This window comes from Pseudomonas sp. NPDC087814, from assembly GCF_044742865.1.
Taxonomy (GTDB): domain Bacteria; phylum Pseudomonadota; class Gammaproteobacteria; order Pseudomonadales; family Pseudomonadaceae; genus Aquipseudomonas.
Genome location: NZ_JBIUVK010000048.1, coordinates 1 through 49184, shown reverse-complemented (window position 1 = coordinate 49184; position 49184 = coordinate 1). Strand labels below are relative to the sequence as shown.

The 49184-nt window shown below is 61.4% G+C and carries 49 protein-coding genes; 16 read left to right on the top strand and 33 right to left on the bottom strand.

The features are described 5' to 3' along the window. Positions 1–105: 105 nt before the first annotated feature. The 9 genes from ACIOMR_RS25525 to ACIOMR_RS25485 all read right to left on the bottom strand — a co-directional run bounded on the left by ACIOMR_RS25525 (position 106) and on the right by ACIOMR_RS25485 (position 10801). Positions 106–870 (bottom strand): ABC transporter ATP-binding protein, encoded by a 765-nt coding sequence (locus ACIOMR_RS25525; RefSeq protein ID WP_102606227.1) that lies wholly within the window; start codon positions 868–870, stop codon positions 106–108. A gap of 13 nt (positions 871–883) precedes the next feature. After that, positions 884–2002 (bottom strand): succinylglutamate desuccinylase/aspartoacylase family protein, encoded by a 1119-nt coding sequence (locus ACIOMR_RS25520; RefSeq protein ID WP_401197041.1) that lies wholly within the window; start codon positions 2000–2002, stop codon positions 884–886. 9 nt (positions 2003–2011) lie between these two features. Continuing rightward, complete coding sequence (locus tag ACIOMR_RS25515) at positions 2012–2722, bottom strand: ABC transporter permease (protein WP_003209532.1); 711 nt, start codon at positions 2720–2722, stop codon at positions 2012–2014. Then, a complete protein-coding gene (locus ACIOMR_RS25510) occupies positions 2719–3447 on the bottom strand; it encodes an ABC transporter permease (protein WP_087694271.1) in 729 nt (242 codons plus the stop codon). The genes ACIOMR_RS25515 and ACIOMR_RS25510 overlap by 4 nt, the downstream gene beginning before the upstream one ends. Before the next feature lie 57 nt (positions 3448–3504). Beyond that, complete coding sequence (locus ACIOMR_RS25505; RefSeq protein ID WP_177023308.1) at positions 3505–4284, bottom strand: transporter substrate-binding domain-containing protein; 780 nt, start codon at positions 4282–4284, stop codon at positions 3505–3507. 329 nt (positions 4285–4613) lie between these two features. Further along, positions 4614–6248, bottom strand: a complete 1635-nt coding sequence (locus ACIOMR_RS25500) for an ATP-dependent DNA ligase (RefSeq protein ID WP_178912886.1) — start codon at positions 6246–6248, stop codon at positions 4614–4616. Further along, positions 6245–7249 carry a ligase-associated DNA damage response exonuclease gene (locus ACIOMR_RS25495; RefSeq protein WP_008432130.1) on the bottom strand — a complete coding sequence of 335 codons (1005 nt, stop codon included), beginning with the start codon at positions 7247–7249 and terminating at the stop codon, positions 6245–6247. The genes ACIOMR_RS25500 and ACIOMR_RS25495 overlap by 4 nt, the downstream gene beginning before the upstream one ends. Positions 7250–7481: 232 nt before the next feature. Next, positions 7482–9923, bottom strand: coding sequence for a penicillin acylase family protein (locus ACIOMR_RS25490; RefSeq protein ID WP_177069060.1), 2442 nt, complete (start codon positions 9921–9923; stop codon positions 7482–7484). 233 nt (positions 9924–10156) lie between these two features. After that, the gene (locus ACIOMR_RS25485; protein WP_003213676.1) at positions 10157–10801 is read right to left on the bottom strand and encodes a glutathione binding-like protein; all 645 of its coding nucleotides are present in this window, start codon (positions 10799–10801) and stop codon (positions 10157–10159) included. Positions 10802–10897: 96 nt separating this feature from the next. Here ACIOMR_RS25485 and ACIOMR_RS25480 point away from each other — a divergent pair, with 96 nt between their 5' ends. After that, positions 10898–11449 carry a cysteine hydrolase family protein gene (locus ACIOMR_RS25480; protein WP_177021281.1) on the top strand — a complete coding sequence of 184 codons (552 nt, stop codon included), beginning with the start codon at positions 10898–10900 and terminating at the stop codon, positions 11447–11449. A 168-nt stretch (positions 11450–11617) separates the two neighbouring features. Here ACIOMR_RS25480 and ACIOMR_RS25475 read toward each other — a convergent pair whose 3' ends face one another. From ACIOMR_RS25475 to ACIOMR_RS25455, 5 genes are all read right to left on the bottom strand, one after another. Next, positions 11618–12406 (bottom strand): ABC transporter ATP-binding protein, encoded by a 789-nt coding sequence (locus ACIOMR_RS25475; RefSeq protein ID WP_008432120.1) that lies wholly within the window; start codon positions 12404–12406, stop codon positions 11618–11620. After that, complete coding sequence (locus tag ACIOMR_RS25470; RefSeq protein WP_214499288.1) at positions 12403–13461, bottom strand: iron ABC transporter permease; 1059 nt, start codon at positions 13459–13461, stop codon at positions 12403–12405. Before ACIOMR_RS25470 ends, ACIOMR_RS25475 begins: the two co-directional genes overlap by 4 nt. Before the next feature lie 161 nt (positions 13462–13622). Next, a complete protein-coding gene (locus ACIOMR_RS25465) occupies positions 13623–14738 on the bottom strand; it encodes an ABC transporter substrate-binding protein (RefSeq protein ID WP_102368242.1) in 1116 nt (371 codons plus the stop codon). A gap of 28 nt (positions 14739–14766) precedes the next feature. Then, positions 14767–15447 carry a Fe2+-dependent dioxygenase gene (locus ACIOMR_RS25460; RefSeq protein WP_401197031.1) on the bottom strand — a complete coding sequence of 227 codons (681 nt, stop codon included), beginning with the start codon at positions 15445–15447 and terminating at the stop codon, positions 14767–14769. 3 nt (positions 15448–15450) lie between these two features. Then, complete coding sequence (locus ACIOMR_RS25455; protein WP_401197029.1) at positions 15451–17832, bottom strand: TonB-dependent receptor; 2382 nt, start codon at positions 17830–17832, stop codon at positions 15451–15453. A 196-nt stretch (positions 17833–18028) separates the two neighbouring features. Between ACIOMR_RS25455 and ACIOMR_RS25450 the strand changes: the two genes are divergently transcribed. Both ACIOMR_RS25450 and ACIOMR_RS25445 read left to right on the top strand, forming a co-directional pair. Further along, positions 18029–18739, top strand: a complete 711-nt coding sequence (locus ACIOMR_RS25450; RefSeq protein WP_003213692.1) for a response regulator — start codon at positions 18029–18031, stop codon at positions 18737–18739. Beyond that, on the top strand, positions 18736–20127 hold the full coding sequence (locus ACIOMR_RS25445; RefSeq protein WP_087694265.1) for an ATP-binding protein: 1392 nt from the start codon (positions 18736–18738) through the stop codon (positions 20125–20127). Before ACIOMR_RS25450 ends, ACIOMR_RS25445 begins: the two co-directional genes overlap by 4 nt. Positions 20128–20267: 140 nt before the next feature. Here ACIOMR_RS25445 and ACIOMR_RS25440 read toward each other — a convergent pair whose 3' ends face one another. The 4 genes from ACIOMR_RS25440 to ACIOMR_RS25425 all read right to left on the bottom strand — a co-directional run bounded on the left by ACIOMR_RS25440 (position 20268) and on the right by ACIOMR_RS25425 (position 21999). Then, on the bottom strand, positions 20268–20468 hold the full coding sequence (locus ACIOMR_RS25440) for an SEC-C metal-binding domain-containing protein (RefSeq protein WP_003213695.1): 201 nt from the start codon (positions 20466–20468) through the stop codon (positions 20268–20270). Further along, a complete protein-coding gene (locus tag ACIOMR_RS25435; protein WP_003213697.1) occupies positions 20465–20965 on the bottom strand; it encodes an LEA type 2 family protein in 501 nt (166 codons plus the stop codon). Before ACIOMR_RS25435 ends, ACIOMR_RS25440 begins: the two co-directional genes overlap by 4 nt. Positions 20966–21026: 61 nt before the next feature. Next, positions 21027–21497 (bottom strand): YchJ family protein, encoded by a 471-nt coding sequence (locus ACIOMR_RS25430; protein ID WP_177009888.1) that lies wholly within the window; start codon positions 21495–21497, stop codon positions 21027–21029. A 4-nt stretch (positions 21498–21501) separates the two neighbouring features. Beyond that, positions 21502–21999 (bottom strand): DUF6231 family protein, encoded by a 498-nt coding sequence (locus ACIOMR_RS25425; protein WP_008432105.1) that lies wholly within the window; start codon positions 21997–21999, stop codon positions 21502–21504. Between the two features lie 180 nt (positions 22000–22179). Here ACIOMR_RS25425 and ACIOMR_RS25420 point away from each other — a divergent pair, with 180 nt between their 5' ends. The 3 genes from ACIOMR_RS25420 to ACIOMR_RS25410 all read left to right on the top strand — a co-directional run bounded on the left by ACIOMR_RS25420 (position 22180) and on the right by ACIOMR_RS25410 (position 24048). Then, positions 22180–22875 carry an OmpA family protein gene (locus ACIOMR_RS25420; protein WP_008432103.1) on the top strand — a complete coding sequence of 232 codons (696 nt, stop codon included), beginning with the start codon at positions 22180–22182 and terminating at the stop codon, positions 22873–22875. Between the two features lie 128 nt (positions 22876–23003). Beyond that, positions 23004–23297, top strand: a complete 294-nt coding sequence (locus tag ACIOMR_RS25415; RefSeq protein ID WP_401197022.1) for a DUF1145 domain-containing protein — start codon at positions 23004–23006, stop codon at positions 23295–23297. Continuing rightward, a complete protein-coding gene (locus ACIOMR_RS25410) occupies positions 23290–24048 on the top strand; it encodes a collagen-like protein (protein WP_401197019.1) in 759 nt (252 codons plus the stop codon). Before ACIOMR_RS25415 ends, ACIOMR_RS25410 begins: the two co-directional genes overlap by 8 nt. Positions 24049–24150: 102 nt before the next feature. Here the strand turns inward: ACIOMR_RS25410 and ACIOMR_RS25405 are convergent, their stop codons facing one another. Beyond that, entirely contained in the window at positions 24151–24615 is a 465-nt protein-coding gene (locus tag ACIOMR_RS25405; RefSeq protein ID WP_003213709.1) for a CopD family protein, read from the bottom strand. A 99-nt stretch (positions 24616–24714) separates the two neighbouring features. Between ACIOMR_RS25405 and dinG the strand changes: the two genes are divergently transcribed. The 6 genes from dinG (at position 24715) to ACIOMR_RS25375 (ending at position 33247) form a co-directional block, all read left to right on the top strand. Continuing rightward, positions 24715–26859 carry an ATP-dependent DNA helicase DinG gene (dinG, locus tag ACIOMR_RS25400; RefSeq protein ID WP_008432096.1) on the top strand — a complete coding sequence of 715 codons (2145 nt, stop codon included), beginning with the start codon at positions 24715–24717 and terminating at the stop codon, positions 26857–26859. Positions 26860–26954: 95 nt separating this feature from the next. Further along, positions 26955–29282 (top strand): beta-galactosidase, encoded by a 2328-nt coding sequence (locus tag ACIOMR_RS25395; protein ID WP_008432094.1) that lies wholly within the window; start codon positions 26955–26957, stop codon positions 29280–29282. Positions 29283–29374: 92 nt separating this feature from the next. After that, positions 29375–30520: a serine hydrolase domain-containing protein gene (locus ACIOMR_RS25390; protein WP_401197015.1), complete on the top strand. Its 1146-nt coding sequence runs from the start codon at positions 29375–29377 to the stop codon at positions 30518–30520. A gap of 142 nt (positions 30521–30662) precedes the next feature. Then, on the top strand, positions 30663–31826 hold the full coding sequence (locus tag ACIOMR_RS25385; protein WP_134325848.1) for an OmpA family protein: 1164 nt from the start codon (positions 30663–30665) through the stop codon (positions 31824–31826). Positions 31827–31853: 27 nt separating this feature from the next. After that, positions 31854–32501, top strand: coding sequence for a pyridoxamine 5'-phosphate oxidase (pdxH, locus tag ACIOMR_RS25380; protein ID WP_003211693.1), 648 nt, complete (start codon positions 31854–31856; stop codon positions 32499–32501). Between the two features lie 281 nt (positions 32502–32782). Beyond that, complete coding sequence (locus ACIOMR_RS25375) at positions 32783–33247, top strand: glycine zipper 2TM domain-containing protein (RefSeq protein ID WP_003189251.1); 465 nt, start codon at positions 32783–32785, stop codon at positions 33245–33247. A gap of 81 nt (positions 33248–33328) precedes the next feature. Here ACIOMR_RS25375 and nhaA read toward each other — a convergent pair whose 3' ends face one another. Next, a complete protein-coding gene (gene nhaA, locus ACIOMR_RS25370) occupies positions 33329–34516 on the bottom strand; it encodes a Na+/H+ antiporter NhaA (RefSeq protein WP_177081102.1) in 1188 nt (395 codons plus the stop codon). A 213-nt stretch (positions 34517–34729) separates the two neighbouring features. Here nhaA and ACIOMR_RS25365 point away from each other — a divergent pair, with 213 nt between their 5' ends. Continuing rightward, the gene (locus ACIOMR_RS25365; protein ID WP_173406096.1) at positions 34730–35827 is read left to right on the top strand and encodes a PLP-dependent cysteine synthase family protein; all 1098 of its coding nucleotides are present in this window, start codon (positions 34730–34732) and stop codon (positions 35825–35827) included. A gap of 135 nt (positions 35828–35962) precedes the next feature. Here ACIOMR_RS25365 and ACIOMR_RS25360 read toward each other — a convergent pair whose 3' ends face one another. Next, positions 35963–37576, bottom strand: a complete 1614-nt coding sequence (locus tag ACIOMR_RS25360) for an NAD(P)/FAD-dependent oxidoreductase (RefSeq protein ID WP_102368251.1) — start codon at positions 37574–37576, stop codon at positions 35963–35965. 107 nt (positions 37577–37683) lie between these two features. Next, a complete protein-coding gene (locus ACIOMR_RS25355) occupies positions 37684–38355 on the bottom strand; it encodes a COG3650 family protein (RefSeq protein ID WP_003211681.1) in 672 nt (223 codons plus the stop codon). A gap of 172 nt (positions 38356–38527) precedes the next feature. Here ACIOMR_RS25355 and ACIOMR_RS25350 point away from each other — a divergent pair, with 172 nt between their 5' ends. Beyond that, positions 38528–38887 (top strand): hypothetical protein, encoded by a 360-nt coding sequence (locus ACIOMR_RS25350; protein ID WP_003211679.1) that lies wholly within the window; start codon positions 38528–38530, stop codon positions 38885–38887. A 16-nt stretch (positions 38888–38903) separates the two neighbouring features. Here the strand turns inward: ACIOMR_RS25350 and ACIOMR_RS25345 are convergent, their stop codons facing one another. Next, on the bottom strand, positions 38904–39503 hold the full coding sequence (locus tag ACIOMR_RS25345) for a short chain dehydrogenase (protein WP_003211677.1): 600 nt from the start codon (positions 39501–39503) through the stop codon (positions 38904–38906). Positions 39504–39607: 104 nt separating this feature from the next. On the opposite strand from ACIOMR_RS25345, the gene ACIOMR_RS25340 reads away from it, so the two are divergent. Next, positions 39608–40516 carry a LysR family transcriptional regulator gene (locus ACIOMR_RS25340; RefSeq protein ID WP_003211675.1) on the top strand — a complete coding sequence of 303 codons (909 nt, stop codon included), beginning with the start codon at positions 39608–39610 and terminating at the stop codon, positions 40514–40516. Here ACIOMR_RS25340 and ACIOMR_RS25335 read toward each other — a convergent pair. The 10 genes from ACIOMR_RS25335 to ACIOMR_RS25290 form a co-directional block, all read right to left on the bottom strand. Then, positions 40513–40998: a DoxX family protein gene (locus tag ACIOMR_RS25335; protein ID WP_008432068.1), complete on the bottom strand. Its 486-nt coding sequence runs from the start codon at positions 40996–40998 to the stop codon at positions 40513–40515. The two genes, ACIOMR_RS25340 and ACIOMR_RS25335, sit on opposite strands and share 4 nt — an antisense overlap. Further along, the gene (locus tag ACIOMR_RS25330) at positions 40995–41771 is read right to left on the bottom strand and encodes a DUF2063 domain-containing protein (protein WP_102368254.1); all 777 of its coding nucleotides are present in this window, start codon (positions 41769–41771) and stop codon (positions 40995–40997) included. Before ACIOMR_RS25330 ends, ACIOMR_RS25335 begins: the two co-directional genes overlap by 4 nt. Then, positions 41768–42643 (bottom strand): DUF692 domain-containing protein, encoded by an 876-nt coding sequence (locus ACIOMR_RS25325; RefSeq protein ID WP_003211668.1) that lies wholly within the window; start codon positions 42641–42643, stop codon positions 41768–41770. Before ACIOMR_RS25325 ends, ACIOMR_RS25330 begins: the two co-directional genes overlap by 4 nt. Positions 42644–42669: 26 nt before the next feature. Continuing rightward, positions 42670–42975, bottom strand: coding sequence for a DUF2282 domain-containing protein (locus ACIOMR_RS25320; RefSeq protein WP_003211666.1), 306 nt, complete (start codon positions 42973–42975; stop codon positions 42670–42672). Positions 42976–43235: 260 nt separating this feature from the next. Further along, positions 43236–43937: an ABC transporter ATP-binding protein gene (locus ACIOMR_RS25315; protein WP_003211664.1), complete on the bottom strand. Its 702-nt coding sequence runs from the start codon at positions 43935–43937 to the stop codon at positions 43236–43238. 1 nt (position 43938) lies between these two features. Beyond that, positions 43939–44706, bottom strand: coding sequence for a high-affinity branched-chain amino acid ABC transporter ATP-binding protein LivG (livG, locus tag ACIOMR_RS25310; protein ID WP_003211663.1), 768 nt, complete (start codon positions 44704–44706; stop codon positions 43939–43941). Then, the gene (locus ACIOMR_RS25305; protein WP_003211661.1) at positions 44703–45956 is read right to left on the bottom strand and encodes a high-affinity branched-chain amino acid ABC transporter permease LivM; all 1254 of its coding nucleotides are present in this window, start codon (positions 45954–45956) and stop codon (positions 44703–44705) included. The genes livG and ACIOMR_RS25305 overlap by 4 nt, the downstream gene beginning before the upstream one ends. Beyond that, positions 45953–46876 carry a high-affinity branched-chain amino acid ABC transporter permease LivH gene (gene livH, locus ACIOMR_RS25300; protein ID WP_003211659.1) on the bottom strand — a complete coding sequence of 308 codons (924 nt, stop codon included), beginning with the start codon at positions 46874–46876 and terminating at the stop codon, positions 45953–45955. Before livH ends, ACIOMR_RS25305 begins: the two co-directional genes overlap by 4 nt. Then, on the bottom strand, positions 46876–47058 hold the full coding sequence (locus ACIOMR_RS25295) for a hypothetical protein (protein ID WP_003211657.1): 183 nt from the start codon (positions 47056–47058) through the stop codon (positions 46876–46878). The genes livH and ACIOMR_RS25295 overlap by 1 nt, the downstream gene beginning before the upstream one ends. A gap of 45 nt (positions 47059–47103) precedes the next feature. Further along, on the bottom strand, positions 47104–48231 hold the full coding sequence (locus ACIOMR_RS25290; protein ID WP_087693197.1) for a branched-chain amino acid ABC transporter substrate-binding protein: 1128 nt from the start codon (positions 48229–48231) through the stop codon (positions 47104–47106). A 340-nt stretch (positions 48232–48571) separates the two neighbouring features. Here ACIOMR_RS25290 and ACIOMR_RS25285 point away from each other — a divergent pair, with 340 nt between their 5' ends. After that, positions 48572–48874 (top strand): DUF2288 domain-containing protein, encoded by a 303-nt coding sequence (locus ACIOMR_RS25285; protein WP_003211652.1) that lies wholly within the window; start codon positions 48572–48574, stop codon positions 48872–48874. Positions 48875–49184: the final 310 nt, after the last annotated feature.

Here is a 49184-nt window from a genome sequence, read left to right as displayed (position 1 = left end):
AGAGCGTTTTGCTTACTTTTGCGCTGTTCAAAAGTGAGCCGCTGTAAGAGCGGAACCATAAGTGGCCGTTACCTAAATAACGGATATACACCCAACCCCTGCGGGCTACTTCAAATTCCCACTCAAAAACTGCTGCAACCGCTCGCTCTTCGGATTACCCAGCACATCCTCCGGCGAACCCTGTTCCTCCACCAGCCCCTTGTGCAAAAACAGCACCTGGCTCGACACCTTGCGCGCAAAGCTCATCTCATGGGTCACCATGATCATCGTCCGGCCTTCCTCAGCCAGACCCTGGATCACCTTCAACACCTCACCCACCAACTCCGGGTCCAGCGCCGAAGTCGGCTCGTCAAACAGCATCACCTCCGGCTCCATCGCCAGCGCCCGGGCAATCGCCACCCGCTGTTGCTGGCCACCCGACAAAAACGCCGGATATTGACCGGCCACCCGCGCCGGCAACCCCACCTTGTCCAGATACCGGCGAGCGCGATCCTCGGCGTCCTTCTTGCTGCAACCCAGCACCCGGCGCGGCGCCATGGTGATGTTCTCCAGCACACTCATGTGGCTCCACAGGTTGAAATGCTGAAACACCATCGCCAACCGCGTACGCAGGCGCTGCAACTCAGCATCATCCGCCACGCGCATCCCATGGCGGTCACTGACCATGCGAATCTGCTGCCCATCCAGCGTCATCGCGCCATCATTGGGCTGTTCAAGAAAATTGATACACCGCAAAAAGGTACTCTTGCCCGAGCCACTGGCGCCGATCAAGCTGATCACATCACCGGTCCTGGCCTTGAGCGAGACACCTTTGAGCACCTCATTGTCGCCATAGCTTTTATGCAGGCCTTCAACGGTCAATTTGTACATGGGGCGTGCATCCTCAAGGCGAAAGTAGGTAGCCGCTGCGATAGGCTTCAGTGCCGGCGACATGGGCAATGACCATCCCGGCAGTGGCCATGCGCCGCAGCGAACGAGCGTAAAGCAGCCCGGCATTGCGGCAATGCACTGGCGTTACGCGGTCGGAAATGGGGTCGATGATTTCGGCGATCAGTTGCCCGGCTTCCACGTATTCCCCAGGCAGCGCGCTGAATACCAGCAAGCCGCCCACGGCTGTGGCCACCGGCTCGACGCCCGCCAGCGGTGTGGCGGGGTAGGGCAATTCCGGCAGCGGTGCCGGCTCGCCGCTGATTGCGCCGAAGTGAATCAGGTAATCGATGATCGCCTGGCAGTCGAGGCTGGCCAGGCCGTGGTTGACGTCGCCCTGGCCGCGCAATTCGACGGTTACCGAAAAGCTGCCCATCGGGATCGGGAAGTGCTCGCCAAACCGTTGTTGCAATTGCCACCACACCAGCGTGAAGCATTCATCGAATGACTGCCCGCCGGAGTCGGTGGCCAACAGGCTGGCTTCCGAACCGATATAGCGCGCCAGCGGCTCCACCCGGGGCCACGCTTCGGGGGTGGTGTACAGGTGCGCCACGGCTTCGAAGTCGCAGTGCAGGTCCAGCACCATGTCGGCATCACACGCCAGGCGTTGAAGCACCAGGCGTTGGGATTCCAGTTGTGTGACGGGCGTTTGCGCCGCCAGGGCCATGGTCAGCGCATCGCGGATCAGTTCGACGTTGTGCGCAGGATCATCTCCCAGCAGGCCGTCGACTTGATTGCCAACCTCGTCGGACAGGTCGACAAACAGGCGGTTGAAGTTCTGCCCGCTTTCCAGCTCATAGCGGCCCAGGGGGATGTCCATCAACACCTGTTCCAGGCCGGTCGGGTTGGCGATCGGCACCAGCACGATCTCGCTGCGCAGGCGGCCGGCCGCAGCCAGCTCCGCCAGGCGCGCCTTCAAGTGCCAGGCCACCAGCATGCCCGGCAATTCGTCGGCGTGCAGTGACGACTGGATGTAGACCTTGCCTTCGGCCTGCTCCGGCCCGAAGTGGAAACTGTGGATTTGTCGCTCCGTGCCCGGCACCGGCGCCACAAGTGGATGAATCTGATGACGCATGAAGGCTCCTTAGTGGCTGGGGCCGAGAAAGGCCAGCCAGCGACGCTCCGCCAGACGAAACAGACCGACCAGGGCAAAGGTCACGGTCAGGTAGATCAGCGCAGCGATACCGAATGATTGAAAGGTCATGTAGGTGGCCGAGTTGGCGTCCCGGGCGACTTTCAGGATATCCGGGATGGTCGCGGTGAAGGCCACCGTCGTCGAATGCAGCATCAGGATCACTTCATTACTGTAGTACGGCAGCGAGCGGCGCAGGGCCGACGGCATGATCACGTAGGCATACAGCTTCCAGCCGCTGAGGCCGTAGGCTTTCGCCGCTTCGACTTCGCCGTGGGCCATGCTGCGGATCGCCCCGGCAAAAATCTCCGTGGTGTAGGCGCAGGTGTTGAGGGCGAAGGCGAGAATCGTGCAGTTCATCGCATCACGAAAGAACGCGTCCAGCACCGGCTGCGCGCGAACCGCCGCGATGCTGTAGATCCCGGTGTAGCAAATCAGCAACTGGATATACAGCGGCGTGCCGCGAAACAGGTAGGTGTAGAACTGCACCGGCCAGCGTACCCAGCGATTGCGCGACACCCGCGCAATGGACAGCGGGATCGATACCAGGAAGCCGATGAAGATCGACGCGCTGAGCAGCCACATCGTCATGGCCAGCCCGGTGATGTGCTGGCCGTCGCTATAAAGGAAGGGGCGCCAGTATTGCTGGATAAGTTCGATCATCGCACTGCCTCCCGGGAGCCTGCGGAGTAGCGCCGTTCGAGGCGGCGCAGGACGAAGTTGGACGCGCTGGTGATCAACAGGTAGATAAACGCGGCGATCACCAGGAAATAGAACAGCTGATAAGTACTCTTGCCGGCATCCTGCGCGGCCTTGACCAGGTCGGCCAGGCCGATGATCGACACCAGTGCCGTGGCCTTGAGCATCACCATCCAGTTATTGCCGATGCCCGGCAGGGCGAAGCGCATCATCTGCGGGAAGGTCACGAAACGAAACCGCTGGCCACGCGTGAGCCCGTAGGCCGTGGCGGCCTCCAATTGGCCACGGGGCACGGCGAGGATCGCGCCGCGAAAGGTCTCGGTGAAATACGCACCGTAGATAAAGCCCAGGGTGATCACCCCGGCGCTGAATGGGTCGATCTCGATGTAGTCCCATTCCATAAAGTCGGTAAAGCTGGTCAGCCAGATTTGCAGGCTGTAGAAAATCAGCAGCATCAGCACCAGGTCGGGCACGCCGCGAATCAGGGTGGTGTAGATCTGCGCGGGAACCCGCAGGAACGGCAGGCTGGACAGTTTGGCAGTAGCCCCGAGCAGGCCCAGCAACACGCTGACGGCCAGGGAGAACACCGACAACTTGACGGTCATCCAGGTGCCTTGCAGCAACAGCGGGCCGAAACCCTTCAAACTGAAGGCACTGAGCCCCAGGGTTTGCAAAAGATCTTCGAACATAAATCAGGACCTATGGCGATAAAAAAGCGCCCCTCCAGAGGAAGGGCGCCCCAGGCATTATTTGCCGCTGTACAGGTTCAGATCGCCAAAGTGTTTCTTCTGGATGGTGGCGTAGGTGCCATCATCGTGTAACGCTTTGATACCTTTATCCAACAAGGCCTTGAGGTCTTTGTTACCTTTTTTGATACCGACCGCAGTTTTGGACGGCAGCAGTGGATCGTCGATGGCCTTGCTGACTTCGTAGTCAGCACCGGCTGGCGACTTCAAAAAGCCCAGTTCGGCTTGCAGCATGTCCTGCACGGAAGCGTCCAGGCGGCCGGAAGTCAGGTCGGCGTACACCTGGTCCTGGTTGGCGTAGGCCTTGGTGGTGACACCGGCCTTGTCCAGTACGGCCTTGGCGTAGGCTTCCTGGATGGTGCCTTGCTCGTAGCCCACGGTTTTACCCTTCAGGGACTCAGGCGTGGAGTAGTTCGCGCCCTTTTTGAACACCAGCGAGGTTGGGCCGGAGAACAGCTCGTTGGAGAAGTCGATCGCCTTTTCACGGGCTTCGGTCACGGTCATCGAGGAAATCACGCCGTCAAACTTGTTGGCGTTGAGGCCTGGAATCATGCCGTCGAAATCACTTTCGACCCACTTGCACTTGACCTTCAGCTCGGCACAGATGGCATTGCCCAGGTCGATATCGAAGCCCACCAGGCTGCCGTCAGCGGCTTTAGACTCAAACGGCGCGTAGGACGGATCGACACCAAAACGCAATTCCTTGTATTCCTTGGCCAGCGCGGAACCGGCGGCCATGCACAGAGCCAGTGCAGAAAGGGTCAGCAATGCTTTTTTCATTATGTAATCCCTGGAAACCAAGATAAGCGCTTGTGGCGCGGTTAGGACTGTTACTGAACGGTGTCAGACCGGACTCAAGTAGCAATTTCTGCACCATAGTTCCGAATGGTCGTTTTAAAAGGTGAGATTAAGGAGTTGTGCCAGTAGGAAATGCCCGAAAATGGGCATTGATCAATCTATGCATTATTTTGGGGCGTGTGAGGTTTTCAAATGTGGGAGCGGGCTTGCTCGCGAATGCGGTGGATCAGTCGGTACATGTATTGACTGACACACCGCCTTCGCGAGCAAGCCCGCTCCCACATTGATCGGTGGCGTTGGTGAGAGACGTGTCAGGCCAGTAAATCCTGCAGGGTCGCCAGGTTGTCGGCTTCCTCGACGGCCTTGTCCTGGCGCCAGCGCAACATCCTCGGGAAACGCACCGCAATTCCGCTCTTGTGCCGCTTGGACAGGGCAATCCCTTCAAAACCCAGTTCAAACACCATGCTCGGCGTGACGCTGCTCACCGGGCCGAATTTCTCCACGGTGGTCTTGCGCACGATGGCGTCGACCTTGCGCATTTCCTCATCGGTCAGCCCCGAATACGCCTTGGCGAACGGCACCAACGTACGCTCAGTACCGGGCGGGCCGTCCCACACCGCAAAGGTGTAGTCGCTGTACAGGCTGGCGCGCCGGCCATGGCCGCGCTGGGCGTAGATCAACACCGCATCGACGCTGAACGGGTCGACTTTCCACTTCCACCACACGCCCATGTCCTTGGTCCGGCCCACGCCGTAGAGCCCGTCCCGGGCCTTGAGCATCATGCCTTCCACGCCCAGGCTGCGGGACGCCTCACGCTGCTCTGCCAAGTCTTGCCAGCTATCGCCGATCAGCACTGGCGACGTGCGCAACGTTGGCTGGTCGCAGTCGCTGACCACCAGCTCCAGTTGCGCCCGGCGTTCGGCCTGGGTGTGGTTGCGCCAGTCTTCGCCGTGGTGTTCCAGCAGGTCATAAGCGAGCACGGCGACCGGCGCGTCTTCGAGGATTTTCTTGCCCAGGGTCTTGCGGCCGATACGCTGTTGCAGCAGGGCGAAGGGTTGCACCGAGTCCTTCCACACCACGATTTCGCCGTCGATCACCGTGCCATCGGGCAGGCTGTTTTCCAGGTCATGAAGCTCCGGAAAGCGCTCGGTGACCAGTTCTTCGCCCCGAGACCAGATCCACAAGCGGCCTTCGCGCTTGACCAGTTGTGCGCGGATACCGTCCCACTTCCATTCCACTTGCCAGTCAGCAGGGGAGCCGAGCAAGGCATCGAACTGCTCCACCGGCTGGGCCAGGCCATGGGCCAGGAAAAACGGATAAGGCTGCCCGCCACGCTGGGCGTGTTCGTCGGACGATTCGGCGGCAATCAGCTTCAAGTAGCCTTCGGCCGTCGGACGGTTCGACAGGTCGGTGTAGCCCACCAGCCGCTGGGCCACGCGTTTGCTGTCCAGCCCGGCCATGGCGGCCAGGGCGCGGGTGACCAGCAACTTCGACACACCGACCCGGAAGCTACCGGTGATCAGCTTGATGCAGAGCATCAGGCTCGGCTGATCCAGCTGTGCCCACAACGCGGGCAGGCGTTCTGCCAGTTCTTCTGGCGGCAGGCCGCGCAAGGGCAGGAGTTTTTCTTCCAGCCACACGGCCAGACCATCGTCCGAGGTGTGGGGCGATTCCGGTAACAGCAGGGAAATGGTTTCCGCCAGGTCCCCTACCGACTGATAACTCTCTTCGAACAGCCACGGCTCAATGCTCGCGGCTTCGGTGGCCATGTCCCGCAGCAACCGCGTGGGTACCAGTTGTCGGGGCCGGCCGCCGGATAAAAAGTACACCGCCCACGCAGCATCTTCCGCGGGCGCCTGTAGGAAATAAGCCTGCAAGGCGGCGAGCTTGGCGTTGCTGGAGGTGGTGGCGTCGAGGTTGGCGTACAGCTCGGCGAAGGCTTTCATGACGTGGCCTCCTCTTCGTCATCGCCGTATTCGGTGGTGAATCCCTGGGCATCCAGGCCCTTTTCCCGCAGGTGCCTGACCAATACGCCCACAGAACCGTGGGTGACCATTACCCGCTCGGCACCGGTTTGCTCAATGGCCCATAACAGTCCGGGCCAATCGGCGTGGTCCGAGAGCACAAAGCCGCGATCCACGCCGCGCCGCCGCCGGGTGCCGCGCAGGCGCATCCAGCCGCTGGCGAAGGCGTCGCTGTAGTCGCCGAAGCGGCGAATCCAGGTGCTGCCACCGGCGGAGGGCGGGGCGATGATCAGGGCCTGGCGCAATAAAGGGTCGGTCTTTTTGAAGTCGCCGGCGTAGAGGGTTTCAGGGATATAGATGCCAGCTTCGCGGTACACCCGGTTCAAGGGTTCGACCGCGCCATGGCTGAGGATCGGGCCGATGCTGGCGTCGATGCCGTGGAGAATCCGCTGGGCTTTGCCGAAGGAATAACAGAACAACACGCTGGCCTTGCCGGCGGCGATATTGGCCTGCCACCAGTCGTTGATCCCGGCAAAAATCTGCGCCTGGGGCTGCCAGCGGTAGATCGGCAGGCCGAAGGTCGATTCGGTGATAAACGTATGGCAGCGCACCGGTTCGAACGGCGCGCAGGTGCCGTCGGGCTCGACTTTATAGTCGCCGGAGGCGACCCAGACTTCACCCTGGTATTCCAGGCGCACCTGGGCGGAGCCGAGGACATGGCCGGCGGGGTGGAAACTCAAGGTGACGCCGTGGTGGCGCAGGCTTTCGCCGTAGGCCAGGGTTTGCAGGTTGATGTCCTGGCCGAGGCGCGAGCGCAGGATACCTTCGCCGGGGGCGGCGGCCAGGTAGTGTTGGTTGCCGGTGCGGGCGTGGTCGCCGTGGGCGTGGGTGATGACCGAACGTTCCACCGGGCGCCAGGGGTCGATGTAGAAATCCCCGGCGGGGCAGTAGAGGCCTTCGGGCCGGGCGATAACAAGGTCCATGGGCGTGCCGTGGAGGTGGGCTTGTTAATTATGAGGCGAGGGCGGGTGGAGAAGTTCTATCGGAATGCATGCAATCAAATGTGGGAGCGGGCTTGCTGTGGTGAGGGGGCTTGTCCCCCGTCGGGTTCACCACAGATTGATGGGGCTGCTTCGCAGCCCAACGCGGGGCAAGCCCGCTCACCACAGCAAGCCCGCTCCCACATTTTGATCCGGTTGAGTCAGGGAAACCGGGTTACTTGCCCGGCACCAGCGTCAACCGCGTCTTCCCGTACACCCCGTCAAAGTTCTGCGGCTGCATCGGGAAGCTCAGGTATTGCGCCTTCAGCCACGGGTCGATGCCATTGGCATAGTTCGGGCTGGCCGGGTTGCCGGATTGGCCGATGCCGCTTTGGCCCATCATCGGTTCCGCCAGGCCGAAGTCGACAATCATCCGCAGCGCCGGCACCTGGGTCGTGTCGAAACTCTGGCCCCAGCTATACGGTGCGCTGTTCAGCGTGTTGTGATCGCCGCCCGCGGCCAGTGGGCCGCGAATGGCCTGGCCGCTGGTGTTCTTCCAGGTGTAGCTGTGCAGTTTGCCCCACTGCCAGGCCTTGTGATCGGCGCCCAGCGCGCTGTCGCCTGCGGTGATCGCGGCGGCCAGGCTACGGGCGAGGATCGCCGGCTTGTCGGTTTTCTGCCCGGTGCGGGCGTCATTCCAGAACGGGCTGTCTTCGCGCCCCAGCAGGTGGTCGGCCACCGCCGAGTACGACAGGTTGGCGTTACCGATAAAGGCTTTCCAGGTGGCGCTGTTTTCCGGACCGAGTTCGTCGAGGAAAATCTGCTTGGCGCTTTCCTGCAGGAACAACTCATAAATCGCCGCGTCGGCGGAGGTGGGTGCCAGCCGACCGTCGAAGGCCATCAGGCGGCTCAGTGCTTCCCGCGCCTTGGCCTGGTCTGCCACCGGCAATCCATCGATCGCCTGTTTCAGCGGCTGGGCCATGCCCGGCGCCTGGAACATGCTCTTGAGCTTGGCGGCAAACGTGGTGGTCTGGTCGTACTGCATGGCAATCATGCTGCGGCTGTCATGCTTGCTGCTGCCGGCCAGTTGCGCGATACGTTCGGCGCGTTCCGGCGCGGCCCACGAGTTGGACAGTTGCATGCCGTAGCCACGGGGAATGGTGCGCTGGTTGGCCGTGCCGATCCAACCCTGGGCCGGGTCCTGATCGTAGGGGTGCAGCATCGCGTCGGCGTAGCCATCCCAGTCGAAACGCCCGTCCCAGCCCGGCGATGGCACCAGGCCTTCGCCTTCACGGCGGTTGGGGAACCGCCCGGTCACTTGCCAGCCAATGCTGCTGGCGTCGGCGAAGACCATGTTCAAGGCAATTGCGCGAATTTCCCGGGTGGCGTCAGACGCTTTACCGGCGGTTTGCGCACGTGACAGGTCGAAGAACGCGTCCAGGCTCTTGTCGTCCTTGAAATCGGCGGTTTGCAACGCCAGGCCGTAGCCGCTGGTCAGCGACTGGGCACTGTTGAGCAGCGGCCCGTGGCGGGTTTCGTACACCGCTTCGCGAATCGGCCGCTGGCCCTTGGCGAAGTAGGTTTCATTGCGCACGATGGCGGGCAGCCATTTGCCGTTGTTTTCGTAGTACAGCGCGTTGCCCTGGCGCTTGACCTTCTCCAGGAATACGTCCTGGGTGTCACCCGAGACCTGGCTCATGCTCCAGGCCACCTTGCCGTTGAAGCCGGAAAGCAGGGTTGGCAAACCGGCGATGGACACACCGGCGGCCTGGTATTTCGGCGAGCGGATCTGCACGTAGTTCCACAGCGACGGGGCCTGCATCGAGGTCGACAGGTCATTGGCCAGCAGGCTCTTGTTACTGCGGCTGCGCTGCGGGCCGATCGCCCAGTTGCTGGAGCTGGACGTGCCCAGGGTGTTGAGGGTGTCGAGGTGCTCGCTGAGGCTGGTCAGCGCAGCGAGGCCGGGGATCTGGCCCAGGTTGATGCCCTTGAGCTTGTCGGACTCGGCCACTGGCAGCGGTTCATCCGGGTAGCTCGGGGTCAGCCAGGCGAGTTTGTCGGCACCGACTTTTTGCGCGAGCACCAATGACGACAGCTCTTCCTGCAAGTTGGTCGACTCGCTGAAATTCAGCAGGCAGAACAGCAGCGCCGAATCTTCCGGCTTCCAGTATTCAGGCTTGTAGCCAGTCTGGGCCAGGTCTGGCGGCAGCTTGTCGCGGTAGCGGAACAGGTAGGCGTTGACCCCGCGCGCATACACCTCAAAGAAGCGCTTGAGGCGCGGCGACGAGGCGTTATAAAGCTCGCCGGCGCTTTTGCGCAGGTTGACCGCCCGCATGAAACGGTCGACATCCAGCACATCCGGCCCGGACATTTCCGCCAGGCGGCCCTGGGCCAGCAGGCGCAGGGTGACCATCTGGGTGATGCGGTCGCTGGCGTGCACGTAGCCCAGGGTGAACAGCGCATCGTGGAAGGTGCTGCTTTCAATCAGCGGGATGCCCTGGCTGTTGCGGCGCACCGAAACGTTCTGCGCCAGGCCCTTGATCGGCTGTACGCCGGAAACCGGAGGCAGGGTGTCTTGGGTGCTCTGTAACTGGCAACCGGCCAGGCCCAAGGCACTGGCAATTGCCGCGGCAACGCCGAACCGGGGAAGAAAATGTGAGAGGGCTGGCGAGGCCATGGCAAAGCTCCTGCGGGGGGTAGCGTCAGTAAAGGCGCTACGTTAGTGAGCGCGGCGAAACGACGCAAGCGGGAGGCGATGCTTATTTCAGGATTTGCGTAAGGTTTCCAGTCGGGCACAAATCAGTGTGGGAGCGGGCTTGCTCGCGAAGGCGGTGTATCAGCTAAAAGAGTTGTGGCTGATCCACCGCATTCGCGAGCAAGCCCGCTCCTACATTTTGATCCCGTTGACCTTCAGGATTTTGGCGGATTGACCTTCTGCACCAGCTCATAGGCACGCACCGTCGCCGGGCGTTGCTTGATGTGGTTGAACCAGCGTTCTACATGTGGGAAGTCTTCCAGCTTCTGGCTCTGCCACTTGTGGGAAACGATCCACGGGTAGATCGCCATGTCGGCAATGCTGTATTCCTCGCCGGCCACGAACGTGCGGTCGGCCAGGCGCCGGTCCAGCACGCCATACAGGCGGGCGGTCTCATCCACATAGCGTTTGATCGCGTAGGGAATCTTTTCCGGGGCGAACTGGCTGAAGTGGTGATTCTGGCCGGCCATCGGCCCCAGGCCACCCATTTGCCAGAACAGCCATTGCAGCGCTTCCTGACGACCACGCAGGTCCTGGGGAATGAACTTGCCGGTTTTTTCCGCGAGGTACAGCAGGATCGCACCGGATTCGAACAGGGAAATCGGCGCGCCGCCGTCGGTCGGGTTCTGATCGACGATGGCCGGGATGCGGTTATTGGGGGCGATCTTCAGGAAGTCGGGCTTGAACTGATCGCCCTGGCCGATGTTGATCGGGTGTACCTCGTAAGGCAGGCCGGCTTCTTCCAGGAACAACGACACTTTGTGACCGTTGGGGGTGGTCCAGTAATACAGGTCGATCATGAAGCTCTCCAAGGGTGGTGATGCTTGAGCGAATGCCTGTAGGTATAGGTGATGTTAGGGTGACGAAAATTCAATGAAACATTTGGGTCTATCGATATGGAAATTCGTGCGGGCGCAGCGTTGATTCTGATTGACCAGCAAAAAGGCATTCATCATCCCAGGCTGGGACGGCGCAATAATCCGCACGCCGAGGCGCGCATGCTGGCGTTGCTGGCGCATTGGCGGCGCGAAGGCTGGCCGGTGATTCATGTGCAGCATCTGTCCCATTCACCGGAATCGGTGTTCTGGCCGCAGCAGTCGGGGGTGGAGTTTCAGGATGCATTTATTCCGCAGGCGGGTGAGCAGTTGATACAGAAACGGGTGCCGGACGCATTTTGTGGGACGGGGCTGGAAGCGAGGTTGCATGAGGCCGGGCTTCGGCAAGTGGTGCTGGTGGGCGTGGCCACCCATAACTCGGTGGAGGCCACGGCCCGCAGTGCCGGCAACCTGGGGTTTGAGACGTGGGTTATCGAAGATGCCTGCTACACCTTCGACAAGGCGGACTTTTTCGGGCAGATGCATTCGGCGCAGGCGGTACATGCCATGTCGTTGGGCAACCTGCACGGCGAGTACGCCACAGTGATTTCCTCCAAACAGTTGCTGGAGTGACCGTTGTGGTGAGGGAGCTTGCTCCCGCTGGACCAGGCTGGACCAGGCTGGAGCTCCAGTGCGAAGCGCTCCCGAGTGCCTCACCTCAGTCCGCCTGAAGACGCGCGTGCACAGATTTTGGGGCTGCTACGCAGCCCAACGGGAGCAAGCTCCCTCGCCACAGAGGATCTAAGCCACCGCGCCGTCCACCAACACCTGCAACGTTTGTTGTGAGCATCGCTCGATGCGTACCCGCACACCATAGACTTCGGCAAACAGCGCCGTATCCAGCACGTCATCCGCCGCGCCACTGGCGTACAGCCGGCCCTGGCGCAGCACCGCGATATGGTCGGCATAGCGCGCCGCGAGGTTGATGTCGTGCAGCACCACCACGGCGATCAGGTTGTGTTCCCGCACCAGGTCGCGCACGCAATCCATGACCTTCAACTGGTAGTTCAAGTCCAGCGCACTGGTGGGTTCATCCAGCAGCATCACCTGTGGCCGACGCGCAATCAGTTGCGCCAGGCTGACCAGTTGCCGCTGGCCGCCCGATAATGTGCTCAATAGCTGATCCGCCAGATGAGCGATGCCAATCCTTTGCAACGCATCAAAGGCCTCGCGCATGCACGCGTCGCTTGAAAGCGCAATGCCCTCGACGTTCGCCACCCGCAGCGCCGCGATCACGCTTTCCATCACACTCAGGCTCAAGCCCGGCGGAAGGTTTTGCGGCATATAGGTCACGCGCCGGGCGCGTTCACCGACGGACATTTTCGTCAGGTCCAGGTCACCCAATCTGACAACGCCCTGCATCTTTTCCAGCCCCGCCACCGCCCGCAGCAACGTCGACTTGCCCGCACCGTTCGGCCCGATCAACGCGGTCAGGCTGCCGTGGGCCAAGGTTGGCAAGCTCAGGTCATGCACAATCTGGCGCCGGCCATAGCTGACCTGGGCGTTCTGAATCGACAGCCCGCTGCTCATAACTGCCTCCCGCGCTTGAACACCAGCAACACGAAAATCGGCACGCCCACCAGCGCGGTGACGATACCCACGGGTACGATCACCCCGGGCATGATCAGCTTGCTGGCGATGGATGACAGCGACAACAGTAACGCGCCGATAAGCGCGCTGGCCGGCAGCAGGAAGCGCTGGTCTTCACCCACCAGAATCCGCGCGATGTGCGGACCCACCAGGCCGATAAATCCGATGGTTCCCACAAATGCCACGGCGGTGGCCGACAGCAGGCTGATGCGCAACAACGAGAAAAACCGCAGGCGCTTCACATCGACACCGAAGCTTTGCGCGCGGTCTTCGCCCATGCGCAACAGGGTCAGGCGTGGCGCGGCCGCGAAGGAAAAGGGCATGACCACGGCGACCACCAACGCGAGGATGCCGAGCTTGTCCCAGTTGGCCCGGGTCACGCTGCCCAGGGTCCAGAACACCAGTTGTTGCAGCACATCTTCGGTGGCGACCAGTTGCAACAGGGCGACCACCGCGTTGCAACTGAACACCAGGGCAATCCCGAACAGCACCAGGCTTTCCACCCCGGCACCGCGCAGCCGCGACATGGCTTGCAGCAAAAAGACCGAGGCGGCGGCAAACACAAAGGCTGAAATGGAAATCGCCGTATTGGCCGACACCCACAGCGTCGTCACCGGAAACACAATCACCAGGGACGCGCCCAACGCCGCCGCCGAGGAAACCCCCAGGGTGAATGGACTGGCGAGCGGGTTGTTAAGGATAGCCTGCATCTCGGCGCCCGCCAGCGACAGCGCGCAACCGACCAACACCGCCATCAAGGCGTAGGGCAGGCGCACGTTCCAGATGATCACCTGGTCGGTGGCGCTCAGGTGGGCCGGGTGCAGCAAGCCATCGAGCAGGGCGCCAAGGCCCATGCCCGACGGGCCGCTGGCCAGGTCCACGAGGATCGCGCACATCAGCGCGCCACCCAGCAGGGCCAGCAGCCAGCAACGACGCGCGAGCAGGCGGCGATAGCCTTGGCTGGCGGTGGCGAGGTCGAGGGTTTGAGTGGTCATTGGATTCGCAGCCTTGAAAACGACGAAAATCCCTGCCGGTACACGGTCAGTGTGGGAGCTGGCTTGCCTGCGATGGCGATGGTGAATCCAACACCGCTATCGCAGGCAAGCCAGCTCCCACAGGAACCGTGTCCAGGCAGGGAATGGGTTGTGAGCCTTAGTTACTTGGGTTTGCCATCAATCCAGTAAGCACCCTGCAGCGGCATGCCGAGGAACTGTTGGTTCATCGCTTCCATGGTCGCCTTGGGATCCAGCTTGGCGAACAATTCCGGATGCACCCACTTGGCCAGCGCTTCAATCGCCAGCAGGTTGTACGGCGAGTTGTAGAAGTCATGCCACAGACCGTGGGAATTGCCCTCACGAATCGCCCGAAGGTTCACAAACTCAGGGCGGGCCAGCACGGTATCAAACGCGGCACGCGCGTCTTCGTTGCTCACGCCAGCACCCAGAATCAACCCGGGCTTGTGATTGCCGGTGGCCACATACACATCCGGGTCAGCTTTCAGCGCGTACTCGACACTGATATCTCCCAGCGCCCCCGGCACCACGTCGGCGGCGATGTTGCGCCCGCCCACCAGCTTGATCACTTCACCCATGCCGCTCTTGCCAGTGGTGTGCCCCGGTGCCTGCCAGGCGCCGGCGAGCAATTCCAGGAACACGCTCGGGCGCGGCCCGGCCGGCAAGGTGGCGACGGCGTCGGTGATCACCTTGATGTGCTGGTCATAAAAGTCGAGGAACGCCTTGGCCTGGGTTTCCCGGCCCAGGGCCTGACCCAGGGCGGTCATGCTGGCGTGGGTGCCTTGCACCGGGTTGATGCGGAAGTCGACGAACAACACTGCAATGCCCGCCTTGGCCAACACGTCCGCCACCGGGCTGTGTTCAGTCGGGCCATGGCCGGAAATGCTGAACACCGCCAGGTCCGGTTTCAGCGAAAGAATTTCCTCGGCGCTGACGCTTTGCTCCGACGCCTGGCCAATCAGCGGAATGTCTTTTACCGTCGGAAATTTCGCCACGTAGGCGTTATAGGTGTGGGCGTCCAACAGTTTCAAGTCATTCTGCCAGCCGACAATCCGTTGGAATGGCGCGTCCTTGTCCAGCAAGGCAAAGGCCGAAATCAGCCGGCCTTCGCCGAGCACCACGCGCTGCACGTGGTCTGGCACCTCGACCTTGCGGCCCAGCACGTCGGTGACTTCATGGGCGGCGGCGGTTTCGGCGTGGCCGAGGATCAGCACGGCAAACAGCGCGCCCAGCTTGAGGAAGTTGCGGGGTTTCAGCATGGCGAGAACTCCAGGTGAAGGCGGCGCATCAGACATCGCTCCAGCGCCGCAAAAGGTTGTGATAGGCGCCGCTCAGTTGCAGCAGCGCGTGGTCGTCGGCGTGTTGCGCGGTGAGGCGTTGAATCGCCACGTCCATGTCCAGCAGCAGTTGGCGCTGGCTGTCTTCGCGCACCAGGCTTTCGACCCAGAAGAAACTGGCGATGCGCTCGCCGCGGGTGACCGGGTTGATCTTGTGCAAACTGCTGCCGGGATAAATCAGCAGGTGCCCGGCGGGCAGCTTCACCGCGTGCTCGCCGAAGGTGTCGCGGATCACCAGTTCGCCGCCGTCGTAGCTGGCCGGATCAGCCAGGAACAAGGTGGCGGAGATGTCGGTGCGCACCCGTTCGCGCACACCCTTGAGGCCGCGAATCGCATTGTCGATATGCCAGTCGAAGGCTTCGCCGCCGCTGTAGCGGTTGAACAGCGGCGGGTAGATTTTCTTCGGCAGGGCGGCGGACATGAACAGCGCGTTATCCGACAGCCGCGACAGAATCTGCTCACCCAGGCGAATCGCTACCGGCGCGTCTTCCGACAGCTGCCGGTTGTTTTTCGCCCTGGCCGAGCGTTGCCCGGCGGTGACCTTGCCGTCGACCCACGGTTGATCGAGCAGGGTGGCGACGGCCACCGCGACTTCTTCGGCACTCAACAGGCCGGGGATTTCGATCAGCACGGCTTAAAACTCATAGTCGACACTGGCGGTGAGCGTGCGCCCGGCGCCCGGAATGCCGTAGAGCTGGAAGCCGTCCAGGGACGCGCCGATCTGGCTGTAGTAGAACTTGTTAAACACGTTGTTCAGGTTGAGGTTGACCGTGGTTTGCCTGGTCACTTTGTATTGCGCAGCCACGTTGTTGAGCCAGTAGCCGGGGGCCTTTTCGTGGTCACGGGTGTAGATCGCGTACACGCCGGACGGGCCGGTGGCGTAGCTGCTGTTGTTGTTCAGGCCGCCGACGTATTTGTTGTCGCTGTAGCGGCGGCGTCCTACGTATTGCGCGCCGTAACTCAGGCTCAGGTCGTCGGTGACGGCGTAGGTGGTCCACAGGTTGGCGGTCAGGTCGGGAACGTTCTTGGCTTCCTCGCCTTTGTTGGCCCCTTTGGTCTGGGTGCTTTTCAGCGCGGAGAACCCGCTGTACACCGTCCAGCGCGGGCTGATATTGCCTTGCAGGCCCAGTTCCACACCGTCTACGCGCTTGGCGGGGAGGGCGCGTACCGGAGCGCTTTCGCCGTCCTGGTATTCCCAGGAGTTGTCCAGTTCGGTGCGGAAGATCGCGGCGGTGACGTTCAGCAGGTCGTGGGCAATGTCCCACTTGGTGCCGATCTCGTAGGTCTTCGACTTGGCCGGGGTGTAGTTGCTGGTGCTCGCGGCGCCGTAGATCTGGTTGTTGGTCGACGCACCCAGGGCTGACGGTTGTGCCGCTTCGCTGTAGGACACGTAGATGCTGCCGTTAGGCAACGGCTTGTACACCGCGCCGACCCGGCCGCTCACGGCACCGTCGGTGCTGTCGATGGACGCTTGGCCACGCTGGGTGGTTTTGGCCTGCCAGTTGTCGTAGCGCAGGGAGCCGAGCACTTGCCACTGTTCATTCAGGGTGACGGTATCGCCCAGGTAGATGCCGGCGTTGTCGATCACTGAGCGTGGCTGGCCTTCACCCTTGGTCACTTCGGTGCTGGCGAAGCTGTGGTTCGGGTCGTTCATGTCGAAGAACAGATCGCCGGCCGGCACTTCGGCGTTGCGTTTCAGGCCGCCGTAGGTCTCGTGATAGAACTCGAGCCCGCTGACCACCGCGTGTTCCAGCCCGCCGGTATTGAGCTTGAAGGCGAAGTCGGTCTGGTTGTCGAGGATGGTGTAGCGCGTCGACTGGCCGAAGTCGCTCCCTCGCAAAATACCGTAGGCGGTGTTACCGCTGTTGGCGTATCCCGGGTAGGCATTTACCGTGCTGCCGGGCACTTGGCTGATCGGTCCTACGCCGGTGTAGCCCAAGGTCGCACAGCGCGTGCCGGTGCAGGTTTTTTGGCCATTGCCGTTGGCGGCGAAGAAGCGCGCGGGCGAGAGCACCGCGAAGTTGTCGGTACGCTCCCACTTGGTCTGGTTCTTCAGGGTCGCTTCGTTCCAGTCGAAATCATGCTCGAAGCGGGTGGTCAGCGAAGTGGTTTTGGTCTGCTGGGTGTACAGGTGCGAGTCGCCATACCAGTTGGAGCGCTTGACTCCCGGCATGCGGTCGCCGTCGGTGCCGCGCTGGATCGGCACACCGCCGTCCGGCGTGTTGTCGTCCTTCTGGTAGAAGGTGTCGATAAACAGGCGGGTGTCGGTGCCCAGGCCGAAGCCGAGGGAGGTCGCGATGCCCCAGCGGTCGTAGTCCACGTCGTCACGCTCGGCCACCTGGTTGTAGTGCTTCATCAGGTTGATGCGCAGGGCGGTGGTGTCATTCAGTTGTTGGTTGAAATCGCCGGTGAGGCGGCGGTAGCTGTCGGTGCCGATGCCGGCCGAGAGTTTGTTGGCATCCCCCAGATGCGCCTCTTTGCTCACCAGGTTGACGCTGCCGCCTACCGCGGAAACGCCGGATTCGATCGAGCCGGTGCCCTTGAACACTTCTGCCTGTTGCAGGTTGAAGGTGTCGGTGCGGGTCGATTGGCCGGCATCGCGCACACCGTCGACGGTCAGGCTCTGCTCCGAGGAAAACCCGCGAATCGAAAACAGGTCGCCCCAGCCCAGGTTGCCTTCGCCGGACATGAAGGTGATGCCCGGCACGTTGCGCAACACTTCCTGCAAGGTCTGCGCGTTTTGCTCCTTGAGCACTTGCTGCGGGACGATGGTTACGCTTTGCGGGGCATCAAGCAGCGGCTGGCTGATTTTTGCCGAGGTCACCCGGTCGACTTTAAAGGCGGAAGTGGCTTCACCGTCGATCTTGATTTCCGGCAGGCTCAGCACTGAATCATTCGACGCCGCCACCGGCGCATCGGCCCAGGCGGTGGGAGAAACGCTGCCGGCGGCAAGCAGGCCGAACATCGGCGCAAGGGTAGATTGCAGCGACAGGGCGCGCGGGGTAGGCAATGGCATTCGGAGTGACCTAGGCTAAATTACAATTAATCTCATTTAGATTCGGTAGTCTAAAGACCGATACCGGCCGCCATGCCGTGGCTTTGTAATGTGGATGCGTGATTACCGCTTCCCACAACATTCCATTACATTTGCGCGTACTCCTGGCTGAAGTTTCGGCTATCTCCTGCCTTTTGAGTTTCGGACGAATTGCCCCATGGCCAAGCAAGACCACCTGCTGATCGTTGATGACGACCCGCAAATCCGCCAATTGCTGTGCGACTACCTGAGTGACGCCGGCTTCCAGGTGTCCACCGCCGGCGACGGCAAGGAAATGCGCCGCCGCCTGGCGCTGAATGTCATCGACCTGATCGTCCTCGACCTGATGTTGCCCGGCGAAGACGGCCTGAGTTTGTGCCGCGAATTGCGCGTCAGCTCCAACACGCCGGTGATCATGCTCACCGCCAAGGGCACGCTGATCGACCGGATCGTCGGCCTGGAAATCGGCGCCGACGATTACCTGCCCAAGCCGTTCGACCCGCGGGAGTTGCTGGTGCGGATCAAGGTGGTGCTGCGCCGGGTGCAGAGTTTTCCGGACCGGGCGCGGCTCGATGAAGCTCCGAGCATCAGCTTTGCCGGCTGGCAGCTGGACACCCGGGCCCGCCAATTGCTTTCGCCGGAAGGCGTGGTGGTCAGCCTCGGCAACTCCGATTACCGGGTGTTGCGTCTGTTGTTGCAGCATCCCAACCGGCCGCTGAGCCGCGACTTTTTGCTCAACCACGTGTTCGACAAAGACAGCACGCCGTTCGACCGCTCGATTGATGTGTGCGTCAGCCGACTGCGCTCGCAGTTGCCGGCCGGGTTGATCAAGACCGTGCGCAACGAGGGTTACATGCTCACCGCCGACGACGTGGCGCTGCAATCGTGAAACTGCTGCCGCGTTCGCTGTTCGGCCGGCTGGTGCTGATCCTGGTCAGCGGCATGCTCGCGGCCCAGGCCCTGACCAGCAGCATCTGGTACGACATGCGCCACGGCCAGGTGCTGGAAATCCCCAGCCGGCTGATCGCCACGCGGCTGGCGGACGTGGTGCGGCTGGTACACAGCGATCCGGCGCAGGCGGATGTGCTGATCAAGCTGCTCGATACGCCGCGCTTTCGCCTGACCCTGAGTGACCAGGCCAGTGATGTGACAAGCAGCATCAGCGACAGCGACCAGGCCACCGAGCGCTTGCTGAATAAAGTGCTCTCGGAGAAAACCGGCTACACCCAGAACCTGCATCTGTTGAGCCTCAAGCTGCTGGATGCCGAGGGCCAGCATGCCGGGCTGTCGACTCTGCTCAGCTCCAGGCCTGTGGTGGGGCAATTCCTGATTGACCTGCGTTTGCCGGACGGGCGCTGGCTGCAGGTGCAGGCCACCGAAGAACAAGGCTGGACCAGTACTTCGCCGATGGACTTGCTGTTCGATTACGTGATGCGCATTTATCTGCTGCGGGTATTGGTGCTGGTGATCATTGCCCTGGTGGCGGTGCGCCTGGCCATTCGCCCGCTCAACGCCCTGGCCAAGGCTGCCGAAGCCTTGGGCCGGGACATCCAGCGGCCACCGCTGGCCCTCGATGGGCCCACCGAAGTGCGCCGTGCCGCCCAGGCGTTCAACGCCATGCAGCAGCGGCTGATCGCCAATATCGCCGAGCGCACGCGCTTCCTGGCGGCGATTTCCCACGACCTGCGCTCGCCCATTACGCGCCTGCGGTTACGTACGGAAATGCTCGACGACAACCGCACCAAAGAACGTTTTCGCAGCGACCTGGAAGAAATGGAGCACATGGTTTCCAGCACCCTGGACTTCGTCAGCAGCGGCGAAATCAACGAGAAGCGCCAGAACATCGACATCAACGCCTTGCTGCAAAGCTTGCAGGCGGACCTGCAGGACGTGGGCGAGACGGTGACGATAGAAGGGCGGGCCAAACAGCCATTGCCGGGGTATGCCCGCAGTCTCAAGCGTTGTGTGCAGAACCTGCTGGAGAACGCGGTGCGTTATGGCTCCGAGGTGGTGGTGCGGGTAGAGGACAAGGCGGACAGCTTGAAGATTGTCATCAGCGACCGTGGGCCGGGGATTCCCCAGGAACAACTGGAACAGGTGATGGAGCCGTTTTACCGGGTGGAAGGCTCACGCAATGTGGAAACCGGTGGTTACGGGCTGGGGCTGAGTATCGCGCATACGATCGCCAGTGCCCATGACGGGCGGTTGAGCTTGAGCAATCGGGAGGGTGGGGGATTGGAGGTGGTGTTGGAGTTTCAGCGCAAATCCTGGCCTTGAAATGCAGGCTAAATGTGGGAGCGGGCTTGCTCGCGAAAGCGGTGTATCAGTATCAGAGAGGTTGACTGACACTGCGCTTTCGCGAGCAAGCCCGCTCCCACATTTGGATGTGCAGTGTTTCGAGAATCGGGTTTCTTAACTCAAGCCCCGTGGCACTTCTTGAATTTCTTCTCGCTGCCGCACGGGCAAGGATCGTTACGACCCACGTCCTTCAACGTATTGCGCACCGGCTCCTGGTGAGCGTGGCCGCAGTTCGGGCCGTGGACATGGCCGTGGTCGTGATCATGATGATCGTGATCGTGGTTGCAGTCGGGACCATGGACATGGGGTTGCTGAGTCATCGATGTCGCTCCGGAATAAAATCGCCGGGGATTATCTCGCCATTGCGCAACACCTGCACGTCGTTCCCGATAAATAAACCGGTTTTCAACTCGCCTTCAAGACGATAGGGCACGGGATCGCGCGGATTTTTCAGCATGTCGACCACATCGCGGATCTGCGGCCACAGGTTGGTGCGCACCGATACCCGGAAAAAAGCGTGGCTGTGGGGTGGCACGGTCAGCCATTCGTTGGACTCGCCTTCGGTCAGCACCATCGTGCCGAGGCTGACCTTGTAAACCAGGCCGCGTACGGTCAGGTCGTTGTCGTCACGGTTATCCACGCGGAAATACAGCTTGAACTTCTGCTCCAGCAACTTGACCCGCACGGGGTCGACCTTGACCAGACGCACCTCGGGGGCGGGCGTATCGTCGGCGAACCACGACGCGCAGCCGGAGAGCCCCAGCATCAATGCCAGCAGAAGGCTGTAAGTCCTGAATACCCGCGCCTGAGAAACCATGCCGTTACTCCGTGTGAAGAGTCAGCATAGCAAGCGAGAGCCTGTCGGGTATCAATGAATGTCAGAGGTAGCCGGAACAGCACTTCTTGAATTTCTGCCCGCTGCCACACACGCAGGCGTCATTACGCCCGGCCTTCACGTCCACTGTCGGGTCGATAAAGTACCAGTGCTCATTGTTCTGTACGAAAGATGAGCGCTCGCGGTGGCTGTGTTCGCCGGTGCTGTCATGCCAGCGAGCGGTAAAGGTCACGAAGGCGTGTTCCGGCTGGCCGCCGAACACCTCGGAGCTTTCCACTGAAAGGCCCAGCCAGGTGCTTTGGGCGCTCCAGGCGCCGATGGCGGTGGTGTCCAGCCCGGCTTGCTGCGCAGGCAGGGTGGTTGCCACCAGGTAGTCCACCAGGCCCAGCACATAGGCGCTGTAGCGCGAACGCATCAACGCTTCGGCGCAGGGGGCCGGGTGGCCGGCGTGATAATGACCGCAGCAGGCATCCAGCAGGTTGCCGCTGCCGCAGGGGCAAATGGATGTACTCATCGGGTTACCACCAATACTTTCCAAAATTTTGCGGGTTGGCCCAGAAGCGGGCGTTCAGCCAATCCGGCACCTGTTTATAGTCAAGCAGATCATAGGTAAACAGCGTCAAAACCTGATCGTCGCGCTGGAAACGCTCGCTGGCTTGCAGGGCCAGGGAGAAGAAATCGGTGTCTTTCCAGTGGCAGGCCTCCAGGTCCACCAGCACCGCAATGCGACTGGCATTGAGGTTGCGAATGCCCCCCAGCAAGGTCAGGCCCGCAGGTTTTGACAGGTGTTCCAGGCAACCGACCGCCAGTGCCAGGTCAAAACGCTGGGCCGCGAGGTCGGTGGGCAAGGGACCGGGCTCGGCGAAGGACACCACGGTATCCGGGTGTGCTTCCTTAAAGGCATCCAGCGCCGGGAACTGGCTGGCGCCCAATAACAACAGGCGTTTGGGCGCGTGAAGATCAAGCAGCGCAGCGAGCGCTTGCTGGGGTGTACGGGAAGAAATACCGGCAGTCATCGAAGATCCTCACATCAGGACCGTAGAGACTAGCCTGCCTGAGCGTGCGGGCCTAGAGCGGGCGGCGAGAATAAACCGCTCGGCCCAATGAATACTGGGGTGTGACACGCTGGCGCAGATGAAAAGAGCCGTCTTTACTCCACTCGTCGGCCCCCGCCGATCCCCTCAGGAGAAAGTCAGATGAGCATCATGCGGACAGCTCTACCCTTGGTTCTGCTAACCGGAGTATTGACAGGTTGCGCAGGCTTGCAAAAAACCGACTGGCCCACCTGTGCCGCCGTCGGCGGTGTGACCGGTGCTGCCATTGGTGCGACCCAAAGCTCGTCCTATGCAGGCTACGGCGCGCTGCTGATTGGCGGCATGGCTGGCGCCTATTGCTGGGTGCATGGCGACGGTGACGAGGACGGCGATGGCGTACCGGACAGCCGCGACAAGTGCCCTGGCACGCCAAAAGGCGTGCAGGTCGACGCCAATGGCTGCCCTCCGGTGCCGGTAGCGGTGGTTCAAGAGGAAGTGGTGGTGGTCAAGGAAGAAACCATCGTGATTCGTGACGTGCACTTCGAGTTCGACTCCGCGAAGCTCACCGCTGCCGACAAAACCAAGCTCGACGTGATTGCCACCCGCCTGAAAAAAGAGGCCCCGAGTGCGCAGTTGCGCGTCAGCGGGCATACCGACAGTGTCGGTAAAGATGCCTACAACCAGAAACTCTCTGAACGACGCGCTCATTCGGTGACCGACTACCTGGTCAGTTCCGGCATCCCGCGCAGCAGTTTTGTCTCCGTGACCGGCGCCGGCGAAAGCCACCCCGTAGCCGATAACAAAACCGCTGATGGCCGCGCGCTGAACCGCCGCGTGGAAATCCAGATCAACCGCTGACCCCGCCTCAAGGCCCCTGTGGAATCCCCAGGGGCCCCTTCATCAATTTTTTAATCCTTCACTGGCACAACGCCTGTAGAAGTCGTTACTGTGCGCCCAAAGAATAATGTGCAAGGGGAGCGTGCGGGATGAAGGTGTTTTGGGGGCTGGGTAAATTCTTGACGTTGCTGTTCTGGGGCGTGGTGGTGGTCAACCTGATCACACCGCTGATCAACCCGTTCCACCTGTTGGTCAACCTGGCCGGCAGCCTGTTGTTGCTGACCCATGTTCTGGAACTGCTGTTGTTCAACGGCAGTGTGAAAACCCGTGCCCATCCCTGGCGTGACCGCTTGCAGATCCTGCTGGTGGGTATGTTCCATGTGCAGAGCTTTTCGACGCCGACACCGACTAATGATGTAAACAAGGAGGCCAATCATGCGTAAGGTTTTTCTGTTGGCCCTGCTGGCCAGCCCCATTGCCCTGGCCCAGAGCGTCAGCGTCGAGACCAACTCCTTGATGCGCCTGCCCAACAGCAGTGGTGTGTTGCAACTGGAGCGACTGGACGTGGCGGATTACGGCACCTTGCTGATTCCCGCCAATATCACCCAGGTGACCGTGGATGAACTGCACCTGGGCCGCGACGCGCGAATCGCCATCGTGCCCGGTAGCACCACGTTGCAACTGCAGGTGCGTCAGGCGCAGCTGGAGCAGGGCAGCCAGATCACCTCACGCGGCGCTCCCGGTACCCATGAGCGCCCGGCCAAGGCGGGGCGTGACCTGGTGTTGCGGATTAACTCGCTGACGGCCGATGAGCTGTCGGTGGATGCCCGCGGTGGCGCGGGTGCCCAGGGTTATGCCGGGCTGGATGGCGCCAACGGCGAAGACCCGGGCTGCACCTGGGGTTCGGCCGGGCGCGGTGCCAATGGCGACAACGGCGGCGACGGGCTGCCGGGCGCGGCGGGCGCGCAGGTTCGTGTGGAATTGCCGCAGGACTTCCCGGGCGAGAAAATCAAGGTCTGGGTGGACGGCGGAGCCGGTGGTTTGGCGGGCACGGCGGGCAAGCCGGGTAAAGGCGGGCAGTCCAAGGGGTGCCTGGTGTACCGCGCGGATGGCGGCGAAAAGGGCCGGGCCGGGTTGGAAGGGCAGCCGGGGCCAGCGGGGCCTGCGGGTGCTGTGACCATTCAGAGGCTCTGAGGCGACTGGCCTGACGCTTTCGCGAGCAAGCCCGCTCCCACATTTGAAACGCATTCCAAATGTGGGAGCGGGCTTGCTCGCGAAAGCGGTCTACTAGGCGCTTTAGAACATCGGCCGTGCCGAAGCAATCGCCACCAGCACCAACCCCACTATCAAGTTAATCCCCACCAATTTACGAATCTGCCCCAAGGCCGCAGCCCCGGCCGGCCAATCCTCAGCCGCCACCGCCACGCGCAGCTCCGGCAACTTCAGCGCCTGAATCCGGATAAACAGCGCCGTCATCACCACATACAACCCCATCATGACCTGTACATAACGCGGCGCGGTCTCAAACCCGCTGAAGCGCAGTTGCAGCAGGCCGACACCGCTGATCGGCAACACCAGCACCGCCACCCAGACCCACACGAAAAAACGTTGAAACACATTTACCCAGAGTTTCAGCCGGGCCGGCCCGTCCAGCGCGGCCATGGCGGCGGGGCGCAGGATCATCCAAGCGAAAAACATACCGCCGACCCAGATCAGGGCGGCCAGTACATGCAGGGTGTAAGCGAAGCTAAAGACGGTCATTGGGGTACTCCGTTCTGCGCGGGATTAATTAGCGGGGTATGATAGCGGCCGATCCGAACCACTGAAAATTTATCCAGCGTTTTTTGCGCCCGACTATCCATGATCAGCACTGAACTCAAAACCACGATCCAGGGCGCCTACTCGCGTTTTCTCGAAGCCAAGAGCTTGAAACCGCGGTACGGCCAGCGCCTGATGATCGCCGAAGTCGCCAAGGTCCTCGGGGATATCGACACCGACGACGAAGGTCGGCGCAGTGGCGACCCCGCCGTGGTGGCCGTCGAGGCCGGCACCGGTACCGGTAAAACCGTGGCCTACAGCCTGGCGGCGATCCCCACCGCCAAGGCCGCCGGCAAGCGCCTGGTGATTGCCACCGCCACCGTCGCCCTGCAAGAGCAGATTGTCTACAAAGACCTGCCCGACCTGATGCGCAACAGCGGCCTGAATTTCACCTTCGCCCTGGCCAAGGGCCGTGGGCGCTATATGTGCCTGTCCAAGCTCGACGTGCTGTTGCAGGAAGGCCACGCGCAAACCGCCACTGCCTCGCTGTTCGAAGAAGAAGGCTTCAAGATCGAAGTCGATGAGGTCAGTCAGAAGCTGTTTACCAGCATGATCGAGAAACTGGCGGGCAATAAATGGGACGGCGACCGCGACAGCTGGCCCAATGCCCTGGAAGACGCCGACTGGGCACGGCTGACCACCGATCACAGCCAGTGCACCAACCGTCATTGCCCCAACTTCGGCCAGTGCGCCTTCTACAAGGCCCGGGAGGGCATGGGCAAGGTCGACGTTATTGTCACCAACCATGACATGGTCCTCGCCGACCTGGCCCTGGGGGGCGGCGCCGTGTTGCCCGACCCGCGCGACACACTCTACGTGTTCGACGAAGGCCATCACCTGCCCGACAAGGCCATCGGCCACTTTGCTCACTATACGCGGCTGCGCTCCACCGCCGACTGGCTGGAAACCACGGCCAAGAACCTCACCAAGTTGCTCGCCCAGCACCCGCTGCCGGGCGACCTGGGCAAGTTGATCGAGCAGGTGCCGGAGCTGGCGCGGGAGATCAAGACCCAGCAGCAATTCATGTTCAGCGCCTGCGAGCAGGTGGCAGACTTCAAGCCCGGCGAAGATGTGGAAGGTCGCGAACGGCCGCGCCATCGTTTCGTTGGCGGGCTGATCCCCGAGCACATGCGCGAAATGGGCGTCGAGCTGAAAAAGGGCTTTTCGCGCCTGACCGACTTGTTCACCCGTCTCACCGATTTGCTCAAGGAAGGCATGGATGGCGAGGTCAATATCGGCATCGCCAGCAATCAGGCTGAAGAATGGTACCCGCTGTTTGGCAGCCTGCTGTCCCGGTCCCAGGGCAACTGGGAGTTGTGGACCGCCTTTACCGTCGAAGACCCGGAAGACAACCCGCCCATGGCCCGTTGGCTGACCCTGTCGGAAAGCGGTGCGCTGTTCGATATCGAGGTCAACGCCAGCCCGATCCTGGCGGCGGAAATGCTCCGACGCAATCTGTGGAACGTGGCCTACGGTGCCTTGGTCACCTCGGCTACGCTGACGGCCCTGGGCACCTTCGACCGCTTCCGCATGCGCGCCGGGCTGCCGAAGAAGGCCGTCACCGCCGTGGTGCCCAGCCCGTTCCATCACGCCGACGCCGGTGTGCTGCGGGTACCGGACCTCAAGGCCGACCCACGGGATGCGCCGGCCCATACGGCGGCGATCATTCGTGACCTGCCATCATTGGTGGAGGGCTCACGGGGCACGCTGGTGTTGTTCTCGTCCCGCAAACAGATGCAGGACGTGTTCGACGGCCTCGACCGTGACTGGCGCAAGCAGGTGTTTATCCAGGGCAACCTGTCGAAACAGGAAACCCTGAACAAGCACAAGGCGCGGGTGGATGGCGGCGATTCCAGCGTGCTGTTCGGCCTCGCGAGTTTCGCCGAGGGTGTGGATTTGCCCGGTGCCTACTGCGAACACGTGGTGATCGCCAAGATCCCGTTCTCGGTGCCGGATGATCCGGTGGAAGCCGCGTTGGCCGAATGGATCGAAGCCCGGGGCGGCAATCCGTTCATGGAGATCTCGGTGCCGGACGCTTCCTTGAAACTGGTCCAGGCCTGCGGCCGCCTGCTGCGTACCGAAGAAGATCGCGGCACCATCACCTTGCTTGACCGGCGTCTGGTTACCCAGCGCTATGGGAAAGCTATCCTGAATGCTTTACCGCCGTTTCGGCGGGAAATTTCTTAAGGCCCAGTGGGCGAATTCGCCCACTTTGTGGTCTATCTCACCATCGCTTCACGTCATCAGGCCAGTCACCGGCCGTTTGGGAGAACCTTGTTCACATGATTCGCACGCTGCCCGCTGTTTTTGCCCTGTTGTTTGCCGCGCCATTGCTGGCTGCGCCTGCCGGGCAACAAACCTTGTTCAACTTTGTACGGCCCGCCGATGTGGTCAAGGTGGCGACCCAGGACGCCAGCCTGCCGCAATACAACGCCGAACAAACCGCTGAAGGCGAAGTGCTGCGCCGTATCACCTTCAACCCGGCGGCCGAACCGAGCCTGGTGCTCAGCCCGCAGACCGGCGCCTGGGACTGGTCGCAATCCGGTGCCATGAGCCTGCGTATTCAAAGTGCGATGGACTGGGCGCTGACCCTGTACGTCAAGGTGCAGAGCAATGACGGCCGGACGCTGTTCAGCCGTATCGACCTGCCAGCCGGTCCCGCGCAAACGCTGTTGATTCCGCTGCAAGCCAACTCGCCCCTGAGCCAGGGGATGAAGGCCGGCCCGCCGATGCCGATCACCGTCGATGGCCAGCGCGTGCTGCTGGCCAGCAGCGAAGGGGAGATCGACCGCAGCCAGATCGTGTCGGTGACCCTGTCGATGATCAAGCCGAACGTTGCCCAAAGCATCTTGCTCGAACGCTTTGGCGTGCAGGACATCGCGCCGGTACTCAAGGCTACCTACAGCGATCTGGTGGACGCCTATGGGCAGTCCACCCGCGCCCGGTGGCCGGAGAAAGTCAGCAGCGACGAGCAGTTGAGGGCCGCAGCGGTCAAGGAACAGCAACAGCTCAAGGGCTGGCTGGCCGAGCGCGACAAGGCCTCCCTGGACAAATTCGGCGGCTGGAACAAGGGCCCGGCCTTTGACGCCAGCGGCTTCTTCCGCACCGAGAAGCGCGACGGGCGCTGGTACCTGGTGACACCGGAAGGCCATCCGTTCTACTCCCTGGGCGTCAACACCGTCGCCCCGGACAACAGCCAGACCTACGTGGCGGGCCGCGAATGGATGTTTGCCGCGCTGCCCAAGGCCGGCGAGCCTTTCGACAAATACTACGGCAGCGGTGACAGCCGCAGCGGCAATGGTGCCGATCAGGGGCGCAGCTTTAATGTCGGCCGCTGGTACGACTTCTATGGCGCCAACCTGCAGCGTACCTATGGCCAGCCGTGCGTGCCGCCGGCACCTTGTGCTCCGGAAGGTTTCGACCAGAAACGCTGGGTCAGCCACACCCTCGACCGCCTGCGGGCCTGGGGTTTCAATACTGTGGGCAACTGGAGTGCGCCGCAGCTGGCGACCGCCGACCGCGTGCCTTACACCTTGCCACTGTCGATCGTCGGTGATTACGCGAGCATCAGCACCGGCACCGATTGGTGGGGCGGCATGCCCGACCCGTTCGACCCGCGCTTCGCCATGGCCACCGAGCGTGCGGTGGCAATTGCCGCCCGTGACCATCGCGACGACCCGTGGCTGATCGGCTTCTTTGCCGACAACGAACTGGCCTGGGCCGGTCCCGGTGATGATGCGAAATCCCGCTACGCCCTGGCCTACGGCACCCTGCGCATGACCACCGACGTGCCGGCCAAGCGCGCGTTTCTCAAGCAATTGCGCGACAAGTACCGCAACCAGGAGGGGCTTTCCAGGGCCTGGGGCATCGAGCTGCCCGCCTGGGAACTGATGGAAGACCCGGGCTTTGTGCCGCCAATGCCAAGCCCGGAGCACCCGGAAATCGAAGCGGACTTCAAGTACTTCCAGAAGACCTTTGCCGACGCCTACTTCAAGACCATCTCCGATGCATTGAAATGGCATGCGCCCAACCAGCTGTTGCTGGGTGGCCGATACGCGGTCAGCACGCCGGAAGCGGTGGCGTCCTGCGCGCAATATTGCGATGTGCTGAGCTTCAACATGTACACCCTCAAGCCTCAGGACGGCTACGACTTCGCGGCCCTGCGGACGTTGGACAAGCCGGTGCTGATCACCGAATTCAACTTCGGCTCGGCGGACCGCGGCCCGTTCTGGGGCGGCGTGACGCAGCTGGCCCGGGAAGAGGATCGTGGGGTTGCCTACGCCAACTTCCTGAAGCAGGCCATGGCCGAGCCGTCGATCGTCGGCGTGCATTGGTTCCAGTACCTGGACCAGCCGGTTACCGGCCGTTTGCTTGACGGCGAAAACGGCCACTTCGGCCTGGTCGGCATCACCGATGTGCCGTTCCAGGGGTTTGTCGACAGTGTGCGCAAAAGTAACCTGGCTGCCGTCGATCAGCTGGGCAAGGAGGCCGAAAAGGCCAAGGCTGCCGCAGCGGTCCACGCCGGTGAGGGCGGCAAGCCCGGGCGTGAAGGCAATGCAGCAGCGCCGGGTGCAGAGCATTCCGGCGGGCATTCCGGCAAAGGTCATTGATGGGGGCTGATCGACGAGAGCGGGTTCACAAATCGCTCAATGGCTGGAACAATGTCGGCCACTTTCTGTAGTACTTTTCCAAGGGGGCTTAGGTGCAGATTCAGGGTCATTACGAGCTTCAATTCGAAGCGGTGCGTGAAGCCTTCGCCGCGCTGTTCGACGACCCTCAGGAACGTGGTGCCGCGCTGTGCATCCAGATTGGCGGCGAAACCGTCGTCGACTTGTGGGCCGGTACCGCCGACAAGGACGGTGCCGAGGCCTGGCACAGCGACACCATTGCCAATCTGTTCTCCTGCACCAAGACCTTTACGGCCGTCACGGCGCTGCAACTGGTGGCCGAAGGCAAGTTGCAGCTGGATGCGCCGGTCGCCAAGTACTGGCCGGAGTTTGCTGCCGCGGGCAAGGAAGCCATTACCCTGCGCCATCTGCTCTGCCACCAGGCCGGGTTGCCGGCCCTGCGTGAAACGCTGCCCGCCGAAGCCCTGTACGACTGGCAGATGATGGTCGACGCCCTCGCCGCCGAAGCGCCATGGTGGAAGCTCGGGGAAGGGCACGGTTATGCGGCGATTACCTATGGTTGGCTGGTGGGCGAGTTGCTGCGCCGCGCCGACGGTCGTGGGCCAGGCGAGTCCATCGTGGCCCGGGTTGCACGGCCACTGGGCCTGGATTTTCATGTGGGGTTGGCGGATGAAGAGTTTTATCGAGTTGCCCATATAGCCCGAGGCAAGGGCAATGTTGGCGATGAGGCGGCACAACGTTTACTTCAAGTAACGATGCGCGAGCCGACGGCGATGACTACCCGTGCATTTACCAATCCACCGTCTATTCTGACCAGCACTAATAAACCCGAATGGCGGCGTATGCAGCAGCCAGCGGCAAATGGTCACGGTAATGCGCGAAGTCTGGCGGGTTTTTATAGTGGGCTGCTCGACGGTAGTTTGCTGGAAGCCGATATGCTCGAAGAGTTGACCCGCGAACACAGTATCGGCCCGGATAAAACCTTATTGACACAAACCCGGTTCGGGCTGGGTTGCATGTTGGATCAACCGCACGTGCCAAACGCCACCTTCGGCCTTGGCCCACGGGCCTTTGGGCATCCCGGGGCCGGTGGTTCGGTGGGGGTTGCCGATCCGGAACATGATGTAGCCTTTGGTTTCGTGACCAATACATTGGGCCCTTATGTACTTATGGACCCGCGGGCGCAAAAGTTGGTAAGAATATTGGCCGGTTGTCTGTAAATAGCTTGCTGTCTTGCGTTTTTTTGTTACAAAGGCACATACAAAAAGACGCTAGGCAAAATGTTGTAACTTTAATGTTCCAAAAGCGTCTGTTTAACGGGTCATTCAGGCCCCTGGTTTTTTCTCATTTTGTGGATATCTCATGTTATCGAACAAGTCCTTGGCACTGGCGCTATGCCTCACTATTACTGGCTGTGCACAAACCCCACAAAATGATGCCGAGGGCGGGCATTGGTGGTCATTTGGCTCCGATAAGGCTGCTACCAAGGACGCAGTGAGCCAGGCCGACACCAAACCGGATGCCAAGCCGGCGGTCGCGGCCAAGGCGCCAGCGCCGGTAGCACCGGCTGCTGCACCTGCACCTGCACCGGTTGCGAAGGCGGATACCGGCTCCAGCTGGTGGCCGTTCTCGTCGAAAGCCGACGACGCCAAGGCAGACCTGAAGGCCGACCTCAAGGCGGCAACGCCTGCCTCCGGCGCCCCGGCTGATGCACCGGCCGCTGCACCTGCCGTTGCCAAGACGGATACCGATACCAAATGGTGGTGGCCGTTCGAAAGCAAGCCAAAGCCATTGGCCAAGGTCGACGTCGCCAACATCCCGATGCCTGATCCAAAAATCACCCAGGCCTGGTTGGACGACTACGAGCCACGCCTGCGTCTCGCGATCAAGGACAGCAACCTGCAACTGGAACGCCGCGACAACGTATTGGTGGTGATTGCTCCGGTTGACGGCTCCTACAACCCGAAACGCCCGGCGATGTTGCTGCCGGTGACCCTGGGTCCGTTCACCCGCGTTGCCAAGGCTGTTGAAGGCGATCCGAAGACCGCCGTACTGGTCCTGGGCCACGTCGACACCTCGGGTGCCGAGCCGGTAAGCCAGGCTTTGACCAAAGAGCGCGCGCAGTCCATCGCCTCGATCTTCAGCCTCAGCGGCCTGAAGCAGGACCGCCTGATGCTGCGTGGCATGGGCGACCTGATGCCGCGTGCCGCCAACGACAGCAACCAGGGCCGCGCCCTGAACCGTCGCATGGAAATCATGTTCACCCAGCGCACCACCATGCTGGCCTTGTTGAGCAAGTACAACTCGGCCAATCCGCCGAAGGCTGAAATGGTCGCTGTGCAGGACGTTCCTGCTCCAGCCGCTGCTCCGGTCAAAAAAGCGGCCGCTCCGGCGAAAAAAACCGTCGCCAAGAAAGCTGCCGCCAAGCCGGCTGCCAAAAAGGCCCCGGCCAAGCCTGCTGCTAAAAAGCCAGCACCTGCCAAGGCCGCCGCTCCAGCTGCTACCAACGACCAGGCGAAGAACTGATTATTTGAGCAAGAAGGATAAAGCCGCATGACCCAGGCACTGGCCGATATGCGCCGTGACTACACACGGGACGGTTTGAGCGAGGCCCAGGCCCCGGATGAACCGTTTGCCTTGTTCCACCAGTGGTTCGCCGACGCGGTGAAAACCGAACAGCCACCGGTGGAGGCCAATGCCATGACCCTGGCTACGGTGGACCAGGACGGTCGCCCGCACTGCCGGATCCTGCTGCTCAAAGGCCTGGATACACAGGGCTTTACCTTCTTCACCAATTATCAGAGCGCCAAGGGCGAACAACTCGCGGCGCGACCGTTTGCCGCCATGACCTTCTTCTGGCCGACCCTGGAGCGCCAGGTGCGCATCGAAGGTCGGGTGGTCAAGGTCTCGCCCGAGGAGTCGGATGCTTACTTCCAGGTCCGTCCCCTGGGTAGCCGCCTGGGTGCCTGGGCTTCACCGCAAAGCCGGGTAATCAGGGACCGCGAAGAGTTGCAGGCGCTGCTCAAGGCCACCGAACAACGCTTCAGCGATACCCAGCCTGATTGCCCCGAACACTGGGGTGGTTACCGCCTGCTGCCGGAGCGCATCGAGTTCTGGCAAGGCCGCGCGAGTCGTTTGCACGACCGCTTGAACTTCCGCTTGCAGGGGGCCGACTGGACCCGTGAGCGCCTGGCGCCCTGAGCCCACCTTTCGTCACCTCGCCTGAATGTAGCGCTGCACGCCGAAGTCTCTAGTCAGAGGCCTTGGATGGGTAGCGCTGCGCTGCGTTATGCGGCCGTTAGCTACAATGATGACAGCGTCCATCGAGATCCTGAGGGAGGTGGGATTGCTACCGTTCGTCGAGTTTTTCGGTACAGGTTCTCTGTACTAAGGCTGAATGAAAACAATTTTCTGCCCGGCATGCCGTGACAGGCGGCAAGCCACAGCGGTTTAATGGATACCTGTCCTTTGGAGTTGATGCTATGCGTAAGTCCGTTTTACTAGTTGCCTGCTTTACCACCCTGTCGCTGCTGCTGGGTGGCTGCGCCTCGAGTCTGACCGGCGACTCGTACTCCCGTGACGAAGCTCGTCGTGTACAGACTGTTCGCATGGGCACCATCGAATCCCTGCGTCCGGTGAAAATCGAAGGCACCAAGACCCCAATCGGCGGCGCTGCGGGCGCAGTCATCGGCGGCGTTGGCGGCAGCGCCATCGGCGGCGGCCGTGGCAGCATCGTGACCGCCGTTATCGGCGCAGTCGCCGGCGGCCTGCTGGGCTCGGCCACCGAGGAAGGCCTGACCCGCACCCAGGGGGTTGAAATCACCGTCCGCGAAGATGATGGCAGCATGCGCGCCTACGTCCAGGCGGTTCAAGAGAACGAAATCTTCCGCATCGGCGACCGCGTCCGCATCATGACGGTGGACGGAACCAGCCGCGTTACTCGTTAAGGGTAAGGTTGCAGGAAAAGAAAAACCCCAACCGGGTGGCCGGTTGGGGTTTTTTATTGGGGGAGCGATTGTTCTTAACGGTCAGGCTTGTACGAGCGCCTGCTTGCGACTGGCCATCGCCGTCACCGCATACCCGATCAGCGCCGCCAGTATCGACCCGGTCAGGATGCCCATCCGGTCCATACCCGCGTATTCACTGCTGCCCGGCACAAACGCCAGGGAGCCGACAAACAGGCTCATGGTGAAGCCGATGCCGCACAGGACCGCCACGCCGAGCACCTGGCCCCAGTTGGCGCCGGCGGGCAGTGCGGCAAGGCCGGTTTTTACCATGACCCAGGTGAAACCCAGTACGCCAACGGTCTTGCCCAGCAGCAGGCCGGCGGCGATGCCCATTGGCACGTGGTGGGTGAAGCTTTCCAGGTTGACGCCAGCCAGCGAGACGCCGGCATTCGCAAAGGCAAACAGCGGCAGGATCGCGTAGGCCACCCAGGGATGCAGGGCGTGTTCCAGGGTCAGCAGCGGCGATGGCTCGGCGTTTTTGGTGCGCAGCGGGATGCAGAAGGCCAATGTCACGCCCGCCAGGGTGGCGTGCACGCCACTCTTGAGCACGCAGACCCACAGGATCAGCCCGACAATCATGTAGGGCCCCAGCTTGACGACACCCAGCCGGTTCATCGCAATCAAGGCGATCAGGCATGCCGCTGCGCCGGCCAATGACGCCCCGGACAGGTCGGTGGAGTAGAAGATGGCGATCACGATGATTGCGCCAAGGTCGTCGATGATGGCCAGGGTCATCAGGAACAGCTTCAGCGAAACCGGCACGCGCTTGCCCAGCAGGGCCAATACGCCCAGGGCGAAGGCAATGTCGGTGGCCATGGGGATTGCCCAGCCACCCAGGGCGGCCGGGTTGTCCTTGTTCAGCGCCCAATAGATCAGCGCCGGCACGACCATGCCGCCGATGGCTGCCGCTCCCGGCAGTACTACTTGCGAAGGCTTGGACAGTTGGCCGTCGAGCAACTCGCGTTTGACCTCAAGGCCGATCAGCAGGAAGAACAGGGCCATCAGGCCGTCGTTGATCCACAGCAGCGCCGGCTTGGCGATTTTCAGGGCGCCGATTTGTGCGACCACCGGCACGTCGAGAAAACTCGCGTAGAGGTGCGACAGCGGTGAGTTGTTGATGATCAGCGCCAAAGCGGCAGCAGCGATCAGGAGCAGACCGCTGGCGGCTTCCAGCTGGAAGAAACGGGTGAAAGTGCTACGCAGAGGCAAGGGATGCTCTCCAATCAAAGTTCAATAGGTGGGTACCCTAACCCGTACCGTTAGTTGTTAAAACAAAAGTTATATTCTTATTTGTTATAAGGAATCGGTCTGATCACTTGCGCGCCAGACCCCGAAAATTGTGTGTCCAATTGAGTCATGACTGTATCTGTGTGGAGTGTAGGAAACATCCTAAGATCAGGTCTGAAATCCTTAGAGAAACCGATCATGAGCGACAACCGCCAATGGGCCCGCGAAGCCATTCGCATTATTGAAGCGGACTTCCAGCGTAGCGCCGACACCCACCTGATCCCCTTGCCAATGCAGGGTTTGCCAGGTATCGAGTTGTATTTCAAGGATGAGTCCAGCCATCCCACCGGCAGCCTGAAACATCGGTTGGCGCGTTCGTTGTTCCTCTATGCGTTGTGCAACGGCTGGCTCAAGCCCGGTGCACCGGTGATCGAAGCCTCCAGCGGTTCCACGGCGATTTCCGAGGCGTACTTCGCCAGGCTGCTGGGCTTGCCGTTTATTGCGGTGATGCCGGCCACCACTTCCCAGGAAAAGATTGCGCAGATCGCGTTCTACGGGGGCAAGAGCCATCTGGTGCAGGATCCGACGCAGATCTACGCCGAATCCGAGCGCCTGGCGCAGGAAAGCGGTGGCCATTTCATGGACCAGTTCACCTATGCCGAACGTGCCACTGACTGGCGCGCCAACAACAACATCGCTGAATCGATCTTCCAGCAACTGCGCTTTGAGCGTTATCCGGAGCCGAGTTGGCTGATTTCCAGCCCCGGCACGGGTGGCACCACGGCGACGTTGGGGCGTTATGTGCGTTATCGCCAGCACTGCACCCGAGTGTTGTGCGCGGACGCGGAGCGTTCGGTGTTTTTCGACTACTACCTGAGCGGCGACGCCAGCCTGCGCCTGGACTGTGGCTCGCGCATCGAAGGTATTGGCCGGCCACGGGTTGAGGCGTCTTTCCTGCCGAAAGTGATTGATGCGATGGTCAAGGTGCCGGATGCGCTGTCCCTGGCGGCCATGCATTACCTGGCGCAGCGCTTGGGGCGGCGAGTAGGCGGCTCAAGTGGCACCAACCTGATCGGTGCGTTGATCGCGGCGCAGCAGATGAAGGCGGCAGGGGAGTCGGGCTCGATCGTGGCGATCTTGTGCGACGGCGGTGAGCGCTATGCCACGACCTATTACGATCAGGCCTGGCTGGCAGGGCAGGGGTATGAGTTGGAGGGTTTGATTGCGGCCGTTGCGGCGAGTGTCGAGCGGGGGCAACCGTTGCCGGAAAGCATCCTGCGCGCCAATATTTGAAACACCGCATTACCAATGTGGGAGCGGGCTTGCTCGCGAATGCGGTGTGTCAGCCAATACATGATTCGGCTGATCCACCGCATTCGCGAGCAAGCCCGCTCCCACATTTGATCTGCTGCGTTTTCAGCGCAGTGGTTAAGCCTCCAGGCCCAACATATCCCGCGCCAGCGCCTCGGCAATCCGAATCCCGTCGACACCCGCCGACAAAATCCCACCGGCATAACCGGCACCTTCGCCCGCCGGGAACAGGCCTTTCACGTTCAGGCTCTGCATCGACTCGTTACGGGTAATCCGCAGCGGCGAAGAAGTGCGGGTCTCGATCCCGGTAAGGACCGCGTCGTGCAGCGAGTAGCCCTTGATCTGCTTCTCGAACGCCGGCAACGCTTCGCGGATGGCTTCGATGGCAAACTCCGGCAACGCCAGCGCCAGGTCACCCAGGGCTACGCCGGGCTTGTAGGATGGCTCCACGGTACCGATGGCGGTGGACGGCTTGCCGGCGATGAAATCACCCACCAGCTGCGCCGGTGCTTCGTAGTTGCTGCCGCCGAGGATGAACGCGTGGGATTCCAGGCGTTCCTGCAACTCGATCCCGGCCAGCGGGCCGCCCGGGTAATCCACTTCCGGGGTGATGCCCACCACGATCCCGGAGTTGGCGTTGCGTTCGTTACGGGAGTACTGGCTCATGCCGTTGGTTACTACGCGGTTCGGCTCTGATGTCGCCGCGACCACGGTACCGCCCGGGCACATGCAGAAGCTGTACACCGAACGGCCGTTCTTGGCGTGGTGCACCAGTTTGTAATCGGCGGCCCCGAGTTTCGGGTGGCCGGCGTACTTGCCCAGGCGTGCAGCGTCGATCAGCGACTGCGGGTGTTCGATACGGAAACCCACCGAGAACGGCTTGGCTTCCATGTACACGCCACGGCCATGCAGCATGCGGAAGGTATCGCGGGCGCTGTGGCCGAGGGCCAGGATTACGTGCTTGGACAGGATCTGCTCGCCGCCATCCACCACCACGCCATTCAACTGGCCGTCTTCGATCAGCACGTCGGTGACCCGCTGCTCGAAGCGCACTTCACCGCCCAGGGCGATGATCTGCTGGCGCATGTTTTCCACGACGCCGGTCAGGCGAAACGTACCGATGTGCGGCTTGCTGACGTAGAGGATTTCGTCTGGCGCACCGGCCTTGACGAACTCGTGCAGCACCTTGCGACCGTGGAATTTCGGGTCCTTGATCTGGCTATAGAGCTTGCCGTCGGAGAAGGTCCCGGCGCCGCCTTCACCGAACTGCACGTTGGATTCCGGGTTCAGCACATTCTTGCGCCACAGGCCCCAGGTGTCCTTGGTGCGCTGGCGCACTTCGCGGCCGCGCTCGAGGATGATCGGCTTGAAACCCATCTGTGCCAGCAACAGCCCGGCGAAGATCCCGCACGGGCCAAAACCGACGACGATCGGCCGCTCGGTCAGGCCTTCCGGCGCATGGCCCACGACCTTGTAGCTGATGTCCGGCGCAGGGTTGACGTTGCGGTCGTCGGCGAACTTGAGCAGCAGGGCCGCCTCGCCTTTGACTTCCAGGTCGATGGTGTAGATGAAGCACAGCTCCGACGATTTCTTGCGGGCGTCGTAGCTGCGTTTGAACAGGGTGAAATCGAGCAGGTCATCACTGGCGATGCCCAGGCGTTGCACAATGGCAGGCCGCAGGTCTTCTTCGGGATGGTCGATGGGCAGCTTGAGTTCGGTGATTCGTAACATGACAGGAATCCGGTAGGCGGCGGGCAAAGAGGCCGGCTGTTTTGCAAACCGGCGATTATAAGCCCCAACAGCGGTTTCCCGTCATGCTAAAACAGCGCAGGGCGCAATCAGTCGTCTCGCGAACCGCCGAACGACGCGCAACCGCGTTGCACCTGGCCGTTGACCCGAAGCTCGGCGGACATGTGCTGCAGGCTGCCGCTGGCGCTGTCGACACAGCGTTGCGGGGCCACCCAGAGTTCGATGTGCTGGTTATTCGCTTCGGTCATCAGGTTGAACCGTCCGTCGCCCGATTGCTCTTCCACATACGGCACGGCCAATGGTGGCTGGCCTTCACGCTCCAGCACCATGCCCTTGGCGGTGACGTTCATCGCCCAGGCCGGTTTGTGGCCGTTGGCCCGCAGGATCATGCGCTTGAAGTCCGGGTCATCACAGGCCGAGGTCGAGCGCTCGACGCGGTACACCTGTTGCAGGTCCACCGTGCCCTGGGTACCGCTGGCGACGCCGGAGAACTTGCCACGCAGGTCGGCAAACAGTGCGCCTTGCTGGCCGGCCAGGGAGGCGGCCTCCTGCAGGATGCTGGTGCCACCGGTGTCGTTGACCACGTAGTTGCGTTTGTCGTTGCAGGGCTGGAACAGCAGTTTGTCACCCTGCGCCGTCAACTCGCCCTGCATGCGGGTCATCCCGGCGAGAGAGGGCTTGGCCGGCTCGTTATCGAACATCTGGCAGGCGGCGAACAGGGGCAACAGGGCAAACAAGGCTAGGGTACGGGCGGCACGCATTATCGGGTCTCCTGATAAGTGCCGCCACGTTACGCAGGCTGGCGGTGCATCACAAGCCCGGGACACAGGTTGAATAAGGTGTGCCGGGGGCGATCATCCCTGCTGGGACTTTTCCTATAGAGGGATCTGAACGGTCATGGGAACGTCTTTCTCTTTTATTCGGAAAGCCGCGATGACTATTCGATGGAATCTGTGGGGGCTGTTACTGGTGACGGGTTCTGCACTGGGCAGTGAACCGGCGCGGCTGGAGTACTCCTCTGCCACTGACTTTACCGAGATCTCGATCACCGTGAAGAGGACGCCTGACAGTAGCCCGGACTTTATTTCGGTCAATGTCACGCTGAGCCCGGAGGCCAGGGCCCGCACGGCTGCAATTACTTTACTGGCTTACAACAAGCAGGTTTCGACATACGTAGACGGCTACAACGTGAGTGATGGCGCCACTGTCATGGGTGTGCTGAACACACGAGAAATACAGTTTTCCGTCCCCCAGGACATGCTCCGTAAATGGATGCCCTGGGTTCAACGGTGACGGCTTTTCAGGCTGGTCAGCCTACGATAAACGTCTGCCCGGTCTGCAAGCCTTCCACGCTTTTCGCGTAGGCCAACGCCACTTCTGCACCCGGAGCCGGTTTGTACCCACGGAAGTACGGCGCGTAGCTGCCCATGGCTTCCAGCAGGACGGTAGGGCTGACCGAGTTGATGCGCAGGCCGCGGGGCAGTTCGATCGCAGCGGCTTTCACGAATGCATCCAGCGCGCCGTTGACCAGGGCAGCCGAAGCACCGGTGCGAATCGGATCGCGGTTGAGAATGCCGCTGGTGAAGGTGAACGACGCGCCGTCATTGGCGAACTCGCGGCCAATCAGCAGCAGGTTGACCTGGCCCATCAGCTTGTCTTGCAGGCCCAGGTCAAAATCGGTTTCGCTCATGTCGCCCAGGGGCACGAAGTTGACGCTGCCGGCGGCGCAGATCAGTGCGTCGAATTTGCCGGTCTGTTCGAACAGTTTGCGGATCGAGGCGCTGTCGCTGATATCGACCTGGAAGTCGCCACTTTTGCGACCGATGCTGATCACTTCATGCCGTTGGGACAGTTCTGCCTTCACCGCCGAACCCACGGTACCGCTTGCGCCAATCAACAGGATTTTCATCGTGCCTTCCTCCAGATGTGTAGGTGAGGTTTCAGTCTAGAGTGATTTTTTGCGCGGATAAGTGCACTAATAGGCAACCTTTGATTTTCAATTGGAAACAATCCATGAGCGAAATGGATGACCTCGCCGCGTTTGCCGTGTTGATCGAAGCCGGCAGCTTTACCTTGGCGGCCCAGCAACTGGGCTGCAGCAAAGGGCAACTGTCCAAGCGCATCAGCCAGTTGGAAGCGCAGTTTTCGGTGGTGTTGTTGCATCGCACCACCCGCCGCCTGAGCCTGACGGCGGCGGGTGCGGCGCTGTTGCCGCAAGCCCAGGCGTTGGTGGTCCAGGTGGAGCGGGCACGTCAGGCGTTGGCCAGGCTCAAGGATGATCTCGTCGGCCCGGTGCGTATGACGGTTCCGGTGTCCCTGGGCGAAACCTTCTTCGACGGTCTGTTGCTGGAGTTTTCCCGGGAGTACCCACAGGTGCAGATCGAGTTGGAACTCAACAACCAGTACCGGGACCTGGCGCGGGATGGCTTCGACCTGGCGGTACGTTCGGAGGTCGCCAACGACGAGCGTCTGGTCGCCAAGCCGTTGCTCGCCTGGCACGAGATGACCTGCGCCAGCCCGGCTTACCTGGAACAGCACGGCGAGCCGCTGACGCCGGCGGAACTGGTGGGCCACAACTGCTTGCTGAACAGCCACTACAGTGGTCGTGAAGAGTGGCTGTATCACCAACAGCATGAGCTGCTGCGGGTTCGGGTATCCGGGACCTTTGCCTCCAACCATTACAACTTGTTGAAGAAGGCTGCACTGGTGGGGGCGGGCATCGCGCGCTTGCCGTCCTACGTGCTGCACGCGGAATTGGCTGACGGTCGCCTGCGCTGGCTCCTGCGGGATTATCAGACCCGCAGCATGCCGATGTACCTGGTCCATCCGTATCAGGGCGGCCTGCCGCGCCGCACCCAGGTACTCGCAGATTATCTGGTGGGCTGGTTCAAGCGCAGCGGCGAAGCCCTCGATCGCCTTTAGCGGTAGCGTCGCGCAATCAGGTGATCAATCGAGAAGCTGCCCGGCCCCTTGGCCATCAACAGCAGCAGCAATGCGATCCAGGTGCCGTGGGTCGGGTAGGCGTCCGGGTAGACGAAAAGCTGGATGGTCAGGGTCATGCCCAGCAGCGCCAGCGCCGAGAATCGCGTGGCAAACCCCACGAGGATCAGCACCGGGAAAAAATGCTCGGCGAACGCAGCCATGTGCGCCGCCACTTCCGCAGACAGCAGCGGCACGTGGTATTCGCTGCGAAACAGCGGCAGGGTGGACGGCGCCAAGTGCGGCCAGCCCAGTTGGAACGTGCCGCCGATCAGGTCCACGGCGAAGCCTTCGACCTTGGTCTGTCCGGATTTCCAGAACACCGCCGCGATAGAGAAGCGTGCGACAAAGGCGATCAGGCTGTAGGGGATTTTCTCGAAGCACTGGATGATCCGTTGGATCAGCCCGGGAGCGGTGGTGTTCATGGCGATACCTTGGGTTCTGTGTGCAAGTGGGTGATGGCGCCGTGACCGATCAGCAGGGCCAGGCATTGGTGCAGGTCAAATTCGGCGGCCGCATCGAGGGCGTAGGCCACGGCCATTTCCAATGGCCAACCGTTGTTCAGGCTGTTGATAAACGTCGCTGAGCCGCTGTCGATGTGAAATACCTGCACGTGCAGGCCATTGCGTAGCACCAGCGCGCTTTGGGCATGGAAGGGGTCGAGGGTGGCGAGGGATTCGCCGGTCTGATGCGCCGCCCATAAAGCCACCACGGCGTAGGCCGAGTTCAGGGTGGCCAGGGATGGATGCAGTTGCAGGCGCAGTTCGCCCAGGTCCGACTGTTGTTGCAGGGTGGCGATGACCTCCTGTTGATCCAGTGGCTGTGCGTCTGCCGCGTGGTAGGCCCTCACCCGCAATCGCTCCAGGCGCGCCACATCAGCCAGGTAAGGCACGCTGGCGGCGGGCGCGAAGCCCTGGATAAAGTCCGCCAGGTCGCTGCCGTACTCATTGATCAGAGGGCTTGTCGGCGGGAAACCCTGGACATACACACCGGCCATCGCCCGAAAAAACTCATCGCCCACCAGTTGCAGGGTGACCGGGTAGCCGGCGGCCAGCGCGTTGATCAGCGAGCTATGGACATTGTTGCGATACACCGCAAAACGACCGGCCGGATCGGCGCCGTTGCGGCTGAACAAGCCTTGCGGGCAGTTTTCGTCGGGGGACAGCAGTGCGCGGCTAAAGACGTCCTGGCGGCTCATGCACGCACCTCCAGCAGAAACCGGTCGGCCTCGCGTGCTTCAGCGTGCAGCACGCTGAACGCCGGCACCTGGTTGTCGCGCTCGATCAGCGTGGCGACCGGCCCGGTGCGGCTGAGCACGTGCTGGTAGAGCTGCCATACCGCGTTGTCGATGGGGGCGCCGTGATCGTCAATCAGCAAACGGTCGCCGAGGCTGTCGGTGTCTTCGGCAAACCCTGCCAGGTGAATCTCGCCCACGGCGTGCAACGGCAAGGCCTCGATGTACTTCAGCGGGTCTTGCTGATGGTTGATGCACGACACATACACATTGTTCACGTCCAGCAGCAGCCCGCAGCCGGTGCGGCGAATCGCTTCGCTGATGAAGTCGGTCTCTTCCAGGGTGGAGCACTGGAATTGCAGATAGGTCGACGGGTTCTCCAGCAGCATGGTCCGCTGCAGGCGGGTTTGTACCTGGTCGATGTGTTCGCACACCCGCTTCAGGGTTTCATCGTCATACGCCAGCGGCAGCAAATCATTGAGAAACACCGGGCCGTGGCTGGACCAGGCCAGGTGTTCGGAAAAGGAGTGGGGTTGATAGCGTTCGATCAGCGTGGCCAAGCGCGCCAGGTGCTCGTCGTTCAGCGGACCTTCGCCGCCAATGGACAGGCCTACACCGTGCAGCGACAGCGGGTACTGTTCGCGGATCAAGCCCAGGTAGTGATGGAAAGGCCCGCCGGCCACCATATAGTTTTCGGCGTGGACTTCAAAAAAACCGATATCGGGGGACGTCTCGAGCACTTCACTGAAGTGCTCGTTCTTGAGCCCCAGCCCGGCCCGACGGGGGAGGCCGGGCGCCTGAGCCTGGGAGATGGAGTGGGTGAATGAGAGCGTCATCGTCAGTACTCAGGCTGTGCAGGGTTTCAGGACTTGGCGGTGAAGGCAGCTTCCTGGCCGAAGCCGGTTGGCGAGGTGGTGCTTGGGGTTTTCAGGCAGGTACCGGCCGGGACCAGTTTCCAGGCGTTGGCCTGATCCTTGACCTTCGAGGTGCCCGCGCAGGAAGTGCCGGCGCCTGCGGCGCAATCGTTCTTGCCGGCTTCGGCTACACCGAAGCATTTCTGCATGTCATCGGCGGCGTGGGCGGTGGTGGTCAGGGCGGACAGGCTCAGGGCCGAACCCAGGGCCAGGACGAGGGTGGCGGCGGACAGCGAGCGGGTTTTGGTAGTCATGGTGTATCTCCAGCAGTGGGTTGAGTTGGCAAGCATGTTCGCCTGCTTACACCACTAGAGAAAGGGGGAAGGGATTCGTTACAAAGCCGGGGAAAATAATTTCAGGTTTCGCCAAAGTCTTTGGTTCACACCAAACAAATGTGGGAGCGGGCTTGCTCGCGAAGGCAGTGGGTCAGTCACCCAACAAGTTGGCTGATCCACCGCCTTCGCGAGCAAGCCCGCTCCCACAAAAGCCCGCTCATACATTGACCAGATGGGCATCAACCGCCCAAATAAGCCTCACGTACTTTCGGATCGGTCAGCAGTTGTTCGCCGCTGCCCTGCATCACCACGCGGCCGTTTTCCAGCACGTAGGCGCGGTCGGCAATCTTCAGCGCTTGGTTGGCGTTCTGCTCCACCAGGAACACCGTCACACCGTCCTTGCGCAGCTGTTCGATGATGTCGAAGATCTGCTGGATGATAATCGGCGCCAACCCCAGGGACGGTTCGTCCAGCAACAACAGCTTGGGCTTGCTCATCAGCGCGCGGCCGATGGCGAGCATTTGCTGTTCGCCGCCGGACATGGTGCCGCCGCGCTGGCTGAAGCGTTCCTTGAGCCGCGGGAACAGGTGCAGCACCTTGTCCATCTGCTCCTGGTAATCGCCCTTGTCGGTGAAGAACCCGCCCATGGCGAGGTTCTCTTCCACGGTCAGGCGGGCAAATACCCGGCGGCCTTCCGGAACCACGGCAATGCTCTTGCGCATGATCTCGGAGGAGGCCTGGCCCACCAGCTCCTCACCCATGTAGCGGATGCTGCCGCTGTGAGCCTGGGGCGAACCGCACAGGGTCATCAGCAGCGTGGATTTACCGGCACCGTTGGCGCCGATCAGGGTAACGATTTCGCCCTGGCGCACTTCCACGTTGACGCTGTGCAGCGCCTGGATCTTGCCGTAGAAAGTGGAAACGTTTTCGAATTGCAGCATTTTACGCTTCCCCCAAATAGGCTTTGATCACTTCCGGGTTGTCGCGGATCTGCTCCGGCGTACCGTCGGCCAGTGGCGTGCCCTGGTTGATCACGACGATATGGTCGGAAATGCTCATGACCAGTTTCATGTCGTGTTCGATCAGCAGCACGGTGGCGTTGTTTTCTTCACGCAGCACACTGATCAGCGCCTTGAGGTCTTCTGTTTCCTTCGGGTTCAAGCCGGCGGCCGGTTCGTCGAGCATGAGGATCCGCGGGCGGGTCATCATGCAGCGGGCGATTTCCAGGCGCCGTTGCTGACCGTAGGCCAGGGTGCCGGCAGGACGGTTGGCAAACTCGGTGAGGTTGACCTTGTCCAGCCAGTACGCTGCATATTCCATGGCCTCGCGCTCGCTCTTGCGGAACGACGGCGTCTTGAACAGGCCGGCAAAGAAGTTGGTGTTCAGGTGGCGATGCTGGGCGATCAACAGGTTCTCGACCGCCGTCATGTCCTTGAACAACCGCACGTTCTGGAAGGTGCGCACCACGCCCTTGCGGGCGATCTCGTGGCCGGCCAGGCCCTGGATCGGCTGGCCGTCCAGCAGGATGGTGCCGCCAGCCGGCTTGTAGAAGCCGGTCAGGCAGTTGAACACCGTGGTCTTGCCGGCGCCGTTGGGGCCGATCAGGGCCACGACTTGTTTCTCTTGCACGGTCAGGGCCACGCCGTTGACCGCCAGCAAACCGCCGAAGCGCATGCTCAAGTTTTCGACTTTCAGGATCTCGCGGCTCATTTGCGCAGCTCCATGTGGGGACGTTGCATGGGCAGCAGGCCTTGAGGTCGCCAGATCATCATCAGCACCATCATGGCGCCGAACATCAACATGCGGTATTCGCTGAATTCACGCATCATTTCCGGCAGCAGGATCATCACGATCGCAGCGAGGATCACGCCCAGCTGCGAGCCCATGCCGCCCAGTACCACGATGGCGAGGATGATTGCCGACTCGATGAAGGTGAACGACTCCGGGGTCACCAGGCCTTGGCGCGCGGCGAAGAAGCTGCCGGCAAAACCGGCGAAGGTCGCCCCGAGGGTGAATGCCGAAAGCTTGATGACGGTCGGATTCATGCCTAGTGCACGGCAGGCGATTTCATCTTCGCGCAGCGCTTCCCACGCACGGCCGATCGGCATGCGCAGCAGGCGGTTGATCACGAACAGCGCCGCCAGTGCCAGCAGCAGGGCCACCAGGTACAGGAACACCACTTTGCTCACCGGGTTGTAGTCGATCCCGAAGTACTCGTGGAACGTCTGCATGCCTTCGGCCGCGGTGCGGTCGAACGTCAGCCCGAAGAACGTCGGCTTGGGAATGCTACTGATGCCGTTGGGGCCGCCGGTGATATCGGTGAGGTTACGCAGGAACAGACGGATGATTTCACCGAAGCCCAGGGTCACGATCGCCAGGTAGTCACCGCGCAAGCGCAGTACCGGGAAGCCCAGCAGGAAGCCAAATGTGGCCGCCGCCATGCCGGCCAGTGGCAGGCAGATCCAGAAGCCCCAGCCCAGGTAATGCGAGAGCAGCGCGTAGGTGTAGGCACCCACTGCGTAGAAGCCCACATAGCCCAGGTCGAGCAAGCCGGCCAGACCCACCACAATGTTCAGGCCCAGGCCCAGCAACACGTAGATCAGGATCAGCGTCGCGATATCCACCGCACCACGGGAACCGAAGAAAGGCCAGATCAACGCGGCCACGATCAGGCCGATGATGATGTAGCGCTGGGTGCGCGGCAGGGTCAGGAACTGGCTGACCTTGGGCGATACCAACGGGCCACGGTTGGACTTGAGGAGTGCCCCGACCTGTTGGGTGAACAGCACGCGCAGGAACATCAGCACCGAGCACAGGGCAATGATGGTCAACGTCACGGGACCGGTGCCATGCACTTCGAGGTTGATCCCGACAATGCTCAACTTGAGCCCGAGTACCGGGAAGGCCACGGCCCAGACCAGCAAGGCGCTGAAAAACGCCGATTTAAGATATCTGCTCATACTTTCTCAACCTCCGGACGGCCCAGAATGCCGGTCGGCCGGAACAACAGCACCAGAACCAATAGACCGAATGCCACCACGTCCTTGTACTGGTCACCGAATACGTCGGCGCCAAAGGCTTCAGCCACCCCCAGCACCAGCCCGCCGAGCATCGCGCCCGGAATGCTGCCGATGCCGCCCAATACCGCCGCGGTGAAGGCCTTGAGGCCCACCAGGAAACCGGCGTTGGGGTTGATCACGCCGTACTGCATGCTCAGCAACACGGCAGCGATAGCCGCCAGTGCGGCACCGATGACGAAGGTCAGGGCGATGATGTTGTTGGTGTTGATGCCCAACAGGTTGGCCATCTTGATGTCTTCGGCGCAGGCCCGGCAGGCGCGCCCCAGACGGGAGCGAGAGATGAACAGGGTCAGGCCGAGCATTGCCACCAGGGTGACGACGAAGACCAGGATCTGCATATAGGAAATCAGCACTTCCTGTGCGCCGCCTGGGCCGAAGGAGATGCTCCCCGGGATCAGGTTGGGAATGGATTTGTCCTTGGAGTCCTGGGACAGCAATACGGTGTTCTGCAGGAAAATCGACATGCCGATCGCGGAGATCAGCGGGATCAAGCGGTTGCTGCCACGCAAGGGGCGGTACGCAACGCGTTCGATACTGTAGCCATAGGCACTGGTTACGACGATGGACGCCAGGAATGCAGCGGTCATCAACAGCGGCAGGGAATGGATACCCAGCATGGCCAGCCCGGCAAGGGCGATGAAGGCCACGTAGGAACCAATCATGTACACCTCGCCATGGGCGAAGTTAATCATTCCAATGATGCCGTAAACCATTGTGTAGCCAATGGCTATCAAGGCATAGGTGCTGCCAACGGTCATGCCGTTAACCAGCGTTTGGAAAAAATGATAGATCTCAGGCATTACAGCGCTCCTAAAAACCCGATACGCATTTCACTGGTGGAGTCAATTTCCGGCTCGGTGCCCTGTTCTGTGATCAGGTTGCACAAAGCGTTTGCCAGCGAACCGCTGGTGACGGTTTTAAGATTTTCAGGTGAGCCAGCGCCCGGATCGCGGGTGACAGGCCCATAAACCTCGTAAAACAAAGCCCACTGCTTGCACAGTGGGCTTGTTGACCAGTAACGCCTGGCTTACTGAGGGGAAACTTCGGTTTTTGGTTTGCCGAAGTGCCATTCGTAGACCACGAACTTGAAGTCCTTCAGGTCGCCCTTGGCGTCGAAGCTCAGGTCGCCGGTCGGGGTCTTGAAGGTACCGGCGTGGATGGCCGCTGCCACCTTGGCGGTGTCTTCGCTCTTCGCGGCAGCGATACCGCCGGCGATCACTTCAACAGCCGAGTAGGCCGGGAACACGAACGGACCGGTTGGGTCCTGCTTGTTCTTGGTGAACTCTTCAACGATTGCCTTGTTGGCAGGATCGGTGTCGAAGGATTTCGGCAGGGTAACCAGCAGGCCTTCGGAAGCGTTCTGGGCGATTTGCGAGATGGAGTCGTTGCCGACGCCTTCAGGGCCCATGAACTTGGCGTTCACGCCTTTTTCCTTGGCTTGGCGCAGGATCAGGCCCAGCTCAGGGTGGTAGCCGCCGTAGTAGACGAAGTCGACGTTGGCTTGCTTGAGCTTCTGGATCAGCGAACCGAAGTCTTTGTCGCCAGCGTTGATGCCTTCGAAGAGGGCAACTTTCACGCCTTTCTTCTCGAGGGTTTGTTTAACGGCGGTGGCGATGCCTTCACCGTATTGCTGTTTGTCGTGGATAACGGCTACGACTTTCGGCTTCACGTGGTCGGCGATGTAGTTACCGGCGGCTGGGCCCTGGGCGCTGTCCAGGCCGATGGTACGGAAGACCAGCTTGTAGCCACGGGACGTGATTTCCGGGCTGGTGGCAGCCGGGGTGATCATGATCACGCCTTCGTCTTCGTAGATGTCGGATGCTGGCTGAGTGGAGCTGGAGCAAAGGTGACCGACCACGAACTTGACGCCGTCGTTGACCACTTTGTTGGCTACGGCCACGGCTTGTTTTGGATCGCAAGCGTCGTCGTATTCCTTGGCTTCGAGCATTTTGCCATCTACGCCGCCCTTGGCGTTGATGTCGGCGATGGCCTGCTTGGCACCCATGAACTGCATGTCGCCGTACTGGGTCACAGGGCCGGTTTTAGGGCCGGCAATACCGATCTTGATGGTGTCAGCTGCGAACGAATGGCTGGCAACCCCGGCCAGGACCATAGCGGCAAACAGTTTGGAAATCTGCTTAGTAGCCTTATTCATAGTGCTCCACTCTTACTGTTGTATTTTTTATAGTTCTAGCGGCCTTGTGAGCTGCAGAACCGGATCAGATATCTCGGATATCCCCCGGCAGCGGCCTGGCAACTGTACCGGTACAGTGTAGAGCGCCGGTTGATCGCTTGAAAAGCTGGCTGCTGGGGGCAAAACCCGGGTATGTCGCTTAAATGAAAGAAAAAGACAGAATTGCGGCGGGGTGATGCCAGAGTTTCGGGCAATCCTTGGCTTTCCTGACACTTTCGTTCGGTGCCTCATTTGCAACTGGGTTTTTCTGCCTGGGGCTCGACGGTATGATTGCGCCGATTTTTTCTTCAGGTGAACTCCCATGACGCAAGAACCTAGCACCCTCTATGCCAAGCTGCTTGGTGAAACTGCCGAAATTTCCTGGAAGGAGCTTGAGCCGTTCTTTGCCAAGGGTGCCCTATTGTGGGTCGACGCCGGGCTGGATTTGATCGAGGCCGCCGAGGGCATGGCTGAGGACAACCGTGAGAAAGTCGCTGCCTGGCTGGCTGCGGGGAGTCTTGGCGAGGTGTCTGCGACGCGGGCATTGGACCTGGTTGAGCGGGATCCGAGTTTGTGGGCGGTGGTGGTTTCGCCGTGGATTCTGATCCAGGAAAGGGCAGTGTAGGAAATGCATGCGCGAAAAAGGTGCGTGATTTTTCCGAGTTTAAGTGTGTAGGCGGGTAACTGCATTTGCGGTGATGGCACCTTGCCGTAGAGAAAGGTCACAGGCGGGGGTTACGTGCGCGTCATGGGAACAGTTTTGGTAGCGGCGGAGTGCGGGGGGAATTGTTTCTGGGTGTGAGTTTTTTGAGTACATATCCGTTATTTAGGTAACGGCTACTTATGGTTCCGCTCTTACAGCGGGTCACTTTTGGCAAACGCCCGGAATGCCGGCCCAGCCAAAAGTAACCAAAAGGTCTTTGCCCCACCACTCG

What these genes read in the sequence shown, in the direction of transcription:
- ACIOMR_RS25525 (WP_102606227.1), bottom strand. Translation starts at nt 870, where the DNA reads ATGTACAAATTGACCGTTGAAGGCCTGCATAAAAGCTATGGCGACAAT.
- ACIOMR_RS25520 (WP_401197041.1), bottom strand. Translation starts at nt 2,002, where the DNA reads ATGCGTCATCAGATTCATCCACTTGTGGCGCCGGTGCCGGGCACGGAG.
- ACIOMR_RS25515 (WP_003209532.1), bottom strand. Translation starts at nt 2,722, where the DNA reads ATGATCGAACTTATCCAGCAATACTGGCGCCCCTTCCTTTATAGCGAC.
- ACIOMR_RS25510 (WP_087694271.1), bottom strand. Translation starts at nt 3,447, where the DNA reads ATGTTCGAAGATCTTTTGCAAACCCTGGGGCTCAGTGCCTTCAGTTTG.
- ACIOMR_RS25505 (WP_177023308.1), bottom strand. Translation starts at nt 4,284, where the DNA reads ATGAAAAAAGCATTGCTGACCCTTTCTGCACTGGCTCTGTGCATGGCC.
- ACIOMR_RS25500 (WP_178912886.1), bottom strand. Translation starts at nt 6,248, where the DNA reads ATGAAAGCCTTCGCCGAGCTGTACGCCAACCTCGACGCCACCACCTCC.
- ACIOMR_RS25495 (WP_008432130.1), bottom strand. Translation starts at nt 7,249, where the DNA reads ATGGACCTTGTTATCGCCCGGCCCGAAGGCCTCTACTGCCCCGCCGGG.
- ACIOMR_RS25490 (WP_177069060.1), bottom strand. Translation starts at nt 9,923, where the DNA reads ATGGCCTCGCCAGCCCTCTCACATTTTCTTCCCCGGTTCGGCGTTGCC.
- ACIOMR_RS25485 (WP_003213676.1), bottom strand. Translation starts at nt 10,801, where the DNA reads ATGATCGACCTGTATTACTGGACCACCCCCAACGGTCACAAAGTGTCG.
- ACIOMR_RS25480 (WP_177021281.1), top strand. Translation starts at nt 10,898, where the DNA reads ATGGAAATTCGTGCGGGCGCAGCGTTGATTCTGATTGACCAGCAAAAA.
- ACIOMR_RS25475 (WP_008432120.1), bottom strand. Translation starts at nt 12,406, where the DNA reads ATGAGCAGCGGGCTGTCGATTCAGAACGCCCAGGTCAGCTATGGCCGG.
- ACIOMR_RS25470 (WP_214499288.1), bottom strand. Translation starts at nt 13,461, where the DNA reads ATGACCACTCAAACCCTCGACCTCGCCACCGCCAGCCAAGGCTATCGC.
- ACIOMR_RS25465 (WP_102368242.1), bottom strand. Translation starts at nt 14,738, where the DNA reads ATGCTGAAACCCCGCAACTTCCTCAAGCTGGGCGCGCTGTTTGCCGTG.
- ACIOMR_RS25455 (WP_401197029.1), bottom strand. Translation starts at nt 17,832, where the DNA reads ATGCCATTGCCTACCCCGCGCGCCCTGTCGCTGCAATCTACCCTTGCG.
- ACIOMR_RS25450 (WP_003213692.1), top strand. Translation starts at nt 18,029, where the DNA reads ATGGCCAAGCAAGACCACCTGCTGATCGTTGATGACGACCCGCAAATC.
- ACIOMR_RS25440 (WP_003213695.1), bottom strand. Translation starts at nt 20,468, where the DNA reads ATGACTCAGCAACCCCATGTCCATGGTCCCGACTGCAACCACGATCAC.
- ACIOMR_RS25435 (WP_003213697.1), bottom strand. Translation starts at nt 20,965, where the DNA reads ATGGTTTCTCAGGCGCGGGTATTCAGGACTTACAGCCTTCTGCTGGCA.
- ACIOMR_RS25430 (WP_177009888.1), bottom strand. Translation starts at nt 21,497, where the DNA reads ATGAGTACATCCATTTGCCCCTGCGGCAGCGGCAACCTGCTGGATGCC.
- ACIOMR_RS25425 (WP_008432105.1), bottom strand. Translation starts at nt 21,999, where the DNA reads ATGACTGCCGGTATTTCTTCCCGTACACCCCAGCAAGCGCTCGCTGCG.
- ACIOMR_RS25420 (WP_008432103.1), top strand. Translation starts at nt 22,180, where the DNA reads ATGAGCATCATGCGGACAGCTCTACCCTTGGTTCTGCTAACCGGAGTA.
- ACIOMR_RS25415 (WP_401197022.1), top strand. Translation starts at nt 23,004, where the DNA reads ATGAAGGTGTTTTGGGGGCTGGGTAAATTCTTGACGTTGCTGTTCTGG.
- ACIOMR_RS25410 (WP_401197019.1), top strand. Translation starts at nt 23,290, where the DNA reads ATGCGTAAGGTTTTTCTGTTGGCCCTGCTGGCCAGCCCCATTGCCCTG.
- ACIOMR_RS25405 (WP_003213709.1), bottom strand. Translation starts at nt 24,615, where the DNA reads ATGACCGTCTTTAGCTTCGCTTACACCCTGCATGTACTGGCCGCCCTG.
- dinG (WP_008432096.1), top strand. Translation starts at nt 24,715, where the DNA reads ATGATCAGCACTGAACTCAAAACCACGATCCAGGGCGCCTACTCGCGT.
- ACIOMR_RS25395 (WP_008432094.1), top strand. Translation starts at nt 26,955, where the DNA reads ATGATTCGCACGCTGCCCGCTGTTTTTGCCCTGTTGTTTGCCGCGCCA.
- ACIOMR_RS25385 (WP_134325848.1), top strand. Translation starts at nt 30,663, where the DNA reads ATGTTATCGAACAAGTCCTTGGCACTGGCGCTATGCCTCACTATTACT.
- pdxH (WP_003211693.1), top strand. Translation starts at nt 31,854, where the DNA reads ATGACCCAGGCACTGGCCGATATGCGCCGTGACTACACACGGGACGGT.
- ACIOMR_RS25375 (WP_003189251.1), top strand. Translation starts at nt 32,783, where the DNA reads ATGCGTAAGTCCGTTTTACTAGTTGCCTGCTTTACCACCCTGTCGCTG.
- ACIOMR_RS25360 (WP_102368251.1), bottom strand. Translation starts at nt 37,576, where the DNA reads ATGTTACGAATCACCGAACTCAAGCTGCCCATCGACCATCCCGAAGAA.
- ACIOMR_RS25355 (WP_003211681.1), bottom strand. Translation starts at nt 38,355, where the DNA reads ATGCGTGCCGCCCGTACCCTAGCCTTGTTTGCCCTGTTGCCCCTGTTC.
- ACIOMR_RS25350 (WP_003211679.1), top strand. Translation starts at nt 38,528, where the DNA reads ATGACTATTCGATGGAATCTGTGGGGGCTGTTACTGGTGACGGGTTCT.
- ACIOMR_RS25345 (WP_003211677.1), bottom strand. Translation starts at nt 39,503, where the DNA reads ATGAAAATCCTGTTGATTGGCGCAAGCGGTACCGTGGGTTCGGCGGTG.
- ACIOMR_RS25340 (WP_003211675.1), top strand. Translation starts at nt 39,608, where the DNA reads ATGAGCGAAATGGATGACCTCGCCGCGTTTGCCGTGTTGATCGAAGCC.
- ACIOMR_RS25335 (WP_008432068.1), bottom strand. Translation starts at nt 40,998, where the DNA reads ATGAACACCACCGCTCCCGGGCTGATCCAACGGATCATCCAGTGCTTC.
- ACIOMR_RS25330 (WP_102368254.1), bottom strand. Translation starts at nt 41,771, where the DNA reads ATGAGCCGCCAGGACGTCTTTAGCCGCGCACTGCTGTCCCCCGACGAA.
- ACIOMR_RS25325 (WP_003211668.1), bottom strand. Translation starts at nt 42,643, where the DNA reads ATGACGCTCTCATTCACCCACTCCATCTCCCAGGCTCAGGCGCCCGGC.
- ACIOMR_RS25320 (WP_003211666.1), bottom strand. Translation starts at nt 42,975, where the DNA reads ATGACTACCAAAACCCGCTCGCTGTCCGCCGCCACCCTCGTCCTGGCC.
- ACIOMR_RS25315 (WP_003211664.1), bottom strand. Translation starts at nt 43,937, where the DNA reads ATGCTGCAATTCGAAAACGTTTCCACTTTCTACGGCAAGATCCAGGCG.
- livG (WP_003211663.1), bottom strand. Translation starts at nt 44,706, where the DNA reads ATGAGCCGCGAGATCCTGAAAGTCGAAAACTTGAGCATGCGCTTCGGC.
- ACIOMR_RS25305 (WP_003211661.1), bottom strand. Translation starts at nt 45,956, where the DNA reads ATGAGCAGATATCTTAAATCGGCGTTTTTCAGCGCCTTGCTGGTCTGG.
- livH (WP_003211659.1), bottom strand. Translation starts at nt 46,876, where the DNA reads ATGCCTGAGATCTATCATTTTTTCCAAACGCTGGTTAACGGCATGACC.
- ACIOMR_RS25290 (WP_087693197.1), bottom strand. Translation starts at nt 48,231, where the DNA reads ATGAATAAGGCTACTAAGCAGATTTCCAAACTGTTTGCCGCTATGGTC.
- ACIOMR_RS25285 (WP_003211652.1), top strand. Translation starts at nt 48,572, where the DNA reads ATGACGCAAGAACCTAGCACCCTCTATGCCAAGCTGCTTGGTGAAACT.